The sequence below is a fragment of the Herbaspirillum sp. C9C3 genome (assembly GCF_013359625.1).
Classification (GTDB): domain Bacteria; phylum Pseudomonadota; class Gammaproteobacteria; order Burkholderiales; family Burkholderiaceae_D; genus Herbaspirillum.
The window spans coordinates 1-53,938 of sequence record NZ_JABFMQ010000025.1; the positions used below are offsets into that span (position 1 = coordinate 1).

Annotated in this window: 68 protein-coding genes (1 of these 68 cut by a window edge); 55 read left to right on the forward strand and 13 right to left on the reverse strand. The window is 61.7% G+C overall.

Annotated features, from left to right (window positions below; genetic code table 11):
- The 35 genes from HNO82_RS18510 to HNO82_RS18680 form a co-directional block, all read left to right on the forward strand.
- Positions 1-125: EF-Tu C-terminal domain-related protein (locus HNO82_RS18510; protein ID WP_488928512.1), on the forward strand; the 125-nt coding region annotated here is incomplete at its 5' end.
- A gap of 98 nt (positions 126-223) precedes the next feature.
- A complete protein-coding gene (rpsJ, locus tag HNO82_RS18515) occupies positions 224-541 on the forward strand; it encodes a 30S ribosomal protein S10 (protein ID WP_006464935.1) in 318 nt (105 codons plus the stop codon).
- Positions 542-692: 151 nt separating this feature from the next.
- Entirely contained in the window at positions 693-1,361 is a 669-nt protein-coding gene (rplC, locus tag HNO82_RS18520) for a 50S ribosomal protein L3 (RefSeq protein ID WP_013232185.1), read from the forward strand.
- Between the two features lie 2 nt (positions 1,362-1,363).
- Positions 1,364-1,984: a 50S ribosomal protein L4 gene (gene rplD / locus HNO82_RS18525; RefSeq protein WP_006464933.1), complete on the forward strand. Its 621-nt coding sequence runs from the start codon at positions 1,364-1,366 to the stop codon at positions 1,982-1,984.
- Positions 1,981-2,298 (forward strand): 50S ribosomal protein L23, encoded by a 318-nt coding sequence (rplW, locus tag HNO82_RS18530; RefSeq protein WP_006464932.1) that lies wholly within the window; start codon positions 1,981-1,983, stop codon positions 2,296-2,298. The genes rplD and rplW overlap by 4 nt, the downstream gene beginning before the upstream one ends.
- Complete coding sequence (rplB, locus tag HNO82_RS18535) at positions 2,298-3,125, forward strand: 50S ribosomal protein L2 (RefSeq protein WP_006464931.1); 828 nt, start codon at positions 2,298-2,300, stop codon at positions 3,123-3,125. The genes rplW and rplB overlap by 1 nt, the downstream gene beginning before the upstream one ends.
- A 10-nt stretch (positions 3,126-3,135) precedes the next feature.
- On the forward strand, positions 3,136-3,411 hold the full coding sequence (rpsS, locus tag HNO82_RS18540) for a 30S ribosomal protein S19 (protein ID WP_006464930.1): 276 nt from the start codon (positions 3,136-3,138) through the stop codon (positions 3,409-3,411).
- 6 nt (positions 3,412-3,417) lie between these two features.
- Positions 3,418-3,750 (forward strand): 50S ribosomal protein L22, encoded by a 333-nt coding sequence (gene rplV / locus HNO82_RS18545; protein WP_008334132.1) that lies wholly within the window; start codon positions 3,418-3,420, stop codon positions 3,748-3,750.
- A 9-nt stretch (positions 3,751-3,759) separates the two neighbouring features.
- Positions 3,760-4,578: a 30S ribosomal protein S3 gene (rpsC, locus tag HNO82_RS18550; RefSeq protein WP_008334135.1), complete on the forward strand. Its 819-nt coding sequence runs from the start codon at positions 3,760-3,762 to the stop codon at positions 4,576-4,578.
- A 2-nt stretch (positions 4,579-4,580) separates the two neighbouring features.
- Positions 4,581-5,000 (forward strand): 50S ribosomal protein L16, encoded by a 420-nt coding sequence (rplP, locus tag HNO82_RS18555; protein ID WP_008334136.1) that lies wholly within the window; start codon positions 4,581-4,583, stop codon positions 4,998-5,000.
- Positions 5,001-5,013: 13 nt separating this feature from the next.
- Positions 5,014-5,208, forward strand: coding sequence for a 50S ribosomal protein L29 (gene rpmC, locus HNO82_RS18560; RefSeq protein WP_006464926.1), 195 nt, complete (start codon positions 5,014-5,016; stop codon positions 5,206-5,208).
- Positions 5,205-5,477, forward strand: coding sequence for a 30S ribosomal protein S17 (gene rpsQ, locus HNO82_RS18565; RefSeq protein WP_008334137.1), 273 nt, complete (start codon positions 5,205-5,207; stop codon positions 5,475-5,477). The genes rpmC and rpsQ overlap by 4 nt, the downstream gene beginning before the upstream one ends.
- Before the next feature lie 196 nt (positions 5,478-5,673).
- The gene (gene rplN / locus HNO82_RS18570; RefSeq protein WP_006464924.1) at positions 5,674-6,042 is read left to right on the forward strand and encodes a 50S ribosomal protein L14; all 369 of its coding nucleotides are present in this window, start codon (positions 5,674-5,676) and stop codon (positions 6,040-6,042) included.
- A 9-nt stretch (positions 6,043-6,051) separates the two neighbouring features.
- On the forward strand, positions 6,052-6,366 hold the full coding sequence (rplX, locus tag HNO82_RS18575; protein WP_034339785.1) for a 50S ribosomal protein L24: 315 nt from the start codon (positions 6,052-6,054) through the stop codon (positions 6,364-6,366).
- A 5-nt stretch (positions 6,367-6,371) separates the two neighbouring features.
- Positions 6,372-6,911 (forward strand): 50S ribosomal protein L5, encoded by a 540-nt coding sequence (gene rplE, locus HNO82_RS18580; protein WP_006464922.1) that lies wholly within the window; start codon positions 6,372-6,374, stop codon positions 6,909-6,911.
- 7 nt (positions 6,912-6,918) lie between these two features.
- Entirely contained in the window at positions 6,919-7,224 is a 306-nt protein-coding gene (gene rpsN / locus HNO82_RS18585; protein ID WP_008334139.1) for a 30S ribosomal protein S14, read from the forward strand.
- 14 nt (positions 7,225-7,238) lie between these two features.
- Complete coding sequence (gene rpsH / locus HNO82_RS18590) at positions 7,239-7,634, forward strand: 30S ribosomal protein S8 (RefSeq protein ID WP_006464920.1); 396 nt, start codon at positions 7,239-7,241, stop codon at positions 7,632-7,634.
- Between the two features lie 10 nt (positions 7,635-7,644).
- Positions 7,645-8,178, forward strand: coding sequence for a 50S ribosomal protein L6 (rplF, locus tag HNO82_RS18595; protein ID WP_008334141.1), 534 nt, complete (start codon positions 7,645-7,647; stop codon positions 8,176-8,178).
- 12 nt (positions 8,179-8,190) lie between these two features.
- Complete coding sequence (gene rplR, locus HNO82_RS18600; protein WP_008334143.1) at positions 8,191-8,553, forward strand: 50S ribosomal protein L18; 363 nt, start codon at positions 8,191-8,193, stop codon at positions 8,551-8,553.
- A gap of 12 nt (positions 8,554-8,565) precedes the next feature.
- On the forward strand, positions 8,566-9,084 hold the full coding sequence (gene rpsE, locus HNO82_RS18605; protein ID WP_006464917.1) for a 30S ribosomal protein S5: 519 nt from the start codon (positions 8,566-8,568) through the stop codon (positions 9,082-9,084).
- 10 nt (positions 9,085-9,094) lie between these two features.
- Entirely contained in the window at positions 9,095-9,274 is a 180-nt protein-coding gene (rpmD, locus tag HNO82_RS18610; protein WP_006464916.1) for a 50S ribosomal protein L30, read from the forward strand.
- A gap of 26 nt (positions 9,275-9,300) precedes the next feature.
- Positions 9,301-9,735, forward strand: a complete 435-nt coding sequence (rplO, locus tag HNO82_RS18615) for a 50S ribosomal protein L15 (protein ID WP_008334147.1) — start codon at positions 9,301-9,303, stop codon at positions 9,733-9,735.
- 19 nt (positions 9,736-9,754) lie between these two features.
- On the forward strand, positions 9,755-11,086 hold the full coding sequence (gene secY / locus HNO82_RS18620) for a preprotein translocase subunit SecY (RefSeq protein WP_034351560.1): 1,332 nt from the start codon (positions 9,755-9,757) through the stop codon (positions 11,084-11,086).
- 33 nt (positions 11,087-11,119) lie between these two features.
- A complete protein-coding gene (infA, locus tag HNO82_RS18625) occupies positions 11,120-11,338 on the forward strand; it encodes a translation initiation factor IF-1 (protein ID WP_005663428.1) in 219 nt (72 codons plus the stop codon).
- 30 nt (positions 11,339-11,368) lie between these two features.
- The gene (rpmJ, locus tag HNO82_RS18630) at positions 11,369-11,482 is read left to right on the forward strand and encodes a 50S ribosomal protein L36 (RefSeq protein ID WP_006464913.1); all 114 of its coding nucleotides are present in this window, start codon (positions 11,369-11,371) and stop codon (positions 11,480-11,482) included.
- 28 nt (positions 11,483-11,510) lie between these two features.
- Positions 11,511-11,876 carry a 30S ribosomal protein S13 gene (gene rpsM / locus HNO82_RS18635; RefSeq protein ID WP_006464912.1) on the forward strand — a complete coding sequence of 122 codons (366 nt, stop codon included), beginning with the start codon at positions 11,511-11,513 and terminating at the stop codon, positions 11,874-11,876.
- A gap of 42 nt (positions 11,877-11,918) precedes the next feature.
- Positions 11,919-12,323 (forward strand): 30S ribosomal protein S11, encoded by a 405-nt coding sequence (rpsK, locus tag HNO82_RS18640; protein ID WP_006464911.1) that lies wholly within the window; start codon positions 11,919-11,921, stop codon positions 12,321-12,323.
- Between the two features lie 162 nt (positions 12,324-12,485).
- Complete coding sequence (gene rpsD, locus HNO82_RS18645; RefSeq protein WP_008334157.1) at positions 12,486-13,109, forward strand: 30S ribosomal protein S4; 624 nt, start codon at positions 12,486-12,488, stop codon at positions 13,107-13,109.
- Between the two features lie 106 nt (positions 13,110-13,215).
- Entirely contained in the window at positions 13,216-14,193 is a 978-nt protein-coding gene (locus HNO82_RS18650; protein ID WP_077234959.1) for a DNA-directed RNA polymerase subunit alpha, read from the forward strand.
- A gap of 187 nt (positions 14,194-14,380) precedes the next feature.
- On the forward strand, positions 14,381-14,776 hold the full coding sequence (rplQ, locus tag HNO82_RS18655; RefSeq protein ID WP_008334167.1) for a 50S ribosomal protein L17: 396 nt from the start codon (positions 14,381-14,383) through the stop codon (positions 14,774-14,776).
- A 150-nt stretch (positions 14,777-14,926) separates the two neighbouring features.
- Positions 14,927-15,274 carry a divalent-cation tolerance protein CutA gene (cutA, locus tag HNO82_RS18660; RefSeq protein ID WP_175344711.1) on the forward strand — a complete coding sequence of 116 codons (348 nt, stop codon included), beginning with the start codon at positions 14,927-14,929 and terminating at the stop codon, positions 15,272-15,274.
- A gap of 34 nt (positions 15,275-15,308) precedes the next feature.
- Positions 15,309-17,099 carry a protein-disulfide reductase DsbD gene (dsbD, locus tag HNO82_RS18665; RefSeq protein WP_249777045.1) on the forward strand — a complete coding sequence of 597 codons (1,791 nt, stop codon included), beginning with the start codon at positions 15,309-15,311 and terminating at the stop codon, positions 17,097-17,099.
- 111 nt (positions 17,100-17,210) lie between these two features.
- Positions 17,211-17,849 (forward strand): peroxiredoxin, encoded by a 639-nt coding sequence (locus tag HNO82_RS18670; protein WP_008334172.1) that lies wholly within the window; start codon positions 17,211-17,213, stop codon positions 17,847-17,849.
- Between the two features lie 909 nt (positions 17,850-18,758).
- Positions 18,759-19,868: a DUF4150 domain-containing protein gene (locus HNO82_RS18675; RefSeq protein ID WP_175344713.1), complete on the forward strand. Its 1,110-nt coding sequence runs from the start codon at positions 18,759-18,761 to the stop codon at positions 19,866-19,868.
- 6 nt (positions 19,869-19,874) lie between these two features.
- Positions 19,875-20,855: a type VI immunity family protein gene (locus tag HNO82_RS18680; RefSeq protein ID WP_175344714.1), complete on the forward strand. Its 981-nt coding sequence runs from the start codon at positions 19,875-19,877 to the stop codon at positions 20,853-20,855.
- A gap of 10 nt (positions 20,856-20,865) precedes the next feature.
- Here the strand turns inward: HNO82_RS18680 and HNO82_RS18685 are convergent, their stop codons facing one another.
- Entirely contained in the window at positions 20,866-21,810 is a 945-nt protein-coding gene (locus tag HNO82_RS18685; RefSeq protein ID WP_175344715.1) for a LysR substrate-binding domain-containing protein, read from the reverse strand.
- Positions 21,811-22,028: 218 nt separating this feature from the next.
- Here HNO82_RS18685 and gbd point away from each other — a divergent pair, with 218 nt between their 5' ends.
- The 3 genes from gbd to HNO82_RS18700 all read left to right on the forward strand — a co-directional run bounded on the left by gbd (position 22,029) and on the right by HNO82_RS18700 (position 26,229).
- Positions 22,029-23,168, forward strand: a complete 1,140-nt coding sequence (gbd, locus tag HNO82_RS18690; RefSeq protein ID WP_175344716.1) for a 4-hydroxybutyrate dehydrogenase — start codon at positions 22,029-22,031, stop codon at positions 23,166-23,168.
- Between the two features lie 140 nt (positions 23,169-23,308).
- Positions 23,309-24,898 (forward strand): aldehyde dehydrogenase (NADP(+)), encoded by a 1,590-nt coding sequence (locus HNO82_RS18695; protein ID WP_175344717.1) that lies wholly within the window; start codon positions 23,309-23,311, stop codon positions 24,896-24,898.
- A gap of 119 nt (positions 24,899-25,017) precedes the next feature.
- On the forward strand, positions 25,018-26,229 hold the full coding sequence (locus HNO82_RS18700; RefSeq protein ID WP_175344718.1) for an ABC transporter substrate-binding protein: 1,212 nt from the start codon (positions 25,018-25,020) through the stop codon (positions 26,227-26,229).
- Positions 26,230-26,377: 148 nt separating this feature from the next.
- Here the strand turns inward: HNO82_RS18700 and HNO82_RS18705 are convergent, their stop codons facing one another.
- The 4 genes from HNO82_RS18705 to yihA form a co-directional block, all read right to left on the reverse strand.
- A complete protein-coding gene (locus HNO82_RS18705) occupies positions 26,378-26,839 on the reverse strand; it encodes a carboxymuconolactone decarboxylase family protein (protein ID WP_008334185.1) in 462 nt (153 codons plus the stop codon).
- Positions 26,840-26,962: 123 nt separating this feature from the next.
- Positions 26,963-27,925 carry an RNA polymerase sigma factor SigJ gene (gene sigJ / locus HNO82_RS18710; RefSeq protein WP_175344719.1) on the reverse strand — a complete coding sequence of 321 codons (963 nt, stop codon included), beginning with the start codon at positions 27,923-27,925 and terminating at the stop codon, positions 26,963-26,965.
- 26 nt (positions 27,926-27,951) lie between these two features.
- Positions 27,952-28,971, reverse strand: a complete 1,020-nt coding sequence (hemB, locus tag HNO82_RS18715; RefSeq protein ID WP_175344720.1) for a porphobilinogen synthase — start codon at positions 28,969-28,971, stop codon at positions 27,952-27,954.
- A gap of 291 nt (positions 28,972-29,262) precedes the next feature.
- Positions 29,263-29,997: a ribosome biogenesis GTP-binding protein YihA/YsxC gene (gene yihA / locus HNO82_RS18720; RefSeq protein ID WP_175344721.1), complete on the reverse strand. Its 735-nt coding sequence runs from the start codon at positions 29,995-29,997 to the stop codon at positions 29,263-29,265.
- A 204-nt stretch (positions 29,998-30,201) separates the two neighbouring features.
- On the opposite strand from yihA, the gene HNO82_RS18725 reads away from it, so the two are divergent.
- The 5 genes from HNO82_RS18725 (at position 30,202) to HNO82_RS18745 (ending at position 35,912) form a co-directional block, all read left to right on the forward strand.
- On the forward strand, positions 30,202-30,864 hold the full coding sequence (locus HNO82_RS18725; protein ID WP_008334189.1) for a c-type cytochrome: 663 nt from the start codon (positions 30,202-30,204) through the stop codon (positions 30,862-30,864).
- Between the two features lie 283 nt (positions 30,865-31,147).
- A complete protein-coding gene (locus HNO82_RS18730) occupies positions 31,148-33,313 on the forward strand; it encodes a cytochrome c biogenesis protein ResB (protein WP_008334191.1) in 2,166 nt (721 codons plus the stop codon).
- Between the two features lie 78 nt (positions 33,314-33,391).
- Positions 33,392-34,546, forward strand: a complete 1,155-nt coding sequence (ccsB, locus tag HNO82_RS18735) for a c-type cytochrome biogenesis protein CcsB (protein ID WP_008334198.1) — start codon at positions 33,392-33,394, stop codon at positions 34,544-34,546.
- Between the two features lie 59 nt (positions 34,547-34,605).
- Positions 34,606-35,253 (forward strand): HAD family hydrolase, encoded by a 648-nt coding sequence (locus HNO82_RS18740; RefSeq protein ID WP_008334199.1) that lies wholly within the window; start codon positions 34,606-34,608, stop codon positions 35,251-35,253.
- Positions 35,254-35,321: 68 nt separating this feature from the next.
- A complete protein-coding gene (locus HNO82_RS18745) occupies positions 35,322-35,912 on the forward strand; it encodes a GNAT family N-acetyltransferase (RefSeq protein WP_175344722.1) in 591 nt (196 codons plus the stop codon).
- 33 nt (positions 35,913-35,945) lie between these two features.
- On the opposite strand, the gene HNO82_RS18750 is transcribed toward HNO82_RS18745, so the two are convergent.
- Positions 35,946-36,119, reverse strand: coding sequence for a hypothetical protein (locus HNO82_RS18750; protein ID WP_175344723.1), 174 nt, complete (start codon positions 36,117-36,119; stop codon positions 35,946-35,948).
- A 228-nt stretch (positions 36,120-36,347) separates the two neighbouring features.
- Here HNO82_RS18750 and HNO82_RS18755 point away from each other — a divergent pair, with 228 nt between their 5' ends.
- Entirely contained in the window at positions 36,348-36,602 is a 255-nt protein-coding gene (locus HNO82_RS18755) for a hypothetical protein (RefSeq protein WP_008334201.1), read from the forward strand.
- Positions 36,603-36,767: 165 nt separating this feature from the next.
- On the opposite strand, the gene HNO82_RS18760 is transcribed toward HNO82_RS18755, so the two are convergent.
- The 5 genes from HNO82_RS18760 to HNO82_RS18780 all read right to left on the reverse strand — a co-directional run bounded on the left by HNO82_RS18760 (position 36,768) and on the right by HNO82_RS18780 (position 39,574).
- The gene (locus HNO82_RS18760; protein WP_008334202.1) at positions 36,768-37,772 is read right to left on the reverse strand and encodes an NAD(P)H-dependent glycerol-3-phosphate dehydrogenase; all 1,005 of its coding nucleotides are present in this window, start codon (positions 37,770-37,772) and stop codon (positions 36,768-36,770) included.
- Between the two features lie 17 nt (positions 37,773-37,789).
- Positions 37,790-38,239 (reverse strand): SH3 domain-containing protein, encoded by a 450-nt coding sequence (locus HNO82_RS18765; protein WP_008334203.1) that lies wholly within the window; start codon positions 38,237-38,239, stop codon positions 37,790-37,792.
- A 118-nt stretch (positions 38,240-38,357) separates the two neighbouring features.
- Positions 38,358-38,852, reverse strand: coding sequence for a protein-export chaperone SecB (gene secB / locus HNO82_RS18770; protein WP_008334205.1), 495 nt, complete (start codon positions 38,850-38,852; stop codon positions 38,358-38,360).
- A 51-nt stretch (positions 38,853-38,903) separates the two neighbouring features.
- Positions 38,904-39,164 carry a glutaredoxin 3 gene (gene grxC, locus HNO82_RS18775; protein ID WP_008334207.1) on the reverse strand — a complete coding sequence of 87 codons (261 nt, stop codon included), beginning with the start codon at positions 39,162-39,164 and terminating at the stop codon, positions 38,904-38,906.
- A complete protein-coding gene (locus HNO82_RS18780; protein ID WP_008334209.1) occupies positions 39,161-39,574 on the reverse strand; it encodes a rhodanese-like domain-containing protein in 414 nt (137 codons plus the stop codon). The genes grxC and HNO82_RS18780 overlap by 4 nt, the downstream gene beginning before the upstream one ends.
- A gap of 159 nt (positions 39,575-39,733) precedes the next feature.
- Between HNO82_RS18780 and gpmA the strand changes: the two genes are divergently transcribed.
- From gpmA to HNO82_RS18815, 7 genes are all read left to right on the forward strand, one after another.
- Positions 39,734-40,480 carry a 2,3-diphosphoglycerate-dependent phosphoglycerate mutase gene (gene gpmA, locus HNO82_RS18785; protein WP_008334213.1) on the forward strand — a complete coding sequence of 249 codons (747 nt, stop codon included), beginning with the start codon at positions 39,734-39,736 and terminating at the stop codon, positions 40,478-40,480.
- 137 nt (positions 40,481-40,617) lie between these two features.
- Positions 40,618-41,985, forward strand: coding sequence for a murein hydrolase activator EnvC family protein (locus tag HNO82_RS18790; RefSeq protein ID WP_175344733.1), 1,368 nt, complete (start codon positions 40,618-40,620; stop codon positions 41,983-41,985).
- Between the two features lie 3 nt (positions 41,986-41,988).
- On the forward strand, positions 41,989-43,485 hold the full coding sequence (locus tag HNO82_RS18795; RefSeq protein WP_175344724.1) for a S41 family peptidase: 1,497 nt from the start codon (positions 41,989-41,991) through the stop codon (positions 43,483-43,485).
- Positions 43,486-43,568: 83 nt separating this feature from the next.
- On the forward strand, positions 43,569-44,324 hold the full coding sequence (locus HNO82_RS18800; RefSeq protein WP_008334218.1) for a HesA/MoeB/ThiF family protein: 756 nt from the start codon (positions 43,569-43,571) through the stop codon (positions 44,322-44,324).
- 444 nt (positions 44,325-44,768) lie between these two features.
- Positions 44,769-45,254, forward strand: a complete 486-nt coding sequence (dksA, locus tag HNO82_RS18805; RefSeq protein WP_175344725.1) for an RNA polymerase-binding protein DksA — start codon at positions 44,769-44,771, stop codon at positions 45,252-45,254.
- Between the two features lie 79 nt (positions 45,255-45,333).
- Positions 45,334-45,735, forward strand: coding sequence for a hypothetical protein (locus HNO82_RS18810; protein ID WP_175344726.1), 402 nt, complete (start codon positions 45,334-45,336; stop codon positions 45,733-45,735).
- A gap of 181 nt (positions 45,736-45,916) precedes the next feature.
- On the forward strand, positions 45,917-47,989 hold the full coding sequence (locus HNO82_RS18815) for a TonB-dependent receptor (RefSeq protein WP_175344727.1): 2,073 nt from the start codon (positions 45,917-45,919) through the stop codon (positions 47,987-47,989).
- Between the two features lie 169 nt (positions 47,990-48,158).
- On the opposite strand, the gene HNO82_RS18820 is transcribed toward HNO82_RS18815, so the two are convergent.
- Positions 48,159-48,692, reverse strand: a complete 534-nt coding sequence (locus HNO82_RS18820; RefSeq protein ID WP_175344728.1) for a carboxymuconolactone decarboxylase family protein — start codon at positions 48,690-48,692, stop codon at positions 48,159-48,161.
- A gap of 152 nt (positions 48,693-48,844) precedes the next feature.
- Between HNO82_RS18820 and HNO82_RS18825 the strand changes: the two genes are divergently transcribed.
- A complete protein-coding gene (locus HNO82_RS18825; protein ID WP_175344729.1) occupies positions 48,845-49,816 on the forward strand; it encodes an AraC family transcriptional regulator in 972 nt (323 codons plus the stop codon).
- Here the strand turns inward: HNO82_RS18825 and HNO82_RS18830 are convergent.
- On the reverse strand, positions 49,806-50,270 hold the full coding sequence (locus HNO82_RS18830) for an Lrp/AsnC ligand binding domain-containing protein (RefSeq protein WP_008334229.1): 465 nt from the start codon (positions 50,268-50,270) through the stop codon (positions 49,806-49,808). The two genes, HNO82_RS18825 and HNO82_RS18830, sit on opposite strands and share 11 nt — an antisense overlap.
- Positions 50,271-50,648: 378 nt before the next feature.
- On the opposite strand from HNO82_RS18830, the gene HNO82_RS18835 reads away from it, so the two are divergent.
- From HNO82_RS18835 to HNO82_RS18845, 3 genes are all read left to right on the forward strand, one after another.
- The gene (locus tag HNO82_RS18835) at positions 50,649-51,785 is read left to right on the forward strand and encodes a branched-chain amino acid ABC transporter substrate-binding protein (RefSeq protein ID WP_175344730.1); all 1,137 of its coding nucleotides are present in this window, start codon (positions 50,649-50,651) and stop codon (positions 51,783-51,785) included.
- Positions 51,786-51,993: 208 nt separating this feature from the next.
- On the forward strand, positions 51,994-53,004 hold the full coding sequence (lhpH, locus tag HNO82_RS18840) for a trans-3-hydroxy-L-proline dehydratase (protein WP_175344731.1): 1,011 nt from the start codon (positions 51,994-51,996) through the stop codon (positions 53,002-53,004).
- Positions 53,005-53,022: 18 nt separating this feature from the next.
- Positions 53,023-53,938, forward strand: partial view of a delta(1)-pyrroline-2-carboxylate reductase family protein gene (locus HNO82_RS18845; protein ID WP_175344732.1) — the 5' portion only. 23 nt of this gene lie beyond the right edge of the window; only the first 916 of its 939 coding nucleotides appear in the window; the start codon lies at positions 53,023-53,025; its stop codon lies beyond the right edge, outside the window.

Genomic DNA, 53,938 nt, shown 5'->3' on the forward strand with positions numbered 1-53,938 from the left:
GCGACAACGTGTCGATCACCGTGCAACTGATCAACCCGATCGCCATGGAAGAAGGCCTGCGCTTCGCTATCCGTGAAGGCGGCCGTACCGTCGGCGCCGGCGTGGTTGCCAAGATCTTCGACTAATCGTCGGATCAGCAGTAGCAGTACCCAGTAACACCAGTCGCATTTTTAACATCGCCGGGGGTGATCCCCATCCCCGGTTCGTTCTTTAAAGGAAAATCATGTCGGTTCCTAGCCAAAAAATCCGTATCCGTCTGAAAGCTTTCGACTATCGTCTGATCGACCAGTCCGCACTGGAAATCGTTGACACCGCCAAGCGTACCGGCGCTGTCGTCAAGGGCCCGGTTCCCCTGCCGACCCGCATCCAGCGCTTCGACGTCCTGCGTTCGCCGCACGTCAACAAGACCTCCCGCGATCAGTTCGAAATCCGTACCCATCAGCGCCTGATGGATATCGTCGATCCGACCGACAAGACGGTTGACGCATTGATGAAGCTGGACCTGCCCGCTGGCGTTGATGTTGAAATCAAGCTGCAGTAATCAGCTGGCATAGTGTTGGAAAAGCGCACAACCTCGGTTGTGCGCTTTTGTTTTACGGGCTATAATGCTCGGCTTCGATGTGGGTTTTGCGTTTGCAAGACCCATAATTTATGGTAGTACGAACATCAGCCCCGCCCAATCGCAGGCGGGAATGGAGAAAACAATGAGCCTGGGCCTTGTTGGTCGCAAGGTTGGTATGATGCGCATCTTCACGGAAGATGGGGATTCGATCCCTGTGACCGTGCTGGACGTGTCCAACAACCGCGTGACTCAAATCAAAACGCCTGAAGTGGATGGTTATTCCGCTGTTCAGGTGACCTTCGGTCAACGCCGCGCTTCGCGCGTGGTGAAAGCCGCCGCCGGCCACTTCGCCAAAGCTGGCGTCGAGGCAGGTACTGTCCTCAAAGAATTCCGTGTTGACGCTTCCAAGGCTGCCGAACTGAAGGCTGGCGACGTCGTTGGCATCGGCATGTTTGAAGCTGGCCAGAAAGTCGACGTGCAAGGCGTGTCGATCGGTAAGGGCTACGCCGGTACCATCAAGCGTTACAACTTCTCGTCGGGTCGCGCGACCCACGGTAACTCCCGCTCGCACAACGTTCCTGGCTCCATCGGTATGGCGCAGGATCCGGGCCGCGTGTTCCCCGGCAAGCGCATGACCGGTCATCTGGGTGATGTCAAGACCACCGTCCAGAACCTGGAAATCGCCCGTGTGGACGCAGAGCGTCAGCTGCTGCTGGTCAAGGGTGCCGTTCCTGGCGCCAAGAACGGTCAAGTGATCGTTTCGCCGGCAGTCAAAGTCAAAGCGAAGAAGGGGGCTTAATAATGGAACTGAAGCTCCTGAATGACCAAGGTCAAGCTGCTTCGAACGTCGCCGCACCGGATACCATTTTCGGTCGTGACTACAACGAAGCCCTGATCCACCAGGTCGTGGTTGCCTACCAAGCCAACGCTCGTAGCGGCAATCGCAAGCAAAAGGATCGTGAAGAAGTCAGCCACACCACCAAGAAGCCCTGGCGTCAAAAGGGTACTGGCCGTGCACGTGCCGGTATGTCCTCGTCGCCTCTGTGGCGCGGTGGTGGCCGTATCTTCCCGAACTCGCCTGACGAAAACTTCACCCACAAGGTCAACAAGAAGATGTATCGCGCAGGTGTCTGCTCGATCCTGTCCCAGTTGGCTCGTGAAGGCCGCCTGTCGGTCGTCGAAGAGTTCGCCGTCGAAGCCCCGAAGACCAAGCTGCTGGCCCAGAAGTTGAAGGGCATGGGCATGGAATCGGTGCTGGTTATTACCGACAGCCTGGACGAAAAGCTGCTGCTGGCCTCGCGCAACCTGCCGGGTGTGCTGGTGGTCGAGCCGCGTCAAGCTGATCCCGTGTCGCTGGTGTACTTCAAGAATGTCTTGATCACCAAGCCGGCTCTGGCAAAGATTGAGGAGTTGCTGGCATGAACGCAATCGTGAAACATAGCGAAGAGCGCCTGATGAAGGTGCTGCTGGCACCGGTGATCTCCGAAAAGGCAACCTTTGTCGCCGAGAAGAACGAGCAAGTCGTCTTCCTGGTCGCCAAGGACGCCACCAAGCTGGAAGTCAAGGCCGCCGTCGAACTGCTGTTCAAGGTGGAAGTGGAATCGGTGCAAGTCGCCAACCGTCAGGGCAAGCAGAAGCGCTCGCGCAACGGTATGGGCCGCCGCAACCACACCCGCCGTGCTTTCGTCAGCCTGAAGCCGGGTCAAGAAATCAACTTCACCGAGGAGGCTAAATAATGGCACTCGTAAAAGTGAAGCCGACCTCGCCCGGTCGGCGCGGCATGGTCAAGGTCGTCAATCCCGACCTGTACAAGGGCCGTCCGCTGGCATCGCTGGTCGAAAAGAAGTCCAAGACCGCCGGCCGTAACAACAACGGCCACATCACCACCCGCCACATCGGCGGTGGTCACAAGCAGCACTACCGTGTTGTCGACTTCCGTCGCAACAAGGATGGTATCCCTGCCAAGGTTGAGCGTATCGAATACGACCCGAACCGTACCGCGCACATCGCACTGCTGTGCTACGCGGACGGCGAGCGCAAGTACATCATCGCTCCCAAGGGCGTGTCGGTTGGCGATCAGCTGATCAGCGGTTCTGAAGCTCCGATCAAGTCGGGCAACACTCTGCCGATCCGCAACATCCCCGTCGGTACCACCATCCACTGCGTGGAAATGCTGCCGGGCAAGGGCGCGCAAATCGCCCGTACCGCCGGCGCCGCTGTCGTGCTGATGGCACGTGAAGGCACCTACGCCCAGGTTCGTCTGCGCTCCGGTGAAGTGCGTCGCGTTCACATCGAATGCCGCGCCACCATCGGTGAAGTCGGTAACGGCGAGCACAACCTGCGCAAGATCGGTAAGGCCGGTGCAACCCGTTGGCGCGGTGTGCGTCCGACCGTTCGTGGCGTTGTCATGAACCCGGTGGATCACCCGCACGGTGGTGGTGAAGGCAAGACCGCCGCTGGTCGTCACCCGGTTTCCCCGTGGGGCCAGCAGACCAAGGGCAAGAAGACTCGTAGCAACAAGCGTACGACTTCGATGATTGTCTCGCGTCGCGGCAAGAAATAAAGGATAAAACATGACACGTTCATTGAAAAAAGGTCCTTTCTGCGACGCCCACCTGGTGAAAAAGGTTGAGGCTGCCCAGGCTACCAAGGACAAGAAGCCGATCAAGACCTGGTCGCGTCGTTCGACCATCATGCCGGACTTCATCGGCCTGACGATTGCCGTGCACAATGGCAAGGCACACGTGCCGGTCTATGTGTCGGAAAACATGGTTGGTCACAAGCTCGGCGAATTCGCGCTGACCCGTACTTTCAAGGGTCACGCTGCCGATAAGAAGGCTAAGAAATAAGGTCCTATGATGGAAACTAAAGCTACTCTGCGCGGTGTGCACCTGTCGGCCCAGAAAGGCCGCCTGGTTGCAGACCTGATCCGCGGTAAAAAAGTTGATCAGGCACTGAATATCTTGGCCTTCAGCCCCAAGAAGGGCGCGGTCATCATCAAGAAGGTTCTGGAGTCCGCTATCGCGAACGCCGAACACAACGATGGTGCCGACATTGACGAGCTGAAAGTCAAGACCATTTATGTGGAAAAGGGTGCGGTCCTCAAGCGCTTCACGGCGCGTGCTAAGGGCCGTGGTGATCGTATTTCCAAGCAGTCGTGTCACATTTACGTGACCGTCGGAAACTAAGGAGTCACGATGGGACAGAAGATTCATCCAACCGGTTTCCGTCTGGCGGTTACGCGTAACTGGGGCTCGCGTTGGTATGCAGGCAACAACAACTTTGCCGACATGCTCAACGAGGACCTGAAGGTCCGTGCTTACCTGAAGAAGAAGCTGAAGAACGCTTCGGTTGGCCGCGTGGTCATCGAGCGTCCGGCCAAGAACGCCCGCATCACCATTTACAGCTCCCGTCCGGGCGTTGTGATCGGCAAGAAGGGCGAGGACATCGAAGTGCTGAAGTCGGCACTGGCCAAGCTGATGGGCGTGCCCGTGCACGTCAACATCGAAGAAATCCGCAAGCCGGAAGCCGATGCTCAGCTGATCGCTGACTCGATCTGCCAGCAGCTGGAAAAGCGCATCATGTTCCGTCGCGCCATGAAGCGTGCGATGCAGAACGCCATGCGCCTGGGCGCTCAAGGCATCAAGATCATGTCGTCGGGTCGTCTGAACGGCATCGAAATCGCACGTACCGAATGGTACCGCGAAGGTCGCGTGCCTCTGCACACCCTGCGCGCCGATATCGATTATGGCTTCGGCGAAGCTGAAACCACCTACGGCATCATCGGTGTGAAGGTGTGGGTCTACAAGGGCGATCGCCTGGCAAACGGCGAATCGCCGGTGCTGGTCGGCGAACTGGAAGACGACAAGAAGCGTCGTGGTCCCCGTCGTGACGACGGCAAGCCGGGTGCACGTCCCCGCTCCAAGACTGGTGCTCCTGGCGCCGGTGCAAAGCGTGGCGGTGGTCGTCCTCAAGCTGCCGATGCCGGTGTATCGGCTGAGAAAGCAGGAGAATAATCATGCTGCAACCAGCACGTAGAAAATATCGTAAAGAACAAAAAGGTCGTAACACCGGCATTTCGCACACCCGCGGAACTGCCGTCTCGTTCGGCGATTTTGGTCTGAAGGCAACCGGCCGCGGCCGTATCACTGCCCGTCAGATCGAAGCTGCTCGTCGTGCGATGACCCGTCACATCAAGCGCGGTGGTCGTATCTGGATCCGCGTCTTCCCGGACAAGCCAATTTCCCAGAAGCCCGCAGAAGTGCGTATGGGTAACGGCAAGGGTAATCCGGAGTACTACGTGGCTGAAATCCAGCCGGGTAAGGTACTGTACGAGATGGACGGTGTGGACGAAGCCCTGGCGCGCGAGGCGTTCCGTTTGGCTGCTGCCAAATTGCCGCTGTCGACGACTTTCGTTGTTCGCCAAGTCGGTCAATAATTAGGAGCGGAACATGAAAGCATCTGAACTCCGCGGTAAGGACAAGGCAGGACTGGAAAAGGAACTGGGCGAGCTGTTGAAAGCTCAGTTCAGCCTGCGCATGCAAATTGCGACCCAGCAACTGAACAATACCGCACAGCTGAAGAAGGTACGTCGCGACATCGCACGTGTGAAAACTGTGATCAACTCGAAGGATGGCCAACAATGAACGATCAAGTGAAACAAGCGCTCAAGCGCACGCTGATTGGCAAAGTTGTGTCGGACAAGATGGATAAGACCGTCACTGTCGAAATCGAGCGTCAAATGAAGCACCCGCTGTATGGCAAGATCATCAAGCGCACCAAGAAGTACCACGCGCATGATGAGCAAAACTCGGCGAAGGCCGGCGATGTGGTGGAAATCACCGAAAGCCGTCCGATCTCCAAGACGAAGGCGTGGACTGTGACCCGTGTGGTACAGGAAGCACAAATCGTTTAAGCAGTAAAGGTAGTACTTGCGTGCTCGATATTATGGTGCCATAATATCGAGCTCTTTCTTTGCAAAATAAAGTTTGCGAAGAGAGGCTCAAGAGTAGCTCTATTCGTCCCCTAACTAGCGAGTTCGCTTGCTAACAGGACCAAGACTGACCGCCAGCGCATCCTGCGAAGCGGATTAAGTTGGGAAAGAAAATATCATGATTCAAACTGAAAGCCGGCTCGAAGTGGCCGACAACACTGGTGCGCGTGAAGTTCTGTGCATCAAGGTCTTGGGTGGTTCCAAGCGCCGCTATGCGGGCATTGGCGATGTGATCAAGGTTACTGTCAAGAGCGCAGCGCCGCGTGGTCGCGTCAAGAAGGGTGAAATTTATAACGCTGTCGTCGTTCGCACCGCCAAGGGCGTGCGTCGTCAGGATGGTTCGCTGGTCAAGTTCGATGGTAATGCTGCCGTCCTGCTGAACGCCAAGCTGGAGCCCATCGGCACCCGTATCTTTGGGCCGGTGACTCGTGAGCTGCGTACAGAGCGCTTCATGAAGATCGTCTCCCTGGCGCCTGAAGTTCTGTAAGGAGTAGTCATGGCAAAGATTCGTAAAAACGATGAAGTCATCGTGTTGACCGGCAAAGACAAGGGCAAGCGCGGTGTCGTGACTGCTCGTGTGGACGCCGATTATGTCATCGTGGAAGGCGTGAACGTCGCAAAGAAGGCGACCCGTCCGAACCCGATGACGGGTGCAACTGGCGGCATCGTCGATAAGCTGATGCCAATTCATGTGTCGAACGTCGCGTTGTTCAACGCTGCGACCGGCAAGGCAGATCGTGTGGCTTACAAGGAAGTGGACGGCAAGAAGGTCCGCGCTTACAAGTCCAACGGCGAAGTCGTTAAGGTTTAAACATCATGGCACGTCTTCAACAGTTTTATAAAGATAAGGTCGTCGCCGATCTGACTACGAAGTATTCGTACAAGTCGGTGATGGAAGTTCCGCGCATCCTGAAGATCACCCTGAACATGGGTCTGTCCGAAGCAGTTGCGGACAAGAAGATCATCGAGCACGCCGTTGGCGATCTGACCAAGATCGCTGGCCAGAAGCCGGTGGTGACCAAGGCTCGCAAGGCTATCGCAGGTTTCAAGATCCGCGAAGGCTACCCGATCGGCTGCATGGTGACCCTGCGTGGCGCCCGCATGTACGAATTCCTGGATCGTCTGATCACCGTGGCCCTGCCGCGCGTGCGTGACTTCCGTGGCGTGTCGGGTCGTGCGTTCGATGGTCGTGGCAACTACAACATCGGTGTGAAAGAGCAGATCATCTTCCCCGAAATTGAGTACGACAAGATCGATGCACTGCGTGGCATGAACATCAGCATCACCACGACTGCAAAGACCGACGACGAAGCGAAGGCGCTTCTCGCCGCATTTAAATTCCCGTTCAGAAACTGAGGATGCCATGGCAAAACTGGCACTGATTAACCGTGAACAGAAGCGCGCAGAAATGGTGAAGAAGTATGCTGCCAAGCGCGCCGAGTTGAAGGCTATTATCGACGACCAATCGAAGTCGGAAGAAGAGCGTTACGAAGCCCGCCTGAAGCTGCAGGCTCTGCCGCGTAACTCCGCTCCGACCCGTCAGCGCAACCGTTGCGCACTGACTGGCCGTCCCCGTGGTACTTTCCGCAAGTTCGGATTGGGCCGTATCAAGGTCCGTGAAATCGCCATGCGCGGCGAAATCCCGGGTTTGACCAAAGCTAGCTGGTAATAGGAGAAGAAGCAATGAGTATGAGCGATCCTATCGCCGATATGCTGACCCGTATCCGCAATGCGCAAGGCGTGAACAAGACTACCGTCGTCATGCCGTCTTCCAAAGTGAAGGTCGCCATTGCCAACGTCCTCAAGGACGAGGGCTATATCGAAGATTTCGCCGTTGTTGCCGCTGATGGCAAGGCTGAATTGAAAATCGGTTTGAAGTATTACGCTGGCCGTCCGGTCATCGAGCGCCTGGAGCGCGTGTCCCGTCCGGGTCTGCGCATCTACAAGGGCAAGGACGATATCCCCAACGTCATGAACGGCCTGGGTGTGGCAATCGTGTCCACCCCGCGCGGCGTGATGACTGATCGCAAAGCACGCGCAACCGGTGTCGGTGGCGAAGTGATTTGCTACGTGGCCTAAGGAGTGCAAGATGTCTCGTGTAGGTAAAATGCCTGTTGCACTGCCGAATGGCGCGGAAGCGACCATCACTGCAGAGCAAATCACCGTCAAGGGCCCGCTGGGCTCCTTGACCCAACCGCTGACCAAGAAGGTCAAGGTGGTCAACAACAATGGCTCGCTGAGCTTCGAAGTGGCTGATGACAGCCGCGAAGCCAACGCGATGTCGGGCACCCTGCGTGCTCTGGTCAACAACATGGTCAACGGCGTCACCAAGGGCTTCGAAAAGAAGCTGAACCTGGTTGGCGTGGGTTTCCGTGCACAAGCACAAGGCGACAAGCTGAACCTGTCGCTGGGCTTCTCGCACCCCATCGTTCACCAGATGCCCGCCGGCATCAAGGTTGAGACCCCGACCCAGACCGAAATCCTGATCAAGGGTATCGATCGCCAGGTGGTTGGCCAGGTCGCCGCTGAAATTCGCGCGTACCGCGAACCCGAACCCTACAAGGGCAAGGGTGTGCGCTACGCTGACGAAGTGGTGACGCTCAAAGAAACCAAGAAGAAGTAATAGGGGTTGACGATGGACAAGAAACAATCTCGCCTGCGCCGTGCGACTCAGACTCGCGCCAAGATCGCAGAACTGAAGGTGAATCGTCTGGCTGTGCACCGTACCAACACGCACATCTACGCCAGCGTCATCGGCCCCGACGCCAACGTGCTGGCTTCCGCTTCCACCCTGGAAGCAGAAGTCCGCGCCCAGCTGGCAGGTCAGACCGGCAAGGGCGGCAATGCTGCCGCTGCTGCCCTGATCGGCAAGCGCGTGGCGGAGAAGGCTCTGAAGGCCGGTGTGACTGAAGTCGCATTCGACCGCTCCGGTTTCCGTTATCACGGTCGCGTCAAGGCGCTGGCTGAGGCTGCGCGTGAAGCCGGCCTGAAGTTCTAAGGATTATCGATCATGGCAAAAATGCAATCGAAAACGCAAAGCGACAAGCCTGATGACGGCATGCGCGAAAAAATGATCGCGGTCAACCGCGTCACCAAGGTGGTGAAGGGCGGCCGCATCATGGGTTTCGCAGCGCTGGCAGTGGTCGGTGACGGCGATGGCCGTATCGGCATGGGCAAGGGCAAGTCCAAGGAAGTGCCCGTGGCCGTGCAGAAGGCGATGGAAGAAGCTCGTCGCAAGCTGATCAAGGTGACCCTGAAGAACGGTACCGTGCAACACACCGTCATCGGCAAGCACGGCGCTTCGTCGGTGATGATCTCGCCGGCCAAGGACGGTACTGGCGTCATCGCCGGTGGTCCGATGCGCGCGATCTTCGAGGTGATGGGCGTGACCAACGTGGTGGCCAAGTCGACTGGTTCGACCAACCCCTACAACATGGTCCGTGCCACCCTGGACGGTCTGTCGAAGATGAACACTCCGGCTGAAATTGCTGCCAAGCGCGGCAAGTCGGTCGAAGAAATCCTGGGCTAAGGTGATCGAGATGGCTAACACAATCAAAGTCAAGCTGGTCAAGGGTCTGATCGGTACTCGTCAGGACCACCGCGCTACCGTGCGCGGTCTGGGTCTGCGTCGCGTCAACTCGGTGTCCGAACTGGAAGACACCCCGTCGGTGCGCGGCATGATCAACAAAGTGTCCTATCTTGTGAAAGTTGTGTCGTAAGCCGCGGCTTGCGAACGGAGCGAATCATGCAATTAAACACTATCCAACCCGCAGACGGCGCCAAGCACGCTAAGCGTCGCGTCGGTCGTGGTATCGGCTCTGGCCTGGGCAAGACCGCTGGTCGCGGCCACAAGGGTCAGAAGTCGCGTTCGGGCGGTTTCCACAAGGTCGGCTTTGAAGGCGGCCAGATGCCCCTGCAACGTCGTCTGCCCAAGCGCGGTTTCAAGTCGCTGGCTACGCCTTACAAGGCTGAAGTGCGCCTGTCCGACCTGGAAAAGCTGCCCGTCGCCGAGATCGACGTGCTGGCACTGAAGCAAGCCGGCCTCGTGTCGGAACTGGCTCGTGTCGTGCGTATCATCAAGGCTGGCGAACTGACCAAGAAGGTAACCGTCAAGGGTCTGATCGCAACCGCTGGTGCCAAGGCCGCTATTGAAGCTGCCGGTGGTTCCATCGCTGAGTGATCCGGTCCCGGAGCATTAATTGGCAACTACTCCTCAATTAGCAAAAGGCGCCGCAAAAGGATTCCCCTGGGGTCGTTTGTGGTTCCTGCTGGGGGCGTTGATCGTTTATCGCATCGGTGCACATATCCCGGTTCCGGGTATTGATCCGACGCAGTTGGCGCAGCTGTTCAAGCAGAATCAGGGCGGCATTCTGGGCATGTTCAACATGTTCTCCGGTGGTGCCCTGTCGCGTTTTACGATCTTCGCACTGGGGATCATGCCGTATATCTCGGCATCGATCATCATGCAGCTGCTGTCGGTGGTTTCGCCGCAGCTGGAAGCATTGAAGAAAGAGGGTGAAGCCGGTCGTCGCAAGATCACGCAGTACACCCGTTACGGCACCCTGGTGCTGGCGACCTTCCAGGCGCTGGGCATTGCGGTGGCGCTGGAATCGCAAGCCGGCCTGGTGCTGGATCCGGGTCTGGCCTTCCGTCTGACCACGGTGGTGACCTTGATTACCGGTACGATGTTCCTGATGTGGCTGGGTGAACAGATCACTGAGCGTGGTCTGGGCAATGGCATCTCGATCATCATCTTCGCCGGTATTGCGGCGGGTCTGCCGAATGCTCTGGGTGGCCTGTTCGAGCTGGTTCGTACCGGTTCGATGAATGCCCTCTCGGCAATCCTGATCTGTGCGATCGTGGCGCTGGTAACGTTCCTGGTGGTCTTCATCGAACGTGGTCAGCGCAAGATCCTGGTGAATTATGCGAAGCGTCAGGTCGGCAACAAGATCTACGGTGGCCAGAGCAGCCACTTGCCGCTGAAGCTGAACATGGCTGGTGTGATTCCGCCGATCTTTGCATCGTCGATCATTCTGTTCCCGGCCACGATCACCAGCTGGTTCACCTCCGGTGATACGTCGAACCCCTTCATTCGTTTCCTGAAGGATCTGGCGGCATCGATGGCACCAGGCGAACCGATCCATGCGTTGCTGTATGCGGTAGCTATCGTCTTCTTCTGCTTCTTCTACACCGCACTGGTGTTCAACAGCAAGGAAACGGCAGACAACCTGAAGAAGAGTGGTGCGTTTGTTCCGGGTATCCGTCCGGGTGACCAGACCGCGCGTTATATCGACAAGATCTTGATGCGCCTGACCCTGGCCGGCGCCGTGTACATCACCCTGGTGTGCCTGCTGCCAGAGTTCCTGATCGCACGCTGGAAGGTTCCGTTCTACTTCGGTGGCACATCGCTGCTGATCATTGTGGTCGTGACGATGGATTTCATGGCCCAAGTGCAGAACTATGTGATGTCTCAGCAGTATGAATCGTTGCTCCGCAAAGCTAATTTCAAGGGTGGCATGACACCGCGATAAGCGGGCTCATGCTCCAGAGGAAGAAGACACGGAATGGCAAAAGACGACGTTATTCAGATGCAGGGCGAGATTCTTGAAAATCTGCCCAACGCGACATTCAGGGTTAAGTTGGAAAACGGTCACGTTGTACTCGGCCATATTTCCGGCAAGATGCGCATGAATTACATCCGTATCTTGCCCGGCGATAAGGTAACGGTGGAACTGACGCCTTACGATTTGAGCCGGGCACGTATCGTGTTCCGAACCAAGTAACAGTGAAACATTGAAAGAAAGAGGGCCACAATGAAAGTGCTCGCATCAGTCAAGCGGATCTGCCGCAACTGCAAAATCATCAAGCGCAATGGCGTCGTTCGCGTGATCTGCACCGAACCCCGCCATAAGCAGCGCCAGGGTTAACTTAACGTTATTGATCGAGGAATAACGAATGGCACGTATTGCAGGGGTCAACATCCCCAACCATCAGCACACCGTGATCGGCCTGACCGCCATCTATGGTATTGGCCGTCCGCGCGCACAAGACATTTGCGCTGCTACCGGCGTTCCGACCAACAAGAAGGTCAAGGACCTGGACGATAACGAGCTGGAAAAGCTGCGTGACGAAATCGCCAAGTTCGTCGTGGAAGGCGATCTGCGCCGTGAGTTGTCCATGAACATCAAGCGTTTGATGGACCTGGGTTGCTACCGCGGCCTGCGTCACCGTCGTGGTCTGCCGGTCCGTGGTCAACGCACCCGCACCAACGCCCGTACTCGCAAGGGTCCGCGCAAGGCCGCTCAATCGCTGAAGAAATAATCCCGGCAGGCGCAAGCACTGGTCGGATTCAAGGAAGAAATTATGGCAAAGTCCCCCAACAACGCAGCAGCATCGCGTGTTCGCAAGAAAGTCAAGAAGAACGTTGCTGAAGGCATCGCGCACGTTCACGCTTCGTTCAACAACACCATCATCACGATCACCGACCGTCAGGGCAACGCTCTGTCGTGGGCAACTTCGGGTGGTGCTGGCTTCAAGGGTTCGCGCAAGTCGACTCCGTTCGCAGCCCAGGTCGCCGCTGAAAGCGCCGGCAAGGTTGCCATCGAATGCGGCATCAAGAACCTGGAAGTGCGTATCAAGGGCCCCGGCCCGGGCCGTGAATCCGCAGTGCGCGCTCTGAACAACCTGGGCATCAAGATCACCCAGATCCAGGACGTGACTCCGGTCCCGCACAACGGCTGCCGTCCGCCGAAGCGCCGTCGCATCTAAGTTGTAGTATAATCTTGCGCTTTCGCCTGTTCGTCAGGCAAAAGCGCAGGCAAATCACCCGCCAATCACCTTGGCGGGTTTTGTTCTTAAGACCACTGTCTGGCCGCATGCAGGTCAGACTAGCGTCCGGCAACATGGGACGTCATTGATAAAGGAAATACCGTGGCACGTTATATCGGACCGAAAGCAAAACTCTCCCGCCGCGAAGGCACCGACCTGTTCCTGAAGAGCGCACGCCGCTCGCTGGATTCCAAGTGCAAGCTGGATTCCAAGCCGGGTCAACACGGCCGCACCTCGGGCGCCCGCACCTCCGACTACGGCAACCAGCTGCGTGAAAAGCAGAAGGTCAAGCGCATGTACGGCGTCCTCGAGCGTCAGTTCCGCCGCTACTTCGCTGAAGCCGACCGCCGCAAGGGCAACACCGGCGAAACCCTGCTGAAGCTGCTGGAATCCCGTCTGGACAACGTCGTCTACCGCATGGGCTTCGGCTCGACCCGCGCTGAAGCGCGTCAGCTGGTGTCCCACAAGGCCCTGACCGTGAACGGTCAAGTCGTCAACATCGCTTCGTACTCCGTCAAGGCTGGCGACGTCATCGCCATCCGTGAAAAGGCCAAGAAGCAAGTGCGTATCGCCGAAGCCCTGTCGCTGGCCGAATCGAACGGTTTCCCGCAGTGGGTTTCCGTGGATTCGAAGAAGCTGGAAGGCACCTTCAAGTCCTCGCCGGACCGTAGCGAAATCGCTGCCGACGTCAACGAATCGCTGATCGTCGAACTGTACTCGCGTTAATTCGTAGTACCGCCGTACCCCTGTGCCCACCTCATGGTGGGCATTTTTCCGAACTGCCATCAGCCTTATCGGTGTAACGAGCCGAGGGTATTGAAAAGGACAATTCATGCAAAACAGTTTGTTGAAGCCCCGCATCATCGAAGTGGAAACCCTGGCCCCCGGTCACGCAAAGGTCGTGATGGAGCCGTTCGAGCGTGGTTACGGTCACACCCTGGGCAACGCGCTGCGTCGCGTCCTGCTGTCGACCATGAGCGGTTACGCTCCCACCGAAGTCACCATCGCTGGCGTCGTGCACGAGTACTCCTCGCTGGACGGTGTGCAGGAAGACGTGGTCGACATTCTGCTGAACCTGAAGGGCGTGGTCTTCAAGCTGCACAACCGTGACGAAGTCACCCTGACCCTGAAGAAGGAAGGCGAAGGCGCCGTCCTGGCTTCCGATATCGATCTGCCGCACGACGTCGAACTGATCAACCCGGATCACATCATCGCCAACCTGACCGGTGGCGGCAAGCTGGACATGCAGATCAAGGTCGAAAAGGGCCGTGGCTACGTGCCGGGCAACGTGCGTCGCCTGTCCGAAGACACCAACAAGACCATCGGCCGCATCATTCTGGATGCGTCGTTTTCGCCCGTGCGTCGCGTGTCCTACGCGGTCGAATCCGCGCGTGTGGAACAGCGTACCGACCTGGACAAGCTGGTCATGAACATCGAGACCAACGGCGTCATCACCCCGGAAGAAGCGATCCGCCAGTCGGCGCGCGTGCTGGTTGATCAACTCAACGTGTTCGCTGCCTTGGAAGGCACCGAAGCGACTGCCGAAGCACCGTCGCGCGCACCGCAGGTCGATCCTATCCTGCTGCGTCCGGTCGACGACCTGGAACTGACCGTCCGTTCGGCAAACTGCCTGAAGGCCGAGAACATCTACTACATCGGCGACCTGATCCAGCGCAGCGAGAACGAACTGCTGAAGACCCCGAACCTGGGTCGCAAGTCGTTGAACGAAATCAAGGAAGTCCTGGCTTCGCGTGGCCTGACCCTGGGCATGAAGCTGGAAAACTGGCCGCCGGCTGGTCTGGAAAAGTAATTCATGTCACCTGGCGGGCTGCGGTGCAAGCCGCACCGCCAGGCTGGCTTGAGGCTGTACCTGAAGTAGTCGTCACATCCGTAGCAAAGAACTTTTATCCGATATTTACCGGTCCGCGGTCCGGACAGCCCAGCTGGCCTGCCGATAGAAGAACTGGATCAAAACTGTAACCTGAAAGGAAATTACCATGCGTCACCGTCACGGTCTCCGCAAACTGAATCGTACTTCGTCCCACCGTCTGGCCATGCTGCGCAACATGACTGTTTCTCTGCTGCGTCATGAAGCCATCAAGACCACCCTGCCGAAGGCCAAGGAACTGCGCCGCGTCGTCGAGCCGATCCTGACCCTGGGCAAGACCGACACCCTGGCCAACAAGCGCCTGGCCTTCAACCGCCTGCGCGACCGCGAAATCGTCGGCAAGCTGTTCTCCGAACTGGGCCCGCGCTACGCTGCCCGTAACGGCGGCTACCTGCGCATCCTGAAGATGGGCTTCCGCCAAGGCGACAACGCACCGATGGCCTTCGTTGAGCTGGTCGATCGTCCGGAAGTCACCGACGCTGCTGACGCGCCGACCGCTGAATAATTCACCGGACGTTGCATCACCAGGAAAAAGCCAGGCTCTGCCTGGCTTTTTTGTTTTGCGCGCCTGCATTTTCTTTCATCCGCTTGCTGAGCGCCGTCACGCCCGGGCTCTGGATGTGGTTGAATACGGTCTCTGCAAGGAGAGCTTTCCATGTCCGCATCCCTGTTGAATCAACCACTGCTGGTACTGGCCAATGTGCCCGACCAGGCCCTGGCCGAACGCATTGCCGATGCGCTGGTAGAACAGGGCCTGGCCGCTTGCGTCAATGTGCTGGCGCCGGTACGGTCGGTCTATCGCTGGCAGGGCAAGGTTGAGCGCGATACCGAGATCCCCTTGCTGATCAAGACGACCCAGGCGCGCTATCAAGAGCTGGAGCAGGCTATCGTCCGGGCCCACCCCTACGACGTGCCGGAGATCATTGCCTTGCCTATCGCCGCGGGCCTGCCGGCCTACCTGGCGTGGATGCAGGATGAGACCGCACGGCCCCTGCGCGTGTAAGCACAGACCACCCCCTTTCGAACGAGGACTACCGTTGAATCGCATCAACCGGCGCGAGCGCCTGACAAGATTTCCCCTGCTGGTCGTGCTGGCGCTCGTGGCGCTGCTCGGCCTGCTGGTGGCCAAGGCCGCCAGGGCGGCGGATGATTACCTGCCGCCCGAACAAGCCTTCCAGCTCAGCGGCCGCATGATCGATGCCCAGACCCTGGAGCTGAGTTATCGCATCGCCGATGGCTACTACATGTACCGGGATCGCTTTCACTTCAGCGCCGACGGCGCCACGCTGGGGGAACCCCGGTTTCCGGAGGGTAAACGCAAGTATGACGAAAACTTCCAGAAGGAGGTCGAAACCTACCACCAGGCGGTGACCGTACGTATTCCGGTCAGCGGTGCAGTGAAGGATTTTGTCATTTCGGCCGTGTCGCAAGGTTGTGCCGACAAGGGCTTGTGTTATCCACCGATGACCTTGAAGCTGTCCCTGTCGCCTCAGGCCATCGGCCAGAGCGTGAGTCCGGTCGGTACGGGCGCTGAAGCGGCCGGCTCCGGTGGCAGTGATGTTGACCGCATCACCGCCGTGCTCAGGGCAGGCAAGCTGTGGCCTGTCCTCACGCTATTCTTCTTGTTGGGCATCGGCTTGTCCTTTACGCCCTGCGTGTTGCCGATGCTGCCGATCCTGTCGTCCATCATCGTTGGGCAGCAGTCGACGACGGGGGGCAGCCGGGGCCGCAGCTTCCTGCTTTCGGTGGATTACTCGCTCGGCATGGCGCTGGTCTATACCGCCTTGGGCGTAGCGGCCGGGATGCTGGGAGAAGGCCTGTCCGCCTACCTGCAGAATCCCTGGGTACTGGGTGCCTTCGCACTCCTGATGGCCGGACTGGCCTTGTCAATGTTCGATCTCTACACGCTGCAGGTACCCGCTTCGCTGCAATCCAGATTATCCACAGCCTCTGGCGGTGGCAGTGGCAAATGGCTGGGCGTATTCCTGATGGGCGCGATCTCGGCATTGATCGTCGGCCCGTGCGTAGCTGCCCCGCTGGCCGGTGCGCTGCTCTATATCAGCCAGACCGGCAATGTCGTGCTGGGTGGTAGCGCCCTGTTTGCGATGGCGGCGGGCATGAGCGTGCCGCTGCTGCTGATCGGCGCCTCGGCCGGCACACTGCTGCCGCGTGCCGGGGCCTGGATGGATGCGGTCAAGCGCTTCTTTGGCGTGTTGATGCTGGGCACGGCGCTGTGGATGGTGTCGCCGGTCATCCCGGCCTGGCTGCAGGTGGCAGGCTGGGCCGCGCTGGGCATCGGCTATGGCGCCTTCCTGCTGTGGACGCGTCCGGCCGGATGGATGTCCCGTGCGCTCGGGCTGGCGGTGGTCACCCTGGGCTTGTTGCAGCTGGTCAGTGTCGCCACGGGTGGGCGCGATCCACTGACACCGCTGTCGCATCTGCGTGGACAGTTGGTCGCCGCAGGGGCTACCGACTTCGTGCGCATCCGTTCCGGTGCCGAGCTCGATGCCGCGCTACAGCAAAATGCTGCCGGTGAGCGTCGTCCCGTCATGCTGGATTTCTATGCCGATTGGTGCGTGTCCTGCAAGGAAATGGAACGCTTCACCTTCAGCGATGCCCGCGTGAAGGAACGTTTTGGCCAGATGCTGCTGCTGCAGATCGACGTGACCGCCAACAATGTCGATGACCGCGCCATGTTGAAACGTTTCGATCTGTTCGGCCCGCCTGGCATCATGTTCTTCGATGCCGATGGCCGGGAACTGGCGCAGCGTCGTGTGATCGGTTATCAGGATGCAGACAAGTTCATTTCGACCCTGCAGAACCTGTAATTGCTCATTGCATCACGTTATTTGAAAACCACTTTATAGTCGTTGGCCGCGGGCTGGCCTCGCGTTATAGTCAACCTTCCCGTTTTCACTCGTTCAACCAAGGAGACCATCATGACGCTGCGCCTGGGCGATACCGCACCGGATTTCGAGCAAGAATCCTCGATCGGCAAGATCAAATTCCACGACTGGGCGGGAGACTCCTGGGTCGTGCTGTTTTCGCACCCGGCCGACTTCACGCCGGTCTGCACCACCGAGCTGGGGCTGACAGCCAAGCTCAAGCCCGAATTCGACAAGCGCAACGTCAAGGCCATCGCCCTGTCGGTGGATGGTGCCGAGGCCCACAACCAGTGGATCAAGGACATCGAGGAAACCCAGCAGACCGTGGTCGGCTTCCCCATCGTGGCCGACGTGGACAAGAAGGTGGCGGGTCTGTACGACATGATCCACCCCAACCAGTCCGAAACTGCGACCGTGCGGTCGCTCTTCATCATCGACCCGAAGAAGAAGGTGCGCCTCATCATCACCTACCCGATGAGCACCGGTCGCAACTTCGACGAAGTGCTGCGCGTCATCGATGCCCTGCAACTGACCGACGGTTATACCGTGGCCACCCCGGGCAACTGGAAGGATGGCGACGACGTCATCATCCCGTTGTCGATCAAGGATGAGGAAGTCATCAAGCAGAAGTATCCCAAGGGCTACAAGTCGCCGCGTCCGTACCTGCGCATTACGCCGCAGCCGAACAAGTAAGCCTGTTCCGCTGTACGGCCCGAAAGCGCTTCTGAGGGAGCGCTTTACGATGAGGCATGACAACCCCGTGTTTGCGAACACGGGGTTTTTTATGCGCAGAGGAATCGTACGTAGCTGGCCGAAGGTGCAATAGCCAAGCGTTCTGGCGAAGACTTGATAGAACGATTTCTAGGAGGTTTTTCGAGAGCCGTGGACCTTTTCACCGCTTCGGCTCCGCCTGCTGTCCTGAGCCTTATCGAGCGCAAACGATCTTGATAACGTATTCCGTTTCGCCAATTTGGAGACGGTATGGGAAGCAGGTCCATTTGCTGTGCAGTCGACACGACTGCAAACGCTGACGCGGGAGTCGGCGCTGGCAAAAACGATGGCGCTCGCAGCCAATGCTGAGCGTCAGGCAAGCTGCAGCCCTCCCTGATTTGGTGGCGACGACCGCTGAGAAACTGACTGACCGCCATACGGATCAGTTGGCCTTCGGATGGCGTCGTCGGCCTGATCGCCTGGCCAACCCGGCGTTGGACTTCGCCGATCTTGTTGCTTACGACGACCGCATGCAGGCGTCATTGACCGCGCTGGTTCACCTGGGAGAGCCCGCACGGCAACACCTGCGCAAGCTCTTTGGCGAACCGGTGCGCAGCGCCGAGCTGTTCGCGGTGACTTGCTATGCACTGGCCACGCTGGATGCGGAGCTCTTCGACGCTGTCAGCGCACTGAGCACTGCGATCCCTGACTTGATGCCCGCGAGGGTGGCTGCGTTGCAGTGGGCACCGGACTCTGCGCTGCTGACATCGGCCATCGACTGCCTGTCCATGGCGCAGCAACTCAAACTGGTTGGTCTGCACAACCGCCAATGGCCCGACCTGGAGGAACGGGTACTGGCTTGTCTGCGGAGAACCTTCCGGAGATTCGCGCATGGCGATCACCATCAACGTCAACGGTCTGAGCCTGTGCCATCACGGCAGTGGCGGGGTCAGCCACAACACGCTGCCCAATGTGTGCAAGACGCCCGACAAGGGCATCCCGCTGCCCTACCAGAACGAGGCCTACTCGCGCGACCTCATCAAGGGGACCGTCAGCGTGTTCGCCGACGGCGGCAACAGCATTGCCAAGGATGGTAGCCAATTCGCCAGGAGTGTGTTCGACGAAGCCGGGTCGATGGGGGGCGTGGTCTCCGGCACCCATTCGGCCGAGACCGACTGGATCAGCCACTCCTTCGACGTATTCTTCGAGGGCAGGCCCGCCTGCCGGCTCACCGACAAGCTGTTCATGAATTACCGCAACACCGTGAACATGGCCGGGCTGAAGCAGCGTGATCTGCCCAAGCCGGATCAGGACTTTTTCGACGAGATTTGCGAGCTGGCCTGCGAATGCTGGAATACCCACAAAAAAGACGGGCCGCAGCCGCTGCCAAAGGGGCATACGTTCCAGGAATGGATGCGCAAGAAAATCGATGACAAGTACTACGGCGGGCCGGCCAACGCCCGCAACGGTCGTTATCCCAATCCCGATGCCCGCATGTGGCGTGAAGTGTCCTTCGACCGAGGCAACAACTGGGAGATGATCGGCAGCAAGTCCAACCCGGGCCTGCCCAGCTCGCAATACCCTTGGGCCGATTCACGCCGTCTGGACGTCGCCCGTATCGGACCGGATGGCAAGGTGATCAAAATCTTCGATGTGAAGTTTGGGAAGGATCCGCTCACAGACGATGCGGCCAGGGACTACCGCAAGATTGCCGAAAGACACACGGGTAGCAAAAAGAATTTCGAGAAGTTCGAAGTCAGTAAACGCTGTAACTGCGACGACGAGCCTCCCTCGCAACATCCGGCACCGGTCACGGCGGCTGAGCCCAAGAAGAGCCTCATCGACCATTTCGGCGACGCGATCCACTCGAGCACCGGTGTGCAGTTGACAGGAGGGCTATTGGTGCTCGCGCTGATCATTCCGAAGCTACGCAGATCTTCCCGCCTCGCAATGCCATCCCCATCCCTTGACCGCATTCCGCACTATCAACCAGGAGAATAACTTCCTATGGACATCAACCAAGCCGTCGCTGAACTTGTAAAGCGCGAAGGCGGTATCTGCATTTTTGACAAGATTGCATTCCCTCTGCCCTACAACACCGATGCCGTCGCCTGCAAATTCGGTCTGGGGGCCGAGCTTTATATGGTGCCGACGGATCAGCCCGTGCTACGCCAGCGTGCTCTGGAATTCTTGGTGGATTATTGGAAGACTTTTCCGGACAAGGTAAACCGCTTTTTGGCCCGAGACACGAGACGGGCAGTCAAGTTCTCTGGCGACCCTCGCGGCCGTATTCAAGCCGATATTGACCTTCCGCCGCTAAATGGTTACGGCGCGGCGCTCATGGGCATGGTGGACATTGGCGTGAAGATTGACAATGTTAATCCGTACCGAGCCGATGTACTTGTCCGCCGCGCAGAACAACGCGAGCTTTCCTGTGTAACTGCTCATTTTCAAATCTGTAACGGCCAGGGCAAGACAAACTTCGACGTGCTGCTCGCTGCCACCCTGCGCTGGTGCGCTATTTGCCAGCCGGTACATGGTAGTGCAGGGTGTGCCTTCGTATTCGAGAACGACCAAAAGAGTGAGTACACCCAACAACTGTTCAAACGCTTTCCGGGGTTCGATTTCCAGGATGGAGGGTGGTTCGCCTTGGAGGCCCAAGACGTTCATTACCGCATCAAATGTGTGAACTGGCTGACCGTGCTATGTGATGCGCTGGTTGAAGAATTGGGAGGACGCGACAAGATGCGAGCGGCGCTGGAGCCGGTGTGCGAGGTGCACGACTACCCCGGCGGAGTGGTGATCCAGGCCGGAGCCTTTCCGCAGATCGGCGACACCTGGCGTGATGAGGTTCCGGAAGCCTACAGGTTGGTGGCCCGCTATACCAAAGCGATCCGGTTCGAAGCGTACCGCGAAGGTCTGTTCCGCGTCCCGCAGGGTCTGGACGACAATGAAGAAACCCTCGCATGGATTCGGCGCTTCGATTGACTCGGCCGAGTCAGCCCGACGCCGCCACCCCGCGCGCAAATCCATCCACGAACAACCGCGCCACCGGCGACAGGAGCGTCCCGCGCCGCGTCACCAGCTGATAGGGCTCGCTGCGCGTATGCAGCTTCAGCGGCAGGATGCGCGTCATGCCGAAGCGCGTGCAGAACTGCGCCACATCCACCGACAGCAGCGCCACGAAGTGCGGATTCTTCTGCAGCAGCGACAAGGTGGTGAAGGCCGAGGTGGTTTCCATCAGGTGCAGCGGGAAGCGCAGGTCGGCATCATGGAATTCGCGCTCCAGCGTCAGGCGCATGGGCATGTTGGCCGAATAGACCACCCAGCGCGAATCGGCCAGGTCGGCCAGTTGCAGGCTCTGTGCCCCGGCCAGCGGATGTTGCACGCTGGCTACCACAGCCAGCTCTTCGTCATGGATGTTGAAGGCGTCATACAGGTCCGGGCGCTGGCTGATGCTGGTGCGGCAGATCGCCAGGTCCAGCCGCCCCTGGTCCAGCAGGCGCAGCAGCCGCGCACTGGTGTCTTCGACAATTTCCACCGACAGCGTCGGATGCGCCTCCAGCAATTGCGTGAGCGCATCCGTCAAGAGCGGCACCGCGCCCATGATGGTGCCCACGGCCAGCCGTCCACCGTGGCCTTGCATGATGGATAACATTTCTTCACGCAGGTGAGTCAGGTCGGTCTGGATCAGCCGCGCATAGCGGATCACGCAATGGCCCAGCTCGGTGGCCTCCAGTCCGCGATTGGTGCGGGTGAACAATTGCGCACCGAGCGTGCTCTCGATTTCCTGCAAGGCCTTGCTGGCGCCCGGCTGGGTCAGCGCCACCTGCTCGGCCGCCTTGAGCAGGGAACCATGGTCGGACAGCGCGATGAGCAGCCGCAACTGGCGCAGGTGCAGGCGCGAGGTGATGGAGGCCAGCGAGGGCAAGGTGGTGTGCATGGAAATCATCCTCAAAGAAGCCACTAGAACATGGGTTCTAGTATGAGCGTTGGTTATACCCATATCAACAGCTCTCATTAGCCAAGCAGCCCCTGATGGCTTAGAGTCTGACTTTCCAAAGCGGGTCCCCTATTGGGAAACGCTGGCTCCTGCAGGGTTTCTGAGCAAGCCCGCCGATGGCGGACCCGGTGGAGACATCTATAAATCAAGGCTATGTAATGGCACTCATCAACTACATTACCCAGGTGCAGTTCGACTATGGCGCGCTGGCGCTGCTGCAGCAGGAATGCGACCGCCTGGGTATCAAGAAGCCGCTGGTGGTGACCGACATGGGCATCCGCAACGCCGGCCTGCTGGACAAGGTCCTGGGCCAGCTCAAGGAAGGTGCCAGCGCAGTGGTCTATGACCAGACACCGCCCAACCCCAACGAAGGCGCAGTGCGCGCGGCGGTGATGCTGTTCCGCCAACAGGGTTGTGACGGCATCGTGGCCGTCGGCGGCGGTTCCTCCATCGACCTGGCCAAGGGCGTAGCCGTGTGCGGCACCCACGAAGGCCCGCTGAAATCCTTTGCCCTCATCGAAGGCGGCCTGGCCAACATTACGGCCAAGACCGCACCGGTGATCGCCATTCCGACCACCGCCGGCACCGGCAGCGAAGTCGGCCGGGGCGCCATCCTGATCCTCGACGATGGCCGCAAGGTCGGCATCATCTCACCGCACCTGGTCCCCAAGCTGGCCATCTGCGACCCCGAACTGACCCTGGGCCTGCCGCCGCTGATGACGGCCGCCACCGGCATGGATGCCATCGCGCACTGCCTGGAGACCTTCATGGCCCCGGCCTTCAACCCGCCTGCCGACGGCATCGCCCTGGACGGCCTGTGGCGCGCCTGGGCGCACATCGAGCGCGCTACCCGTGAACCGGGTGACCGCCAAGCGCGGCTGAACATGATGAGCGCCTCCATGCAGGGCGCCATGGCCTTCCAGAAGGGATTGGGTTGCGTACACAGCCTGTCGCACTCGCTGGGCGGCATCAATCCCAAGCTGCACCACGGCACCCTGAACGCGATCTTCCTGCCGGCCATCATTGCCTTCAATGAAAGCGCGCCCAGCATGGTCAAGGACAACAAGATGGCCCGCATGGCCCACGCCATGGGCCTGGCCAGCGGTGCCGAGATCGGTCCGGCGATCCGCGACATGAGCCGTCGCCTGGGTTTGCCGGCTGGCCTGGGCGAGCTGGGCGTGAGCCAATCGCAGTTCCCGCAGATCATCCAGGGCGCGCTGGCCGACCATAGCCACAAGACCAATCCGCGTGAGGCCTCGGAACAGGATTACCTGAACATGCTGCAGCAATCCATGTGATGGCCGACAATCGACAGCGCGGGCAGGCCATGAGCGGCCTGCCTCGCACCTTCCCCTCAGCTGCTCCCGCCTCGCGCGGGCGCAGCTTTCTTGCCTGACCCGACCCCGGGCGGCATCAACGACACCAGCAGGAGCACAACGTGAGTGACAAGATCCTAGGACACAACTACATCGGCGGCCAGCGCAGCGGCCAGGGCGACGTCGCCCTGCACAGCGTGGACGCGACCACCGGCGCGCTCTTCGAGACGCCCTTCCTGACCGCCACCGAGCAGGAAGTCGCCGCCGCCGTGGATGCGGCCGAGAAGGCCTATCCGCTGTACCGCGCCGTTGCCGCCGAACAGCGCGCGCTGTTCCTGGAAGCCATCGCCGACGAGATCGATGCCCTGGGCGACGACTTCCTGGCGGCCGTGGCCCGTGAAACCGCCCTGCCGGCCACCCCGCGCCTGGCCGGCGAGCGCGCCCGTACCAGCGGCCAGATGCGCCTGTTCGCCAAGGTCCTGCGCCGCGGCGACTTCTACGGTGCCCGCATCGATACCGCCCTGCCGCAACGCCAGCCGCTGCCGCGTCCGGACATCCGCCAGTACAAGATCGGCGTGGGCCCGGTGGCCGTGTTCGGTGCCAGCAACTTCCCGCTGGCCTTCTCGGTGGCCGGTGGTGATACCGCTGCCGCCCTGGCGGCCGGCTGCCCGGTGGTGTTCAAGGCCCACAGCGGCCACCTGGTCACCTCCGAACTGGTGGCCAATGCCATCGAGCGCGCCGTCAAGAAGACCGGCATGCCGGCCGGCACCTTCAACATGATCTACGGTGATCGCGTCGGTGCCCAGCTGGTCAAGAGCGCCGGCATCCAGGCCGTGGGCTTTACCGGCTCGCTGCGCGGTGGCCGCGCCCTGTGCGACATGGCCGCAGCGCGTCCGCAGCCGATCCCGGTGTTTGCCGAGATGTCCAGCATCAACCCCATCATCCTGATGTCCGAAGCCCTGAAGGTGCGCGGTGACGCCATCGCCAAGGACCTGGCCGGCTCCGTCACGGTCGGCGTGGGCCAGCTGTGCACCAGCCCGGGCCTGCTCCTGGGTGTGCGGTCGCCGGAACTGACTGCCTTCATCGAGAAGCTGTCGGCAGCCTTCGGCGGCAGCAATCCGGCCACCATGCTCAACAGCGGCGGCCTGACCCACTACAACGGCGGCGTTGCTCGCCTGACCCAGCTGCCGGGCGTGAAGGTCATCGCCACCGGCGGCACCAGCTACACCCAGGCCGTGCCACACCTGTTCAAGGCCGATGCCGCGCTGCTGTTCTCCAAGGAAGCGCCGCTGGAAGAAGAAGTCTTCGGCCCCTCCACCGTGATCGTCGAGCTGGAAAGCCGTGAGCAACTGCTGGACTTCGCCGCCAAGATGAACGGCCAGCTGACCGCCACCCTGCAAGCCGAAATCGGCGACCTGCAAGGCAACCAGGACCTCATTGCCATCCTCGAACAGAAGGCAGGCCGCCTGCTCTTGAACGGCTTCCCGACCGGTGTCGAGGTGTGCGATGCGATGGTGCACGGCGGCCCGTATCCGGCCACATCCGACGCCCGTGGCACTTCGGTGGGCACGCTGGCCATCGAGCGCTTCCTGCGCCCGGTGTGCTACCAGAACTACCCGGACGCGATGCTGCCGGCCGCACTGCAAAACGCCAACCCGCTGGGCCTGATGCGCCTGGTCGATGGCGAACAGACGCGCGCTACCGTCGGCTGATTGTCCGTACGCAAGACCGGACCGGCAAGGGACTGCCGGTCCCGCAAGACCTTCCCCGCACTCGATTGCGGGGTCGCAACAAGAACGACATTCCAAGACCCCTAGAGGAGGAGACCCCCATGACCGCATTCATCCGGCGCGCCGCGCTGTCGGCCGCCTGTGCCCTGCTGGGCGCAGCCACCCTGCCATCCGCTCACGCGGCGGGCGACACCATCAAGATCGGCTTCATCACCGACATGTCTGGCACCTATGCTGACTTCGACGGCCAGGGCGGTGTCGAAGCCATCCGCATGGCCATTGCCGATGCCGGCGGCACCATCAACGGCAAGAAAGTGGAACTGGTCTTTGCCGACCACCAGAACAAGGCCGACATCGCCGCCAACAAGGCCCGCGAATGGTTTGACCGCGACGGCGTGGACATGCTGGTGGGCGGGGTGAATTCGGCGGCCAGCCTGGCCATGGGCAAGGTGGCGGCCGAAAAGAAGAAGATCTTCCTCTCCGTCGGAGCCGGCACCACGCGCCAGACCAACGAGGAATGCAATGCCTACACCATCCAGTACGCTTACGACACCACGGCTCTGGCGCGAGGCACGGGCGCGGCCATCACGCGCCAGGGCGGCAAGTCCTGGTATTTCCTGACGGCGGACTATGCCTTTGGCACCTCGCTGGAAAAGGACACCAGCGACGTCGTCAAGAGCAATGGCGGTAACGTCGTGGGCGCGACGCGGGTGCCGCTGGCGACCTCGGATTTCTCGTCCTTCCTGTTGCAGGCGCAGTCGTCCAAGGCCCAGATCCTGGGCCTGGCCGTGGCCGGTGGTGACGTCATCAATGCCATCAAGGCCGCCAATGAATTCGGCGTGAACAAGACCATGAAGCTGGCCGGGCTGCTGATCTTCATCAACGATACCCATTCGCTGGGCCTGCAACTGACCCAAGGGATGTACCTGACCGATGGCTGGTACTGGGACCTGAACGACCGGAGCCGCGCCTGGGCCAATCGTTATTTCCTGAAGATGAAGAAGATGCCCTCCATGTTCCAGGCCGGCGACGCTTCGGCCGTGGGCCAGTACCTGAAGGCGGTCAAGGCCGTGGGCAGTACCGATGCCGATCAGGTCATGGATTACCTGCGCAAGCATCGTATCGATGATTTCTTCACCAGCAATGGCGTGGTGCGTCCGGACGGCCGCATGGTGCACGACATGTACCTGATGGAAGTGAAGAAACCTTCCGAATCCAAGCGTCCCTGGGATTACTACAAGCTGGTGCAGACCATCCCCGGCGAGCAAGCCTACATGACCAAGGCCGAATCCAAATGTGCACTGTGGAAGTGAGCGCACCGACGTAATCAAATCAAGCCGGGTGGCGCGCGTGATGCCGCCGCCCGCCAGTTTTTGAGCAAGAAGTCTGATGTGGATCGGACCATGTTCAACGCATCCCGGGTGACCGGGGTGCGTTTTTTTTCGCCTGGGCGCCGATGGCTCAGGTGCGACGCGCCACTTGCGGGCGCATGGCCACACCCAGGCGATTCCAGGCGTTGATGATGGCGACCGCGAAGGTCAGGTTGGCGATCTCGGTATCGCTGAAATGCTCTTGCAGTTGGGCGAAGGCGGCATCTTCCTTGTCGGCGTCCTGCTGGTGCAGGTGGGTGAAGCGCTCGGCCCAGTTCAGCGCGGCGCGCTCGGCGTCGGTGAAGAAGGGGATTTCGCGCCAGGCCGCCAGGGTGTTGAGGCGCTGCTGGTCTTCGCCTTTCTGCAGCAGGTCATGGGAGTGCATGTCCACGCAGAAGGCGCAGCCGTTCAGTTGCGATACGCGCAGGAATATCAGTTCCAGCAGCTTGGGATCGACACCGCTCTGGTGGACCACCTCGCTGGCCTTGAGCAGGCCATTGAAGGCGGGTGCGGCGAGCTTGGCATGGGGCAGACGTTGCTTGAAGTCGGACATGAGGATTCTCCATCGGGGAAAAGGTGACAACGACGCCAATCGCCGCTGTTCCCCTTCTAGACGGAGTGGGCTCGCCCCTTGTGACAGATTCGATCAAAAATAAATGAAGAAATCTGAAAAATCTCAGGGCGGCGTGTTCTGCTGGACGATGGCGGCCAGCTTGTCGGGGTTGCGCACCACATAGATGGCGTGGATGCGCAGGCCATCCGATTCCAGCACCTGGGCCGATTCCAGCGCGCCATCGACGTAGCGCAGCAAGCCCGGGCTACCGTTGATCCAGGCCGCGCGATAGACGATGCGCTGGGCGAAGCGCCGCACGTTGGCGTAGTAGAGCCAGGAGATGCGCTCGCCACCGGCCAGCGGGTGCGGGAACGAGGCCACCTTGTCGCCACCGTCGCCGATCAGGCGCGCATCCTCGGCCAGCAGGCCCAGCATGGCCTCGCGCTGGCCGCTTTGCACGGCCTGCATGAATTTCTCCAGCAGCAGGGCGTGGGTTTCGCGCGTGACGGGGCTGGAAGCGGCGCGTACTGAGGTGCGGGTGATGCCATCGGCCTCCTGTCGCGCCAGCCGCTCGCGGGCGCGATGCACCAGCTGGCGGCAATTGGCTTCGGACTTCTGGAGGATGGCGGCGATGTCGGGGTAGTCGTTGTCAAATACTTCACGTAGCAGGAAAGCCGCGCGTTCCTCGGGCTTGAGGCGCTCCAGCAGCAGCAGGTAGGCGAAGGAAACGTCACTTTGCTGTTCCAGCAGGGCTTCCGGCGAGGGGGCCAGGCGGGCCGCGCCGAACAGGTCGATCTCCGGCGTCGGGTCGGCCAGGCCCACCAGCGGCTCCGGCAGCCAGTGGCCGACGTAGTGCTGGCGCTCCTGCTGCAGCTGGCGCAGGCGGTCGATGCACAGGCGCGTGACCACCGTGACCAGCCAGGCTTCGGCCGAGTCGAGCACCGACTTGTCCTGGGCGTGCCAGCGCAGCCAGGCGTCCTGCAGGACGTCGTCGGCCTCGCTGCGCGAGGCCAGCATGCGGTAGGCCACGCCGAACAGGCGTGGCCGCAGCTGTGTGAACAGGGCGAGTACGGGATCGTCGGTCATCGGCCGGGCCTGGGGTGGCAGAGGGATCAGCCCTGCTTGAGCTTGCGCGCGATGTCCAGCGCGAAGTAGGTCAGCACGCCATCGGCGCCGGCACGCTTGAAGGCCATCATGGCTTCCATCATGGTCTTGTCGTGGTCCAGCCAGCCATTCTGGGCGGCGGCCTTGATCATGGCGTATTCGCCGCTGACCTGGTAGGCGAAGGTGGGCACGCGGAATTCATCCTTCACGCGGCGCACGATGTCCAGGTAGGGCATGCCGGGCTTGACCATGACCATGTCGGCGCCTTCCTGCAGGTCCAGCGCCACTTCGCGCAGGGCTTCGTCGCTGTTGGCCGGATCCATCTGGTAGGTGGATTTGCTGCCCTTGCCCAGGTTGGCGGCCGAGCCGACGGCGTCGCGGAAGGGGCCGTAGAAGGCCGAGGCGTACTTGGCCGAGTAGGCCATGATGCGGGTGTAGATGTGGCCTTGGGCTTCCAGCATGGCGCGGATGGCGGCGATGCGGCCGTCCATCATGTCCGAGGGGGCCACCACGTCCACGCCGGCATCGGCCTGGGTTTGCGCCTGCTTGACCAGCAGCGCGATGGTTTCATCGTTGAGGATGTAGCCGGTCTCGTCGAGCACACCGTCCTGGCCGTGGCTGGTGTAGGGGTCCAGCGCTACGTCGCACAGCACGCCCAGTTCGGGGAAGCGCTCCTTGAGCGCGCGCACCACGCGCGGCACCAGGCCGTCGGGGTTGGTGGCTTCGATGCCGTCAGGCGTCTTCAGGGCCGGATCGATCACCGGGAACAAGGCCAGCACCGGCACGCCCAGCTTGACGCATTCCTCGGCCACCGGCAGCAGCGCATCCAGCGACAGGCGCTCCACGCCCGGCAGCGAGGCCACGGGCGTGCGCAGGTTCTGGCCTTCCTGCACAAAGACCGGATAGATCAGGTCGGCGCTGGTGATGACGTTTTCGGCCATCAGGGCGCGCGAGAAGGCGTCGCGGCGCATGCGACGCATGCGCAGGGCAGGGTAGCCGGCGTTGGAACTGAAATCGGTCAAGGACATAGGTCAGCTTTCAAAAATTAGATGTTATTTGAGGCGATCTTGGAATTATTTCGAGACAAATATCGCTATCTTCGGAGATTTGATTCCTTTGATTGCAAATCCGCCCAAATTTCCGCGACTTACATTATCTTGGCTGCAGGTGATTTTTTCACCTCCCGCTTCCCCTTCCCTCCCTGAGCGGGGCTGATCGCGCAAGCGAAAAGCGTTCTTCCCCGGAGAATTTCCCTGTTCTCCGGGGTTTTTTTATTCATGCGTTGTACTCCGTTTGCAGGGATTCTGCCTTGTCGGCGATCAGGCTTGCGGGGTTTCGGGCTGGGTCCCGCCTTTTCCTTCACCTTGGGCCTGGTCCACCGGTGTGGCGGCGTCGTTGAGACCGGCCAGTTCAAGGATCTTGTCGTTGGCTTCTTCGAGACCGATGCGCTTCAAGGCCGAGAACAACTGGGCCGTGAAGGGGAAGGGCTGGCCATGCTCATCCACATAGCTGCTCAGGTAGGTCTGGGCCTGGCGCAGGGCATTGGTGGATTCGTTGCGGTTGAGCTTGTCGGCCTTGCTCAGGATGCAATGGATGGGTTTGCCGGTGGGGGCGAACCACTCGATCATCTGGATATCCAGATCGGTGAAGGGGCGCCGCGAATCGACGATCATCACCAGTGCCGCCAGCTGTTCGCGCTGGCGCACGTAGTCACCCAACAAGGCTTGCCAGTGATGCTTGGCCGAGCCGGACACTTCTGCATAGCCGTAACCGGGCAAGTCCACCAGCATGGCGCGGATCTCGTCGGGGCGCGCCTCGTCATTGCGGTGCTGGCCCACATGGGCGCCGCCCAGCGAGAAATAGTTGATGTGCTGGGTACGTCCCGGCGTCTTGGAGGCAAAGGCCAGGCGCTTCTGGTTGCACAGCACGTTGATGGCGCTGGACTTGCCGGCGTTGGAACGGCCGGCGAAGGCGATTTCCGGCACACTGGTCTTGGGCAGGTCCCGCAGGTGATTGACGGTGGTGAAGAAACGGGCTTGCCAAAGTTGCGACATGGTGGGGGGAAATCCGAAAGAGGAGGGAAAAACGCGGAGAAGCTATTGTACAATGGCCCGAAACCCAACGCCTCGTTGACGCCAGGCAAGCAAAAAATATGGCGGCCGTTGGAGACAGGTCAAACAACAGGCATTTGGGCAGGGGGCAGCCAGCCGCCGAACGGGCAAAATCTCTCAATTCCACAATAAGTATTAGGGTGACGAATGAACCGTGCCTTTTCCCCACTGTTGTATACCGTTCTTGCTGCCGTGCTGGCAGTGTCCTCGGCGGCCCATGCGGCCGATGACAAGAAAGCCCCGATCAAGGCCGACCCGGCCAAGGGGGAAGCCCTCTACACCAATGGCGACAATGCCCGCAACATCGTGGCCTGCGTGTCCTGCCACGGCGCGGCCGGCAATTCGACCATCACCCAGAATCCCAAGCTGGCGGGCCAGCACGAGGCCTACATCGCCAAGCAGCTGCTGAACTTCCGCACGCCCGAGCGCAACAATCCCGTGATGTCACCGATGGCCAAGGCGCTCTCGGATGAAGACATCCACAACATCGCCGCCTACCTGGCGGCCCAGGCACCCAAGCCGGGCGCGGCCAAGAACAAGGACACCATCGACCTGGGCAAGCACATCTGGCGCGCCGGCATCGCCGCCAAGAACGTGCCGGCCTGTGCCGGCTGCCACAGCCCCAACGGCGCCGGCATCCCGGCCCAGTATCCGCGCCTGGCTGGCCAGCACCAGGACTACACGGTGGCCCAGCTGACCAACTTCCGGGGCGGTGCCCGGTCCAACAGCGTCCAGATGAACGCCATCGCCGATCGCCTGTCGGACAAGGAAATCAAGGCCGTGGCCGACTACATCGCCGGCCTGAAGTAATCAGGCACCGCCGCCAGACGGTGCGGGTCAGGAAAGGGGCGGCCGACGTGCCGCCTTTTTTCATGTGGATTGACGTACATCGTAGTGCCGGGGCGCCGTTGCACGGCATGATGGCCTTTGGCCGGACCAGATAAGCGTCCCGACATACCCGGGTTACGCAGGCGCGTATCACGGACTTTCTCCCGGAGCGGTAGAATTCCGGGTTCGCATCGCTTTGCCTGCTGGCAAGGAGATCCCCCCAAGGTAAGCGGAACCGGCAGGCCCGGTCCGGTAAGGCAGGAATATGACGACGGGCAGCAGTACCCAAGGAATCCAGATCAGGACCCGCCAGCGCTGGCTGGGCGAGGCCGTGGAACTGATCTCATCGATGCGCTTTGCGATCAGCCTGCTCACGCTCATTGCCATCGCCTCGGTGATCGGCACCGTGATGAAGCAGAACGAACCCATGCCCAACTACGTGAACCAGTTCGGCCCGTTCTGGTTCGAGATCTTCGGCAAGCTGGGTTTGTATGCGGTGTATTCGGCCTGGTGGTTCCTGTTGATCATGGGTTTCCTGGTGCTGTCGACCTCGCTGTGCATCGCCCGCAACGGCCCCAAGATGCTGCGCGACATCAAGAGCTGGCGCGACAACGTACGCGAGCAGTCACTGCGCAATTTCCATCACAAGCATGAGTGGACCACGGCCGAAGCGCCGGCCGACGCCGCTGCCCGGCTACGGCGCCAGGTGGGCGCGCGCGGCTACAAGACCAGGCTGGCCGACAAGGAAGGCGGCATGCTGCTGGCGGCCAAGCAGGGGGCGGCCAACAAGTGGGGCTACATCTTCGCCCACGCCGCCATCGTCATCATCTGCCTGGGCGGCCTGCTCGATTCGGACTTGCCGATCCGCTTCCAGCAATGGTTCTACGGCAAATCGGCCTTTGCCGGCAATGGCATCATTTCCGAGATTCCCGAACGCTATCGCCTGGGCCTGAACAATCCGACTTTCCGTGGCAACACCTTGATTCCGGAAGGTTCCAGCAGCAGCACCGCCATCATCCCGCAGAAGGATGGCGTGATGATCCAGGACCTGCCCTTTACCATCCAGTTGAAGCGCTTCATCATCGACTTTTACTCGACCGGCATGCCCAAGCTCTTCGCCAGCGAAGTGGTGGTGCGCGACCACGAAACCGGCAAGGAGACCGCCGCCACCATCAAGGTCAACGAACCGCTGATCTATCACGGTGTGGCGATCTACCAGTCCAGCTTCGAGGACGGCGGCAGCAAGCTCAAGCTGGTTGCCTATCCGATGCGCGGCGGTAGCAACAGCCACTTCGACCTGTCCGGCGAAGTCAACGGCAGCACGCCGCTGCCGGCGGGCATGGGCGATTACACCATCGAATGGAGCGGTTTCCGTCCGTTCAACGTGGAGAACATGCAGGCGGCCGCTTCCGGCCAGACGTCGGGCCCGACTGCGGGCGATGCCCGTGCGGTCAATGTCGGCAAGAGCGTCAATGGCGGCTTCATCGCCGATCTCGACAAGCATCTCGGCTCCGGTGCCAAGAACGCCAACAGCAAGGACTTCAAGAATGTCGGTCCGAGCGTGCAATACAAGCTGCGCGACAAGACCGGGCAGGCGCGCGAATATTTCAACTACATGCAGTCGCTGCCCATTGATGGCGCCGACGTCTTCCTGGCCGGCATGCGCGAGCAGCCCGACCAGCCGTTCCGCTACCTGCGCATTCCCGCCGATGACAACGACAGCGTGGCCGAATGGATGCGCCTGCGCGCCGCCCTGGCCAATCCCTCCCTGCGCGAGGAAGCGGCGCGCCGCTACGCCCGCCAGGCCATCAGCAACGGACGCGACGCTTCACCCGTGCTGCGCGAGCAACTGGAGCAGTCGGCCCTGCGCGGCCTGAGCATCTTTGCCGGTGACGGCAAGGTCTCCGGCTACATCGCCGTGACGCGCTTCCTGGAGCAACTGCCAGCCGCCGAACAGGAAAAGGCCGCCGACATCTTCATGAAGATCCTCAACGGCAGCATGTGGGAGTTGTGGCAAGCCGCGCGCGCCCAGGATGGTCTGGGCCCGGTGAGCAGCGACGAGAAACATGGCCGCTATCTGCAACTGGCCATCAATGCCCTGGCCGATGCGGCCTTCTACCCGGCGCCGGTGTTCCTGCAACTGACCAGCTTCCAGGAGATCAAGGCCTCGGTGCTGCAGGTGACGCGCTCGCCCGGCAAGAAGGTGGTCTACCTCGGTTGCCTGTTCCTGGTGCTGGGCGTGTTCTCGATGCTGTACATTCGTGAACGACGCCTGTGGATCTGGATCAAGCCCGGCCCCGAGGGGCAGGGCAGCCAGGCGCTGCTGGCCATGAGCACGCAGCGCCGCACGCTGGACTTCGACAAGGAATTCGAACAGATGAAGGGTCGTCTGACCGGTGCGGGACCATCCGCCCCAGGTCCCTCGGCCTAGATCCCTCATGCCGCCGGGCTCCGGCGGGAACCCCCGGCGCGCGCAGCATGGTCCGGGACAGCAGTATTGGAGAACGCAATGGAATTGACTCAAGCAAACCAGGCCTACGAGCAAGAGCAAGGCTATTTCCGGCGCCTCGGCATCGTCGACTGGATCTATGCTGCCGCGCTGGTGGCAGCATCGCTGTATGCCTTGGGACGCTTCGGCGGCTACATGGACTATTACGAGAAGGCCGTGCTGCTGCTGGCCGCTCCCACCTTCGCCGGGCTGGGCTGGCACTGGAAGCCGGTACGCCTGCTGATGCTGGTGATCGCGGTGCTCTCGCTGGGTGCCATTGCCATGTATGGTGGCGCGCTGGAAATGGCCGACAAGAAATTCTTGCTGAAATACCTGCTCTCCAGCCAGTCCGCCATCCTCTGGATGAGCGCGCTGTTCTGCCTGTCCACCCTGTTCTACTGGGGCGGCCTGGCCACCACCGCCGGCACCGGCAGCGCGATCGGCTCACGCCTGTGCTGGTCCGCCGTGGTGCTGGGCTTCACCGGCATGATGGTGCGCTGGTATGAGTCCTACCTGATCGGTGCGGATGTGGGCCACATCCCGATTTCCAATTTATATGAAGTTTTCGTCCTGTTCTGCCTGATCACGGCGCTTTTCTACCTGTACTACGAAGAACGTTACGCAACGCGCCAGCTCGGCGCCTTCGTGCTGACGGTCATCACGGCGGCGGTGGGTTTCCTGATGTGGTATACCGTGTCCCGGGATGCGGCCGAGATTCAGCCGCTGGTGCCGGCCCTGCAGAGCTGGTGGATGAAGATCCACGTGCCGGCCAACTTCATCGGCTACGGCACCTTTGCCTTGGCTGCCATGGTGGCGGTGGCCTATCTGCTGCGCGAGCGAGGTATCCTGGCCGACCGCCTGCCCACGCTGGAGGTGCTCGATGACGTGATGTACAAGGCCATTGCAGTCGGCTTTGCCTTCTTCACCATCGCCACCATCCTCGGTGCACTGTGGGCGGCCGAGGCCTGGGGGGGATACTGGTCCTGGGATCCGAAGGAAACCTGGGCCCTGATCGTCTGGCTCAACTATGCGGCCTGGCTGCATATGCGCCTCATGAAGGGCCTGCGTGGGCGGACCGCAGCCTGGTGGGCGCTGGTAGGCTTGCTGGTGACGACCTTCGCCTTCCTGGGCGTGAACATGTTCCTCTCGGGCCTGCATTCCTACGGCGAACTTTGATGGCGTCGGCGGCTCCTTGAAGAGGGCGGCCCCCGCCTTCTGAATCACAAGGAGCAACGATGAAGCACCCCTCTGCCGCGCCGGAACTGGTCATCTTCGACTGCGACGGCACCCTGGTCGACAGCGAAGTGGTGGCCGCGCGTGCCTGGTCCGAATATGTCGCCGGGTATGGCGTCGTACTCAGTCCCGAGGAAGCGCTGGCGCGCTTTCGCGGGGTGAGCATGAAGTGGTGCATCTCGCATATCGAGCAATTGAGCGGCCAGGCACTGCCGGGGCATTTCGAGCAGGAGTTGCGCGCGCGCATGGGCGTCATGCTGGAGCGGCACCTGCAACCCATCAGCGGTGCCCTGGAGATGGTGGAGCAGCTGCATCTACCCTTCGCCCTGGCCTCCAATGCCCCGCATCACAAGATCGAGCTGTGCCTGCGGGTCACCGGCCTGCTGCCGCATTTCGCCGGCCGTATCTTCAGTGCCTACGACGTGCAGCGCTGGAAACCCGATCCTGCCCTGTTCCTGTTCGCCGCCGAACGCCTGGGGGTGGCCCCGCAGCGCTGCGCGGTGGTGGAAGACAGCCTGCCGGGCGTGCAGGCCGGACTGGCAGCGGGCATGCAGGTGATCGCCCTGCAGGAGCATGGCGTGCATCCGGAGATGCCGGAGGAGGTGGCGGTCATCACCCATCTGGCGCAGTTGCGTGCGCAACTGGGCTGACCGCAGGGACAGTTCCCGCTGCGCCCGATTTCGGTAAGATCAGCAAGAAACTTCACCCAACGGTTCCCATGCTCCGCTCCCTAGACCGCGAACGGCAAATCATCCATTGCGACCGCGCCATTGAAGTGCGTCCGCTGGGCCTGCGCGAGGCCCCGGCGCTGTATGACGCAGTACACCAGTCGCGCGCCGCCATCAGCCGGTGGGAAGCCTGGTGCACGCCCGAATACGGCCTGCTGGATGCCAAGCTGTTCCTGCAACGTTCCATCGAGCAATGGCATGTTCACGCGGCCTACGACTTCAACATCATCGATCGCAGCAACGGCCTGGTGATCGGCTCGGTGGCCATCAACCAGGTCAGCCAGCTGAACCAGATGGCCAACTTGGGCTACTGGGTGCGCGAGGGTTATACCGGGCGTGGCATCGCCGCCCTGGCCGCGCGGGCGGCGGCGGCCTTCGCCTTTTCCCGGGCCGGCCTGACCCGGCTGGAAATCGTGGCCCAGGCCGGTAACCTGCGCAGCCAGCGGGTGGCCGAGAAGGCTGGAGCCACGCTGGAATGCCTGGCCCGCAATCGCCTGGTCTTTCATGGCGAACCACGCGATGCGAAGATTTTTTCACTGGTGCCGGCCGACCTGGGGCTGCTCGTTCCTGTGCATCCATGAACCGTCACGGCGCCAGACCCTCCAGCAGTTGAGTCATTCTTCGTCGCTTTTTTGTCGCGAAAACTGAAGGAAGATACGTTTCGCAACACTTTTTTTCTCTATTTTTGTTGAGTAAAAGCGCACGGCGCGGAGCAATCTGACAGCGCCGTCAGCGTTGATGGATGCGGGTTTGCGCCGTTTGTGCACAGCCGCAAAGGATTGTTTCACGCAAGTAATTTCAATTTGGCTGACAAAATACTGACTTTTCGCGTATTCCAAAATGCGGTTCGGGCGTTACATACCTAAAGCGCTGTCAAGAAACGTAGCGCTTGTGTATCTGGAGCAGTCTCCCGGAATCAAGTTGGCAGGCAACATCTTCCGGGGCGCTGCGTGTTCTTCCGAACAACAACTCAGGATGGAAGAACGTTGAGCGTCAGCGACGTAAGAGGAAATACGATGCAAGCCATACAACGCAACAAGACCACGAACAATAACCACGCCGGCCGCGCCGCCCAGCAATACGTCATGGGCGGGGACGCGCGCAGTTCCCGTCTGGCCAAGCGCCTCAAGGGCGCCGAAGCCGCCCGTCAGGACGATGACTGCAGTGCGCGTTACGACAAGATCTCCAAGCAGATGGATGACGCGCTCGAAGGCGGTTCGCCGCAGCGCTTCAAGCGCCCCAAGATGGAAAGCGACATCATCGCGCGTTGAGGCAGGTCGGATTCAGGCGGTTTGCAGCCTGGATCCCGGTGAATCCCCGCGTGATAAAAAAAACAGCCGGAGGCATGTCTGCTCCGGCTGTCATTTTCTTGGCTTTACTTGCGCAGTGAGGATTGGTGAATCTCCCGCCCGGATGGAGGCGCGGGAAAGGCATGTCTACAGGCTTTCCTCGCGCGGGTCCCGCGCCAGCAGCCGGGCCACCATGTCCTGCACCGATACCCCGTCGAACAAGGCCGCCGCCACCGCATCGGTGATCGGCATCTCGATCCCTTTTTCGTGCGCCAGGGCGCGCACGGCCTGTGCGCAGCGCACTCCCTCGGCCACGTGACCGAGTTCGGCGACGATATCTTCCAGCTTCTTGTTCTGTGCCAACCCGAGTCCCACGCGCCGGTTGCGCGAGAGGTCGCCGGTGCAGGTGAGGATCAGGTCGCCCACGCCCGATAGTCCCATGAAGGTTTCTGCACGCCCACCCAGCGCTACGCCGAGTCGGGTGATTTCGGCCAGGCCGCGGGTGATCAAGGCGGCGCGGGCGTTCAAGCCCAGTTGCAGGCCGTCGGCCACGCCGGTGGCGATGGCCAGGATGTTCTTGACCGCGCCACCGATCTCCACGCCCACCAGGTCATCGCTGGAATAGATGCGGATGTTGTTGCCGTGCACGGCTGCGACCGCGCGTTCGCACAGGGCCGCGTCGGCACCGGCGATGGTCAGTGCGCAGGGCAGGCCGCGCGCCACTTCCTGGGCAAAGGAGGGCCCGGAGAGTACGCCGGCGGCCAGCGTCGAACCCAGTACTTCCTGCACCACCTGATGCGGCAGCAGGCGCGTACCTTCTTCCAGTCCCTTGCACAGCCAGACCAGGTTGGGGATGGGATAGGCGCGCAATTGTCCGGCCAGCTCACGCAGGCCCGACACCGACGAGGCCGCAATAAGCAGCGAATCTTCAGGCTCGTCGCAGACGTGCCGCACGGCGGCATCGAAATCCGAACTCACCGTCAGTTCAGGCGGCAGCGCAAATCCCGGCAGGTACAGACTGTTCTCGCGCTGCAGGCTGGCGTGCTGCATGGCCTGGGCATTGCGTCCCCACAGCACGACCTGGTGCTTGCGGGCCAGGGGAATGGCCAGCGCAGTACCCCACGCGCCAGCGCCCAGAATGGAGATCTTCATTGTCGCTGCTTCTTCGCTCAATCGCCCCAGACCTCGCCGGCCTTCACGAAGCCGCTCTGGCCATCGCGGTGGCGCACCTTGACCCAGCCATTGTTGGGACTTTCCAGCATCTCCAGCAGGACCGACTTGTCGGCGGTGAAGACCACCGGGCTGCTCTCATCGGCGGCGCCGAAGATGCGCGCATTGGCCACCGAGACCACCAGCATGCGCTTGGGCGTGAGCGCCTTGGAGGAGATCCAGGACAGCGTACCGGCGGCATCCCGTACCTTGCTCCATTCACCGTAGGTCAGCACCACCTCGACCGGCATGCCGCGCGGCGCCACGTAGACGCGGCGACCCTTTTCGGAGGGCGCGTCGTACATGATGGCAGGCGAGGCGCCGACCGACTTGAAGTCCAGGGCCAGGGCGTCCTTGGCCATGAAGCCACCGAGCAGGGTAGCGCAAAGAATCAGGGGAAGGCGTTTCATCGTGAAGGTCTCCGCAGAAGGGAAAGCGCCGCAGCACAGGCTGCGGCGGCTTGTTGTCGTACCGGGCTGCCGCCGGGGATGCGGGGCGCCCGGCAGGCGGACAGCGGGTGAAGTCCGATCAGTTGACGGCGTTGGAGCCGTTGTTGACCAGGGTGGCGCCTTGCTGCTCGGCCAAGGCCTGCAGGCGTTGCTGGTAGAACACCTCGAAGTTGATCTCGGCCAGGTGCACCGGCGGGAAGCCGGCGCGGGTAATGGCGTCGGCGATGTTGGCACGCAGGTACGGATAGATGATGTTGGGGCAGCCGATGCCAAGCAGCGGGTCCAGCTGTTCAGCGGGCACGTTGCGGATCTCGAAGATGCCGGCCTGCTTGCCCTCGACCAGGAAGGCCACCTTGTCCTTGACCTTGGCGGTGACGGTGATGGTCACGGTCGATTCGAACACGCCTTCAGCCAGCGCTTCGGCACCGACGTCCACCGACACTTCGATCGAAGGCGCTTCCTGTTCCAGGAAGATGGCCGGGGAATTCGGCTGTTCCAGCGACAGATCCTTCAGGTACACGCGCTGGATCTGGAAAACGGGTTGCTGTTGGGCTTCTTGGTTCTGTTCCGACATGGATCTCTTTCAGGTTCGGTGAATCGATAGGGGGAGTTTGCTGCCCTGGCATCAAGCCTGCAGCAGCGGGTCCAGCTTGCCGGCGCGGTCCAGCGCGCTCAGATCATCGAAGCCGCCGACATGGGTGTCGCCGACATAGATCTGGGGCACGGTGCGGCGGCCGGTCTTTTGCATCATCAGCTCACGCTGCTGAGGGTCGAGATCCACGCGGATCTTCTCGATCTGCGTGATTCCCTTGCTGGCCAGCAGACGCTCGGCCATCATGCAGTACGGGCACACGGCGGTGCAGTACATGGTTACGGAAGCGCTCATTTGGCCTCCTTGGTGGTCAGCGGCAGGCCCTGGCCCTGCCAGGCGGCGATGCCGCCGTTCAGGCCGTAGACCTCGGTGAAGCCGGCCTTCTTCAGCGAAGCCTCGGCGCGGTTGGCCTGGGTGCCGGTCTGGCAGACCACGATGACCGGGCGGGCCTTGAGCTTGTCGAGCTCGCCGATGCGCTGCGGCAACTCTTTCAGGGGGATGTTGCGGGCGTCGCGCAGGTGGCCGGCGGCGAATTGCTCGGCCTCACGCACGTCCAGCACCAGTACCTTGCCCTGGTTGAGCATCTGCGTGGCCTGCAGCAGGCTCAGCTTGTTGCCGCGCTGCTGCAGGTAGGGAACCAGCAGCGCACCGCCGGAGACCAAGGCCAGGGCGATCAGGAAAATATTGTCGATGATGAATTTCACGGCAGTCCAATGAGTTTACTGAATCCCGGCATTATAAAATAGAAGCATTCGCGGTTTGCATTCGGACCGAACAGTCTAGTCTACGGCTTGTATCCGGTTTCGCGTAGTCGATCTTTAGGGCAGCCGCAGCGGTTTATCCATCATCAATCTAGTCCTGCTATGTACAAAATCGTATTCATGCGCCACGGCGAATCGACCTGGAACCTGGCCAACCGCTTCACCGGCTGGGTCGATGTCGACCTGACCGAGAAGGGCGTGGCCGAAGCCCGCCAGGCCGGCAAGCTGCTCAAGGAAGCCGGTTTCTCCTTCGACCTGGCCTATACCTCAGTGTTGAAGCGCGCCATCCGCACCCTCTGGACCACGCTGGACGAAATGGACCAGATGTACATCCCGATCAAGAACGACTGGCGCTTGAACGAACGCCACTACGGCGCCCTGCAAGGCTTGAACAAGGCCGAGACCGCCGCCCAGTATGGCGACGAGCAGGTGCTGGTCTGGCGCCGCAGCTACGACACCCCGCCCAATCCCCTGACCCCGGGCGAAGAGCGCGACGCGTTTGGCGATGCCCGCTACGCCGGTCTCTCGCGCGAGCAGGTGCCGCTGACCGAGTGCCTCAAGGACACCGTGGCCCGCGTGCTGCCGGCCTGGAATGACGCCATCGCCCCGGCCATCCGCGCCGGCAGGCAGATCATCATTTCGGCCCACGGCAACAGCCTGCGTGCCCTGATCAAGTATCTGGACGGCATCAGCGATGACGATATCGTCGGCCTGAACATCCCCAACGGCCAGCCGCTGGTCTATGAACTGGATGCCGACCTCAAGCCCATCAAGAGTTACTATCTGGGCGACCAGTCCGCCATCGAGGCAGCCCTCAAGGCGGTGGCCAATCAAGGGAAGTCGAAATAAAACTGCGTTTCTCCAGCAAGACGCCGGCCGCACAGGCGGCGTCCCTTACCGTCAAGTGCATTCCACCGGCGCGTTCGGCCCTGTTGTCGGGCGCGCCGCGAGTCGCTGTGCGCTTGCTCTCGGCGCTGGCGGCGGGCATGCTGCTGTGCGCTGCGGTGCAGGGCCAACCGCTCACCGAGCGCACTCGGCAGAAGCAGGCCGCCGAGAAGGAGCAGGCCGACCTGCAACAACGCCTCGCCGCGCTCAAGCGCGATATCGACCAGACCGAAACCGCCAAGGACAATGCCGCCGACGCGCTGGCGGCCTCGGAACAGGCCATTTCCAAGGCCAATCGTTCACTGCGCGATCTGGCACAGGAACAGCAGGCCACCGAAGCGCGCCTGGCGCAACTGGTCAAGCAGTTGAACGAACTGACCGTGCTGGTCAACGCCCAGCAGGCGCAGCTCTCCAGGCTGCTGCGCGAGCAATACGTAGCCGGCAATGAGGACCGCATCAAGCTGCTGCTCTCCGGTGACAATCCCAATCGCATCAACCGCGAGCTGCAGTACATGGGCTATGTCTCGCAGGCCCAGGCCAGGCTGATCGACACCTTGCGCGCCAACCAGCAGGCGATCCGCGCCAACAAGGCCGACACCCAGAACGCCAAGTTCGAACTGGAAGAAATCGCCCAGGAAGAACTGGAGCAGAAGAAAGTGCTGGAACGCGAAAAGGGCCGTCGCCAGGCCCTGTTGACGCAGCTGTCCACCAAACTCAATGCCCAGCGCCAGCAAGCCGGCCATCTCGAGCAGGACCAGCGGCGTCTGTCCAGCCTGGTGGACAAGCTGGCGCAGATCATCGAGCAGCAGAAAAAGGCCGAAGCCGAAGCCCGCGAGAGACGTCGTCAGGAACAATTGGCCAAAGCCAGGGCCGAACGCGAGAAGCGTCTGGCCGAACAGCGCGCCCGCGCCGAGAAGCGCGCCGCCGAAGCGGCCCGGGCCGCCAGGGAAGGCAAGCCGGCACCGAAGATGCCCGATCCGGCCGACGCCATCGATGATGACGAACCGCCGCAACAGGCCTCACTGGGCCGCAACGATACCCTGCCCGAGCTGCAGGCGGACAATTTTGGCAAGCCCTTTGCCAGCCTGCGCGGACAATTGCACCTGCCGGTCAAGGGTGAACTGATGTCGAAATTCGGCACCCGTCGCGGCGACGGACCGGCCAGTCGTGGCCTGTTCATCCGCGCCCCTGAAGGGGCCGAAGTGCGCGCGGTGGCGGCAGGACGGGTGGTCTTCGCGGATTGGTTGCGCGGGTTTGGCAATCTGATCATCGTGGACCACGGCAACCAGTACATGACGATTTACGGCAACAACCAGTCGGTATTGAAACGCGCCGGCGACCTGGTCAAGGCCGGGGAAACCATCGCTACTGCAGGCAACAGCGGCGGTAATGAGCAATCGGGTTTATACTTTGAAATGCGGTATCAAGGCCGCGCATTCGACCCACAGGGGTGGGTAACTTCTAGGTGACACATGGGCAGCAAACTCAAGAATATCAGTTTGATCGGTTTGGGCATGGTGGCTGGAGCCACTGCGATGATTCAGTTCGACGCCATCGCGCAAAAGAATGCAACGGCGTCGCTGCCCCTGGAGGAGCTGCGCCAGATGGCCGACGTATTCGGTCTCATCAAATCGGATTACGTCGAGCCGGTCGATGACAGGAAGCTGTTGACCGAAGCCATTTCCGGCATGGTCGCCTCGCTCGACCCGCACTCCGCCTATCTGGACAAGAAGGCTTACAAGGAGCTGCGCGAAGGGACCATGGGCAAGTTCGTGGGCCTGGGCATCGAGGTCGGCATGGAGGACGGCTATGTCAAGGTCATCTCTCCCATCGAGGATTCGCCGGCTTTCCGCGCCGGCATCAAGGCCGGTGACCTGATCACCCGTCTGGACAGCACCCCGGTCAAGGGCCTGACCCTGGACGAAGCCGTCAAGAAGATGCGCGGCGAACCCAACACCAAGATCACCCTGACGATTGCCCGCAAGGACGAAGACAAGCCCATCATCCTGACCATCACCCGCCAGGAAATCCGTGTGCAGAGCGTCAAGTCCAAGGTGGTCGAGCCCGGTTATGCCTGGGTGCGCGTGACCCAGTTCCAGGAACCGACGGTGGACGACATGTCCAAGAAGCTCGCTGCCATCTACGCCCAGGAACCCAACCTGAAGGGCCTCGTGCTGGACCTGCGCAATGACCCGGGTGGCGTGCTGCCGGGCGCCATCGGCGTGGCCGCGACCTTCCTGCCCAAGGATTCGGTGGTGGTCTCCACCAACGGCCAGCTTCCCAGCTCCAAGCAGACCTTCTACGCCAAGCGCGAATACTACGCTTCCAACCCGCTGTCGGATCCGCTGTCGCGCCTGCCGGATGCCATCAAGAAGGTACCGATGGTGGTTCTGATCAACAGCGGCTCGGCGTCGGCCTCCGAAATCGTGGCCGGCGCCCTGCAGGATTACAAGCGCGCCACCATCATGGGCACGCAGTCCTTCGGCAAGGGTTCGGTGCAATCGGTGATCGCGCTGCCGCCCGAGAAGAACACCGCGGTCAAGCTGACCACCGCCCGTTACTACACGCCCAAGGGCCGTTCCATCCAGGCCCGTGGCATCGTGCCGGACATCATGGTGGACGAGTATCCCGATGGCGATGGCTTGAACGGCCTGCGCCTGCGTGAGGCCGATCTCTCCAAGCACCTCACCAACGACACGGACAAGTCCGCCGAGGTCAAGGCGCAATCGATGGATGAACAGTCCGAAGAACGCCTGATCGCCGCCGAGAAGAAGCGCAAGCCGCTGGAGTTCGGCAGCAAGGACGACTTCCAGCTGATGCAGGCCCTGAACCAGCTCAAGGGCTTGCCGGTCAAGGTCTCCAACGCCAAGCCCGAAGTGCGCAACGAAGAAGGCAAGAACGCCACCCCGGTCAAGGACGAGCGCCGTGACAACAAGGCGCCGGCCGAGAAGATCGATACCACCAAGTAATACGCCGCCTCCGGGCAGGCACATCGGGCCGCTAGCACTTGCCAGCGGCCCTTTTTTTCATATCAATCAGGGCAGATCTGACGATGGATGACCAACAGTTGCTGCGCTACTCGCGCCACATCCTGCTCGACGAGATCGATATCGAAGGCCAGACCCGCCTGCTGCAAGGTCATGCGCTGGTGATCGGAGCCGGCGGCCTGGGCTCGCCGGCGGCCATGTACCTGGCCTCGGCCGGCATGGGCCACATCACCCTGGTCGATCACGACACCGTCGACCTGACCAATTTGCAGCGCCAGATCATGCACACCACCGAGCGCGTGGGCCAGCCCAAGGTGCAATCCGGTCGCCAGGCGTTGCAGCAGATCAACCCCGGCGTGCAGGTCACCGCCCTGGCCGAACGGGTCGAGGGGGAGCGCCTGCAGGCCCTGGTGGCCGCAGCCGACGTGGTGCTGGACTGCAGTGACAACTTCGCCACCCGCCACGCCATCAACCGCGCCTGCGTGGCGGCGGGGGTACCGCTGGTATCGGGCGCGGCGATCCGTTTCGATGGCCAGGTCAGCGTGTTCGACCCGCGTCAGGACGCCAGTCCCTGCTATGCCTGCCTGTTCCCGCCGGAGCGTGAATTCGAGGAAGTGCAATGCGCGACCATGGGCGTGTTTTCGCCGCTGGTGGGCATCATCGGCACCATGCAGGCGGCTGAGGCCATCAAGCTGGTGGCCGGCATTGGCCGTTCGCTGGCCGGGTACCTGCTGATTCTGGATGCGCGCGAGATGGAGTGGACCCGCATTGCCATCGGACGCGACCGCCAGTGCCCGGTGTGCGCCCGGCGACACGGATAATCACGGCGCCCGCAGGCCGCACGCTTCGCCGCTTCCATCCTGCCCCGTTCTTCTGGTATAAACACGGATGGATGTTGCAATGCAAATAGCATGCCGCATGCGCCAGGCTGATGTTCGGAACGACGACAATTCATAAGCGCGATCAGCCCGCCCCGCCTAGCCCGTCACAGGGGAAGTCATGAACCGCTCCATGAACCGGACCGCTGGCCGCACGTCGCCCCCCGCCATGATGGCACCCGGGCCGCTGCGCCAAAGGCTTGGCATCCGGAATCGTTGGTGTACAATCCTTGACCGCGAAAAAGCGTGCGCCATCCGCAGCGCCGCGGCCTGGAGACACCGGGCGGGCCAGCCGATCGCGTCAACGTCAATCGAAGAGGTGCCAACGCGGCAAGGGAAGTGGATTCACAAGCGACCTGTTCCGGCAGCCGTGCATCAGCCGGGATAATGGATATAGTTGAAAAACCCGTAGTATTGAAAGTAAGCGAAGTGGCAACCAAGACTCCCAAAACTACCCCTGCAGCGCAGTTGCTGACCGAGGAACAGATCCTCAAGATGGACGAGAAGGACTACATGAACGAAGCGCAGCTTGCTTTCTTCAAGGCCCGTCTCCAGCAGCTGGAAAAGGATCTGCTCAAGAACGCGGACGAAACCACCGAACACCTGCGCGAAACCGTGCTGGTGCCGGACCCGGCCGACCGCGCCACCATCGAGGAAGAACACGCCCTGGAACTGCGCACCCGCGACCGCGAGCGCAAGCTGCTCAAGAAGGTGCAGCAATCCATCGTGGCCATCGACAATGGCGAGTACGGCTGGTGTGAAGAAACGGGTGAACCGATCGGCATCCCCCGCCTGCTGGCGCGTCCGACCGCGACCCTGTCGCTGGAAGCCCAGCAACGCCGCGAACTGAAGCAGAAACTCTACGGCGACTGATCCTCGCCACGCACGATGACGCCTGCGCCTTGCGGTGCGCAGGTGCAGTGCCGCTGTCGTTTTTACCTGGTACTGTCCCATGAACCGTCTGCGCGCCCTGCGAAGCTCCACCGTCATCGCCTTGCTGGCGATGTCGCTGTTGTTCGCGCAGATGCTGGGTTTCGTGCACGGGATTGCGCACGCCGGCTGGGCACCGGGAACGGTCCATTCGCTGATCAGCGAAGCCCTGTTCGATGAGGGCGAGGAGGCACATGCCGAACTCGCTGCCGCCGATGGGCAGCCTGCCCATCACCACCATGCCCACGACCTGCACCACTCCTGCGTCGCCTATGATGCGGCCGCCCTGTCGGCGGGTGCATACTTTGATTTTCCTCCCCTGCCGCTGTTGCCGCCGGTGCGCGTACTGGCCCTGTGGCAGGCCTTCGCGTCCTGGGACGCCCCGCTGAACTGCCATTTCTTCTCGCGCGCCCCGCCGCGCTGAATTCCTTCCTCCTGCAAGACCCTCATGACTGGTTACCGGTTGTCCCTCGCGCATCCGTGCGCGGCGTTGCGTCGTCCTGACGCCGCCGCGCGTGATCGCGTGCCGACGGCCGGTGTATCCGCGCCGCCCCGTCACCCTCACGACAGAGCGGGCGGCGCTTCGTGCACAACAAGGAATTCACATGGCTCTTCAACGCCAACACATTGCCTCGGCTGTCCTCACGGCCCTGGCGGCCTGGTCTGTTTCCGCTGCAGCGCAGACTGCAGACAGCACCGCTGCCACTACCAATACCGCTAACACCGCCAATACTTCTACAACCCCTGCGGCCCAACCGGCCCTGCAACCCATCGTCGTCACCGCCACCCCCTTCGCCTCGGAGGAAGATGTGCAGGTGCTGGCACCGGCCAAGGTCATTACCGGTGACGAACTGCGCAACAAGCTTGGCAATTCGCTGGGTGACACGCTCTCCAACGAACTGGGCGTATCGGCTTCGGCCTTCGGTGCCGGGGCTTCCCGTCCCATCATCCGCGGCATGGAAGGGCCGCGCGTGATGATTCTGCAGAACGGCATGGGCGTCTCCGACGTCTCCACCGTCTCCAACGACCATGCGGTCGCCACCGAAGCGGCCACTGCCCGCCAGATCGAGATCCTGCGTGGTCCGGCGGCGCTGCTGTATGGCTCGGGTGCCATCGGCGGCCTGGTCAACGTGGTCAATGACCGTATCCCCACCGAGCTGGTCGGCAAGCCCACCGGCACCGTCGAAGGACGTTACGGTACGGTTGACGGCGAAAAGAACAGCTCTTTCTCGCTGGATACCTCGGCCGGCCAGATCGGCCTGCACCTGGACGGCAACTATCGCGACACCGACAACTACAAGATCCCGGGTAACGCCCGCCAGGGCGACAGCAGCAGTGCCTCGGGCCGCCTGCCCAACTCCTTCACGCATGAGACCAGCCTGGGTGCCGGCATTTCCTACGTGACCAACTGGGGCTACATCGGCCTGTCGGCGGCGACCCTGGATGATCACTACGGTATCCCGACCGATGAAATGTCCTTCATCGACCTGCACCAGAACCGCTACGACCTCGACACCGTGGTCAACCAGCCCTTCGCCGGTATCGAGAAGTTCCGGGTCCGCATGGGTTACACCGACTACACCCACATCGAGAAGGCGCAGGATGGTACGCCCAACACGGTCTTCTCCAACCGCTCCCAACAGACCCGCTGGGAGCTGACGCACGCACCCCTGGCCGGCTGGCACGGCACCTTCGGCGTGCAGACCGAGCAGAGCAACTACTCGGCCCTGACACCCGATACCGGCGTGTCCGAACTGACCCCGCCGACCCGCTCATCCTCCTTTGCCGGCTTCCTGGTGGAAGAACGCCAGTTTGGCCAGGTGCTGGCCAGCGCCGGCCTGCGCGCCGAGAGCGTGAGCCGGCGTCCGGACAGCGGCAGCGGCCTGCCGGGACGCAATTTCAGCCTGATCTCCTGGTCCACCGGTGGGCTGTGGAGCTTCCAGCCCGGTTACGGCCTGGGCCTGACCTACTCCTTCGCCCAGCGTGCGCCGACGGTAGAGGAGCTGTACTCCAACGGTCCGCATGAATCGACCTCGACCTACGACATCGGCGACAACCAGTTGAAGAAGGAAACGTCACACAACATCGAACTGAGCCTGCAGAAGACCGAGGGGTTGGTGCGCTGGAAGGGCAACGTGTTCCGCAACAAGGTCAATAACTACATCTACGGCCGGACCAATGGCCAGGTGGACGATACCGGCACGGCCGATGCCAATGGCGAGTTCACGCAGCGCTTCTGGTCGCAGGGCGACGCCACCATTCGCGGCGTGGAAGCCGAGGTCACCTACAACTGGAATGGCGAAGGCGTCTCCGGCCGGGTCTTTGCCGATACCTCGCGCGGTACGCTCGACAACCAGGGCAATCTGCCCCTGCAGCCGGCCACCCGCTATGGCATCGAACTGGGCTACAAGACCGGCCCCTGGGCCAGCGGCGTGAAGGTCTTGCGCGCGCAAAAGCAGGATCGCCTGGCGTCCTTCGAAACCTACGAGACCCCGTCCTACACCCAGCTGGACGCCAACCTGTCCTACACCCAGCGCCTCAACGGCGTGAAGCTGACCTGGTTCGCGCTGGCCCGCAACCTGCTGAACCAGGACATCCGCCTGTCCACCTCGGTGCTGCGCGAGACGGTACCGCTGGGGGGCCGCAACTTCATCGTGGGGGTACGCACCGCTTTTTGACCGATATGAATGAAACGTCAGCTGCCTCAGGCAGCGACGTCCCCGGGTGCCAGCGGGAGACTGCGCCTCCCGCCAGCGCGGCTTGCCCGGCTGCCTCCGCAAGGAGGCCGCCGGGCTTTTTTTTCGCGTATGAACGAATGGGTAATTTTTCGGATTTTTTTCTGGCCGATTACGGTGCCGGAGGGAAATCCAGAACAGTATCGTTCACACGGTTGAACAGATTAGTGAAGGTAATGGCAGTGACCGCCAGCAGCGTATCGACGATCTGGGCATCACTGTAGACGGCTCGCACGCGCTCGACCGCGCTGGCCTCGACGGTGCCGCGTGTGGCCACCAGGCTGCGGGCGAAATCGGCCAGTACGTCCAGTTTGTCATCGCCCGAGGGCCGGGCGTGACGTACGCCATCGATGGCCTGGGCCGGCAGGCCGACCTTCTTGCCCATGAGCGCGTGGGCCGCCACGCAGTAGTCGCAGCCGGCCTGTTCACTCACGGCCAGCTTGATGGCCTCGATTTCCTTGGCCGACAGGCTGCTCTTGCGCAGCGCGCCGTCCAGATGCAGGGCTGATTCCAGCGCCACCGGGCTCAAGGCGCCGATGCCGGCGTAGGCATTGGGCACCATGCCCACGGCGGACTTGATGGCGGCAAACAGTTGGGCGGCCTGACCGCTGGCTTCGCTGAGGGGGGCAATGTTCAAGCGGGACATGATGGTTCTCCTTGATGAGGACAAGCGCGGCGGCCTGGGCGGGATTGCCGGTGGTCCGTGTTGCGCATGGACGTACTGTAGGCCTCTTGAATGAAATTATGAATGCTAGAAAATGACATAAAATTGCTCATCAATCTCATTGAAGGAAATCCATGGATGCCCTCAGTCGCCTCCTGTCCCTGCACCCGGTGCGTGCTGCGCTGGACATCCGCTGCCGCTTCGGCCAGCCGTGGAATCTCCCGCATGCGGCCTTGCCGGCTGGGGTGGCGCCATATCACTTCATCCTGGAGGGCAGGGCGCAGCTGCAACTGGCCACGGGTGCGGCGCTGCCGCTGGAAGCGGGCGACCTGGTGGTACTCACGCGGGGTGCGGCCCATGATCTCTTCATTGCGCCCGCCGCCGAGGCCATCGGGGCGCGCCTGGACGTGACGGCGGCGCCGGTGCGGCTGCATGTGAACGATGATGCGGCCGGCGGTGCGCAAGCCTTGTCGGATTTCCTTTGCGGACAATTCCATTTCGATGCCCCGCATTCCAACGCTCTGGTGCAGGCCCTGCCGGAAGTCTTGCTGGTGAGGGGAGCCCTGCTGCCCGAGGGCGATGGCCTGCGCACACTGGCTACGCTGCTGCGCAGCGAATGCGGCGGTGCCGATGGCCGTGGAGAATTGCGCGCCGGTGCCCAGGCCGTGGTGGCCGGGCTGGCGGCGGCGCTGTTCGGACTGGCCCTGCGCGCCTGGCTGGCCCAGGGCGGACCGCAGCCGGGTTTGCTGGCGCTGCTGGCCCATCCCGGCCTGCAGCCCGCGATGCAGGCCATGCTGGAGGCACCGCAACAGGATTGGACCTTGCCTCGCCTGGCCGCGCTGTGCCACCTGTCGCGCGCGACCTTCGTGCGGCGTTTCCAGGCGGTCGGCAATACAACGCCGGGTGAGGTCCTGCAGCAATTGCGCATGGCGCGCGCCGCACAACTGCTGAGCTACAGCAAACTGCCCACTGCGCAGATCGGCGAAGCGGTGGGGTATCAGTCGGAGGCGGCCTTCAACCGGGTGTTCAAGAAATTCAGCGGGATGGGACCGGGCGCCTACCGGCGCACTGGGCGGCAGGCGCCGCCGCAGGGGATCAGCGGATAGGCAGGCGGATGGTGTTCTTCACTTCTTCCATCACGGCATAGGTGTGGGTTTCGCGCACGCCCTTCAATTGCAGCAGCGACTTGCCCAGAAATTCGCGATAGGCGTTCATGTCCTTGACGCGCGACTTGACCAGATAGTCGAAGCCGCCGGCCACCATGTGGCATTCCATGATCTCGGGGATGCTCTGCACGCTCTTCTTGAATTCGGCAAAGACATCCGGCGTGGTGCGGTCCAGCACCACTTCGATGAAGACCAGCAGCGAGACATCCAGCAATTCCGGATTCAATTGCGCTGCATAACCCAGGATGTAGCCGGCTTCCTGCAGCTTGCGAACCCGCTCCAGGCAAGCGGCCGGCGACAGGTTCACGCGCGCGGCCAGGTCGACGTTGCTGATGCGGCCATCGTTTTGCAGCTCCGCCAGAATTTTCTTGCTGATCTTGTCGAGTCCGGCCATGGTTTCTGAACTTTATTCAGTTAAAAATATATTGAGAAAATTTTATTCCGATTATAAGGGGAATAAGCGGGCCTAATATCAAGGAAGAGTCAATAGAATCCTCCCTCATAAAAAACATAACGTAATGCGGGCATGAAGCGAAGTTCACCTCGCTTCTGCGCGGATCACAGCAGTATCTCGGCAATGGATGTTGACGAGTTTTGTTTGCAGGCTTGCCAGCGCGTGGCGGTAAAGACCGGCCTCACGCGGCCAGCACGGCATCAACGGAATGCACCGCTCCGGCCCACGAGGCGGGGGATGGTGCAGATCCTGCTTTTCCGGCGTTTTCAATGCAATTACCCACCGCAGTCTGACTTTCTAGAAGAGAGGAAACACCCCATGTTCAAGCGCGTCTCCGGACTCAACATCATCGCCGCCTCGCTGGCGCTGATCCCTGCTTTCGCCATGGCGCAGGATACCCAGGTCGTCAAGATCGGTTTCTCCAGCCCGCTGACCGGTCCCCAGGCATCGGCCGGCAAGGACAACCAGGGCGGCCTGATGATGGCCGTCGAGCGTCTGAATGCGCAACCCATCACCGTGGGCGGCAAGAAGATCAAGTTCGAAGTCATCGCCGAAGATGACCAGGCCGATCCCAAGCAGGGCGTGGCCGTGGCACAGAAGCTGGCTGACGAGGGCGTCAAGGCCATCGTCGGTCCCTACAACTCGGGCGTGACCATCCCCGCCTCGCGCGTCTACAACGATGCCGGCATCGTGGTGGCTACCGTGGCCTCCAATCCCAAGATCACCCAGCAAGGTTTCGCCACCCTGTTCCGCGTGGCCGCCAGCGACAGCCAGCTGGGCGGCAAGATGGCCCTGTATGCTGCCAAGGAACTGAAGTTCAAGCGCGTGGCCGTGATCGATGACCGCACCGCCTATGGTCAGGGCCTGGCCGAGGAATTCACCAAGGTCGCCAAGGCCAACGGCATTGAAGTCATCAGCAAGGACTTCACCAACGACAAGGCCACCGACTTTACCGCCATCCTGACCTCGATCAAGGGCAAGAAGCCCGACGCCGTGTTCCTGGGCGGCTACGCTCCCCAGGGTGGTCCGATCAAGCGCCAGATGAAGCAGTTGGGCATCGACGTGCCCCTGATGGGCGGCGACGGCATCTGCTCGCCGGAAATGGGTCGCCTCGGTGGTGATGCCATCGGCGAGAGCGTCTACTGCACCCAGGGCGGCACCATGCTGGACAAGGCCAAGGATGGCAAGGTCTTCGCTGACGACTACCAGAAGAAATACAGCCGTCCTGCCGAGACCTATGCAGTTTCCTTCTACGATGGCATGATGCTCATCGCCCAGGCCATGAAGCAGGCCAACTCGGTCGAGCCCAAGGCCTTCGGTCCGGCCCTGGCCAAGATCAGCTACAAGGGTGTGGCCGGCCAGTACGACTTCGACGCCAACCACGACCTGAAGCAATCGCCGGTGACGGTCTATCGCTTCAAGGACGGTCTGCCGGTCCCCCTGACCAGCTACTGATCGCTCCTTCCCCTGGCCTGATCCTGCCGCCCGCCATGGCGGGCGGCTTGCCAGGCTTCCAGCCCAGCTCCACTGTGCAGTGCCCCGCTTCCCGCCGGTTTCGACCGGCCCGGGAGCGGTTTGCCGTACCCGCTTGCGGTGCCGACCTCATCCCCGGCAGTGTTACCCTCTGCCCTGGCGGACCCGCAGCACACCCGGAAGGAAGACCATGCTCAGCTATACCCGTACCGTCCAGACCATCGATGCCCACACCGGCGGCGAACCGCTGCGCATCGTGGTCTCGGGCCTGCCCAAGATCCCGGCCGGCACCATCCTGGAGCAGCGTGCCTGGCTGCGTGAACATCGCGACGACCTGCGCCGCTTCCTGATGAACGAACCGCGTGGCCATGCCGACATGTACGGCGCCTACCTGCTGCCGCCGGTCACGGCCGGTGCCGACTTCGGCGTCATTTTCATTCACAACGAAGGCTACAGCGATATGTGCGGCCACGGCATCATTGCCCTGGGCAAGGTGCTGGTCGAGATGGGCTACGTCGAACGCACCCAGCCGCAGACCCGCATCTGCTTCGATGCCCCGGCCGGCTTCATCGAAGCCTTCGTCGAGTGGGATGGCGTGCGCGCCGGCAAGGTCAGCTTCAACAACGTACCGGCCTTCATCTATCGCCGCGATGTGGAGGTCCAGACGCCCGGGTTTGGCAAGATCGTCGGCGACATTGTCTTCGGTGGCGCCTTCTACTACTACATCAATGCGACGCAGGCCGGCCTGACGGTCAAGCCGGAACTGGTACGCCAACTGATCCAGCTGGGCGCCGAAACCAAGGCTGCGGTGATGGCCAAGGTCGCCATCGCGCATCCGCTGGAGCCCGGCCTCAATACGCTGTACGGCACCATCATCGACAGCGAACCCAATTTCCCGGGGGCGGACCAGTCCAACGTCTGCATCTTCGCCGACCGCGAAGTGGATCGTTCGCCCACCGGTACCGGCACCTCGGGCCGTGCGGCCCAGTTGTTCCTGCGCGGCCGGCTGGCGCTGAACCAGTCCTACGTCAACGGCAGCATCGTCGGCAGCAACTTCGGCGTGCGCGTGACCGCTGCCACCAAGGTGGGCGATTTCGACGGTGCACTCACCGAAGTGAGCGGCTACGCCCACATCATGAGTACCAACCAGTGGGTGCTGGAAGACGCCGATCCTTTCCCGACCGGCTTCTTCCTGCGCTGACCTTCTCCAAGGATTCCCATGCACATTCTTGACTCCCGCCAGACCGCCGCTGCCCTGCCTTATGCCGCGCTGGTCGATGCCCTCGCGCGGGCCGCGCAGGAACTGGCCAGCGGCGCCATCCGCGCGCCCGAACGCCAGGTCGTTCCCATCGATGGCAACAGCGTCTTGCTGGGCATGCCGGCCATTGCCGAGGATCTCTCGGTGACCAAGCTCATCACCGTGCATGGCGACAATGCACGCCATCAGTTGCCGGCGATCCAGGGTGAGGTGATCGTCTTCGAGACCCACACCGGCCGCCGCCTGGCCTTGATGGATGGTCCCACCGTCACCGCGCGTCGCACCGCTGCCATGAGCATGCTGGGCATTCGTACGCTGCTGCCGCGCAGGCCGCAATCGGCGCTGCTCATCGGCACCGGCGCCCAGGCAGCGGCACATGCCGATGCGCTGGCCGAAGTATTCGGTGTCCGTCAATTCTGGGTGGCCGCGCGTGACCTCGCGCGTACCCAGGCTTTCTGCCAGGCCATCAGCGAACGCCATCCGCAAGTGGTGGCCAGTCCACTCCCGGCACAGATGTTGCAACAGGATCTGCCACGCACCGATGTGGTGATTGCCTTGACCACGTCGCGCGTGGCCGTGATTCCTGAACAGATCGCCGCTGATACGCTGGCCATCGGCGTGGGCGCCTTCAAGCCGGACATGGTGGAGTTCCCGGCCAGCCTGCTGCACGCTCGCCGCATTGTGGTCGACGACCTGGCCGGTGCGCATCACGAAGCCGGGGATCTGATCCAGGCCAAGGTTGATTGGTCCGGGGTGGTGGGCATCGGCGATGTGCTGGCCGGCAAGACCCCTGTCGATACACTGCATGGCGCGGGGGCGCTGCCGGTGTTCAAGACCGTGGGCCAGGCTGCATGGGACCTGGCGGCAGCGCGCGTGA

Bases quoted from the DNA above. Each gene is read 5' to 3' on its own strand.
- rpsC (WP_008334135.1), top strand. From the start codon at position 3,760: ATGGGACAGAAGATTCATCCAACCGGTTTCCGTCTGGCGGTTACGCGT.
- HNO82_RS18700 (WP_175344718.1), top strand. From the start codon at position 25,018: ATGACCGCATTCATCCGGCGCGCCGCGCTGTCGGCCGCCTGTGCCCTG.
- rplD (WP_006464933.1), top strand. From the start codon at position 1,364: ATGGAACTGAAGCTCCTGAATGACCAAGGTCAAGCTGCTTCGAACGTC.
- HNO82_RS18820 (WP_175344728.1), bottom strand. From the start codon at position 48,692: ATGTCCCGCTTGAACATTGCCCCCCTCAGCGAAGCCAGCGGTCAGGCC.
- HNO82_RS18740 (WP_008334199.1), top strand. From the start codon at position 34,606: ATGAAGCACCCCTCTGCCGCGCCGGAACTGGTCATCTTCGACTGCGAC.
- grxC (WP_008334207.1), bottom strand. From the start codon at position 39,164: ATGAGCGCTTCCGTAACCATGTACTGCACCGCCGTGTGCCCGTACTGC.
- rplQ (WP_008334167.1), top strand. From the start codon at position 14,381: ATGCGTCACCGTCACGGTCTCCGCAAACTGAATCGTACTTCGTCCCAC.
- rpmC (WP_006464926.1), top strand. From the start codon at position 5,014: ATGAAAGCATCTGAACTCCGCGGTAAGGACAAGGCAGGACTGGAAAAG.
- HNO82_RS18675 (WP_175344713.1), top strand. From the start codon at position 18,759: ATGGCGATCACCATCAACGTCAACGGTCTGAGCCTGTGCCATCACGGC.
- HNO82_RS18680 (WP_175344714.1), top strand. From the start codon at position 19,875: ATGGACATCAACCAAGCCGTCGCTGAACTTGTAAAGCGCGAAGGCGGT.
- hemB (WP_175344720.1), bottom strand. From the start codon at position 28,971: ATGTCCTTGACCGATTTCAGTTCCAACGCCGGCTACCCTGCCCTGCGC.
- HNO82_RS18755 (WP_008334201.1), top strand. From the start codon at position 36,348: ATGCAAGCCATACAACGCAACAAGACCACGAACAATAACCACGCCGGC.
- lhpH (WP_175344731.1), top strand. From the start codon at position 51,994: ATGCTCAGCTATACCCGTACCGTCCAGACCATCGATGCCCACACCGGC.
- gpmA (WP_008334213.1), top strand. From the start codon at position 39,734: ATGTACAAAATCGTATTCATGCGCCACGGCGAATCGACCTGGAACCTG.
- rpsJ (WP_006464935.1), top strand. From the start codon at position 224: ATGTCGGTTCCTAGCCAAAAAATCCGTATCCGTCTGAAAGCTTTCGAC.
- HNO82_RS18790 (WP_175344733.1), top strand. From the start codon at position 40,618: ATGCTGCTGTGCGCTGCGGTGCAGGGCCAACCGCTCACCGAGCGCACT.
- HNO82_RS18725 (WP_008334189.1), top strand. From the start codon at position 30,202: ATGAACCGTGCCTTTTCCCCACTGTTGTATACCGTTCTTGCTGCCGTG.
- HNO82_RS18810 (WP_175344726.1), top strand. From the start codon at position 45,334: ATGAACCGTCTGCGCGCCCTGCGAAGCTCCACCGTCATCGCCTTGCTG.
- HNO82_RS18745 (WP_175344722.1), top strand. From the start codon at position 35,322: ATGCTCCGCTCCCTAGACCGCGAACGGCAAATCATCCATTGCGACCGC.
- yihA (WP_175344721.1), bottom strand. From the start codon at position 29,997: ATGTCGCAACTTTGGCAAGCCCGTTTCTTCACCACCGTCAATCACCTG.
- HNO82_RS18795 (WP_175344724.1), top strand. From the start codon at position 41,989: ATGGGCAGCAAACTCAAGAATATCAGTTTGATCGGTTTGGGCATGGTG.
- HNO82_RS18800 (WP_008334218.1), top strand. From the start codon at position 43,569: ATGGATGACCAACAGTTGCTGCGCTACTCGCGCCACATCCTGCTCGAC.
- rplX (WP_034339785.1), top strand. From the start codon at position 6,052: ATGGCAAAGATTCGTAAAAACGATGAAGTCATCGTGTTGACCGGCAAA.
- HNO82_RS18825 (WP_175344729.1), top strand. From the start codon at position 48,845: ATGGATGCCCTCAGTCGCCTCCTGTCCCTGCACCCGGTGCGTGCTGCG.
- rplF (WP_008334141.1), top strand. From the start codon at position 7,645: ATGTCTCGTGTAGGTAAAATGCCTGTTGCACTGCCGAATGGCGCGGAA.
- HNO82_RS18685 (WP_175344715.1), bottom strand. From the start codon at position 21,810: ATGCACACCACCTTGCCCTCGCTGGCCTCCATCACCTCGCGCCTGCAC.
- gbd (WP_175344716.1), top strand. From the start codon at position 22,029: ATGGCACTCATCAACTACATTACCCAGGTGCAGTTCGACTATGGCGCG.
- rplE (WP_006464922.1), top strand. From the start codon at position 6,372: ATGGCACGTCTTCAACAGTTTTATAAAGATAAGGTCGTCGCCGATCTG.
- rplV (WP_008334132.1), top strand. From the start codon at position 3,418: ATGATGGAAACTAAAGCTACTCTGCGCGGTGTGCACCTGTCGGCCCAG.
- HNO82_RS18830 (WP_008334229.1), bottom strand. From the start codon at position 50,270: ATGGCCGGACTCGACAAGATCAGCAAGAAAATTCTGGCGGAGCTGCAA.
- rplB (WP_006464931.1), top strand. From the start codon at position 2,298: ATGGCACTCGTAAAAGTGAAGCCGACCTCGCCCGGTCGGCGCGGCATG.
- rpsE (WP_006464917.1), top strand. From the start codon at position 8,566: ATGGCAAAAATGCAATCGAAAACGCAAAGCGACAAGCCTGATGACGGC.
- ccsB (WP_008334198.1), top strand. From the start codon at position 33,392: ATGGAATTGACTCAAGCAAACCAGGCCTACGAGCAAGAGCAAGGCTAT.
- HNO82_RS18705 (WP_008334185.1), bottom strand. From the start codon at position 26,839: ATGTCCGACTTCAAGCAACGTCTGCCCCATGCCAAGCTCGCCGCACCC.
- rpsH (WP_006464920.1), top strand. From the start codon at position 7,239: ATGAGTATGAGCGATCCTATCGCCGATATGCTGACCCGTATCCGCAAT.
- HNO82_RS18730 (WP_008334191.1), top strand. From the start codon at position 31,148: ATGACGACGGGCAGCAGTACCCAAGGAATCCAGATCAGGACCCGCCAG.
- HNO82_RS18815 (WP_175344727.1), top strand. From the start codon at position 45,917: ATGGCTCTTCAACGCCAACACATTGCCTCGGCTGTCCTCACGGCCCTG.
- rpsK (WP_006464911.1), top strand. From the start codon at position 11,919: ATGGCAAAGTCCCCCAACAACGCAGCAGCATCGCGTGTTCGCAAGAAA.
- rplC (WP_013232185.1), top strand. From the start codon at position 693: ATGGAGAAAACAATGAGCCTGGGCCTTGTTGGTCGCAAGGTTGGTATG.
- rpsM (WP_006464912.1), top strand. From the start codon at position 11,511: ATGGCACGTATTGCAGGGGTCAACATCCCCAACCATCAGCACACCGTG.
- HNO82_RS18650 (WP_077234959.1), top strand. From the start codon at position 13,216: ATGCAAAACAGTTTGTTGAAGCCCCGCATCATCGAAGTGGAAACCCTG.
- rplP (WP_008334136.1), top strand. From the start codon at position 4,581: ATGCTGCAACCAGCACGTAGAAAATATCGTAAAGAACAAAAAGGTCGT.
- HNO82_RS18765 (WP_008334203.1), bottom strand. From the start codon at position 38,239: ATGAAACGCCTTCCCCTGATTCTTTGCGCTACCCTGCTCGGTGGCTTC.
- dksA (WP_175344725.1), top strand. From the start codon at position 44,769: ATGGATATAGTTGAAAAACCCGTAGTATTGAAAGTAAGCGAAGTGGCA.
- rpmJ (WP_006464913.1), top strand. From the start codon at position 11,369: ATGAAAGTGCTCGCATCAGTCAAGCGGATCTGCCGCAACTGCAAAATC.
- HNO82_RS18760 (WP_008334202.1), bottom strand. From the start codon at position 37,772: ATGAAGATCTCCATTCTGGGCGCTGGCGCGTGGGGTACTGCGCTGGCC.
- rpsN (WP_008334139.1), top strand. From the start codon at position 6,919: ATGGCAAAACTGGCACTGATTAACCGTGAACAGAAGCGCGCAGAAATG.
- HNO82_RS18670 (WP_008334172.1), top strand. From the start codon at position 17,211: ATGACGCTGCGCCTGGGCGATACCGCACCGGATTTCGAGCAAGAATCC.
- rpsS (WP_006464930.1), top strand. From the start codon at position 3,136: ATGACACGTTCATTGAAAAAAGGTCCTTTCTGCGACGCCCACCTGGTG.
- infA (WP_005663428.1), top strand. From the start codon at position 11,120: ATGGCAAAAGACGACGTTATTCAGATGCAGGGCGAGATTCTTGAAAAT.
- cutA (WP_175344711.1), top strand. From the start codon at position 14,927: ATGTCCGCATCCCTGTTGAATCAACCACTGCTGGTACTGGCCAATGTG.
- sigJ (WP_175344719.1), bottom strand. From the start codon at position 27,925: ATGACCGACGATCCCGTACTCGCCCTGTTCACACAGCTGCGGCCACGC.
- rpsQ (WP_008334137.1), top strand. From the start codon at position 5,205: ATGAACGATCAAGTGAAACAAGCGCTCAAGCGCACGCTGATTGGCAAA.
- rpmD (WP_006464916.1), top strand. From the start codon at position 9,095: ATGGCTAACACAATCAAAGTCAAGCTGGTCAAGGGTCTGATCGGTACT.
- secB (WP_008334205.1), bottom strand. From the start codon at position 38,852: ATGTCGGAACAGAACCAAGAAGCCCAACAGCAACCCGTTTTCCAGATC.
- rplN (WP_006464924.1), top strand. From the start codon at position 5,674: ATGATTCAAACTGAAAGCCGGCTCGAAGTGGCCGACAACACTGGTGCG.
- rplR (WP_008334143.1), top strand. From the start codon at position 8,191: ATGGACAAGAAACAATCTCGCCTGCGCCGTGCGACTCAGACTCGCGCC.
- HNO82_RS18835 (WP_175344730.1), top strand. From the start codon at position 50,649: ATGTTCAAGCGCGTCTCCGGACTCAACATCATCGCCGCCTCGCTGGCG.
- rplW (WP_006464932.1), top strand. From the start codon at position 1,981: ATGAACGCAATCGTGAAACATAGCGAAGAGCGCCTGATGAAGGTGCTG.
- rplO (WP_008334147.1), top strand. From the start codon at position 9,301: ATGCAATTAAACACTATCCAACCCGCAGACGGCGCCAAGCACGCTAAG.